The following is a 57,081-nucleotide window of genomic DNA, read 5'->3' on the forward strand; positions in this document are numbered from 1 at the left end:
TCCGCCGCGTTCGACGACGGAATGTCGCTGCTGGCCGAACTCACCGGTCGACTCACCTCCGAGTTCGCCATCCGCACTTTTCTGCGAGCCGATGCGGATCGGGCGCTCGAGATCGCGCTCGAATGGACGCAGTCATCGGACGAGCACGTGCGCCGTCTGGCGTCGGAAGGTACCCGCCCGTACCTGCCGTGGTCGGTGCGCGTCCCTGCGATTCTTGCGCGGCCGGGCGTCACGGTGCCGATCCTGGATGAGCTCTACCGGGACGACAGTGACTACGTTCGGCGTTCTGTCGCCAACCACCTCAACGACTTCAGCCGAGACGTTCCGGATCTGGTCGTCCGATCCGCTGAGCGGTGGCTCGACGCGCCGGACGCGAACACCGACCGGCTTGTGCGACATGCGCTTCGGACGGTGATCAAGAACGGACACCGTGACGCACTTGCGCTACTCGGGTTCTATCCGGCCGACTTGGACGTGGACGGCCCCAACCTCGACGTTGCGGAGCTACGGATCGGCGACAGCGTGCACTTCGAAGCCTCGATCCGCAACGTCGGCACCGAGCCGGCCAAGGTCGCGATCGACTACATCGTTCACCACACCAAAGCCAACGGCGGGATGACAGGCAAAACGTTCAAGCTGACGACGAGAACGATCGCGCCCGGTGAGACCATCGACGTTGCGCGGCAACACTCGTTTCGGACGTTGACCACGCGGAAGTACTACCCCGGCCCGCACTCGATCGAACTCCAGATCAACGGTGTGAGTTACGGTTTCGTGGAGTTCGTGCTCGTCGGCTAGCCGCGGGCTTTGTACCGCCCACATGCAGCACAACGGGTACGTCCGTACGGTCGAAGAGGTGCACAAGAAGTGGCGGTGGCTGGCGGTGATGCTCGGCGTCGCCGTGCTCGTCGCCACGCCCTCGGTGATCGAGCGCCTGCCCGTCGGCGCGTCGGACATCGGTGCGGCCGAACTGCTCTCTCGCGTCCAGTCCTCCACCGCGACCCCGTATTCGGGTTACGCCCAAGCGGTCGGTGGCGTCACACTGCCGGTCACCGACGGACTCGGCGGCCTACCGGATCTGCTGGGCGACACCACGACCCTGCGCGCCTGGTATCGAAGCCCGGACAGCTGGCGCATCGACACCGTGCGCCTCGCCGGAGAGCGCGGTCTGTACCGGAGCCCGGCGCGACTGTGGAGTTGGGACTACGAACAGAACACGGCCGTGGTGACCCCGGTCCCCGAGCCGAGTCTGCGCCTGCCTCGCCAAGCCGACCTGCTGCCCCCGGAGCTCGGGCAGCGGTTGCTCAGCGAGGCGACCGCCGATGAGGTCACCCGGCTGCCGACTCGTCGGATTGCCGGCCTGGACGCCCCCGGTCTCCGGCTGATCCCCGGCGAGCCGCAGAGCACCATCACCGAGGTCGACGTGTGGGCCGACCCGGAGACTGGGCTGCCGCTGCAGGTCGACGTGCTGGGCGACGGGGCCGCTCGCCCAATCGTCAGCACCGCGTTCCTCGACTTCTCCTCCGCCACCCCCGACGCCGCTACCGTCCGTTTCGTCCCGCCGCCGGGTACCGATGTGCAGCAGCAGGACGGTCTCGACGTCGCCTCGTTCGCCGACCGGATCGACTCCGCCCGTCTTCCGTCGACTCTGTCCGGACTCGGTCTGAGGGATCGCGGCGGCCAGGCTGCGGTGGGAATATACGGCCGCGGTGTGACGGAGTTGATCGCCGCTCCGCTGCCGCGCCGCGCCGCGCGCGGGCTCGTCGAGCAATTGCGGGCTGCCCCGGGCGCAGTCGTCGACGGCGGCAGCGTCGCACTGTCGATCGGCCCGCTCAACGTCCTGATCACCGAGCCCACCGGCGACCGGCGACGCTACCTGCTCTCCGGCACCGTCACCGCGGAAACCCTGGCCACCGCCGCCCAGCAGCTCGAAGGAGCAGCCACATGATCCGCACGACCGGTCTGACCAAGAGCTACGGATCGGTGCGCGCCGTCGACGGCGTCGACCTGGACGTGCGCGCCGGCGACATCTACGGCTTCGTCGGTGCCAACGGCTCCGGCAAGACGACGACCGTGCGCATGCTGCTCGGGCTGGTCCTGGCCACCTCCGGGCAGATGCAGGTACTCGACGAGGAGATGCCGCGGCGACGCAGGAGCGTGCTGCCGCGGGTCGGCGCGCTGATCGAGAACCCCGCCGCCTACCCCAACCTCTCGGGACGCCGGAACCTCACCCTGCTCGACGCGGCCGGGCCGGGTGGTTCCCGTCGCAGCCGGACCGCCCGCGTCGGCGAGGCCCTCGAACAGGTGGGGCTCGGCGGGGTGGGACGCAGACCGGTCAAGCAGTACTCGCTCGGCATGCGACAGCGCCTCGGCTTGGCGGCGGCACTGATGCGCACGCCCGAGCTACTGATCCTCGACGAGCCGACCAACGGTCTCGATCCACAGGGAATTCTGGAGATTCGAGAGTTGCTCCTGGGCCTGCATGCAAAGGGCACCACGGTGTTCCTCTCCAGCCACCTGCTGGCCGAGGTGGAGCAACTGTGCGACCGAGTGGGAGTGCTCGATCGGGGTCGCCTCGTTCTGCAGGATCAGCTCTCCGCGTTCCAGCAGCCCACCGGGCGGGTGCTCGTGCGCACCCCCGACCCGGCCGACGCGGTGACGGTGCTCTCCGGAGTCCAGAACGCCACCGTGATGCAGCGTGACGGGCAGCAGCTCGTGATCGAACACCCGGATGCTGCCGTGCTCAATCGATTGCTCGTCGAAGGCGGGGTGCGGGTGAGTGAGCTGATGACGCAGCAGATGAGTCTGGAGCAGTCCGTGCTGGCCGCCACCGGCACCAGCGCCGACCGAGTCGACGGTCCCGTCCGCTCCACCCGGACGGAGGTGACCGCATGATCGGCGTCGAGCTGCGCGCGATGCTGAGCCGTCCCCGCACGTGGGTCGTCATCCTCCTGCTCAATCTGCTGCCCACCATCGTCGCGGGCCTGCTGGCCCTCACCGATGTCGGCCCGCGGCCCGGCGAAGGCCCAGCCTTCCTCTCTGCGGTACTCACCAACGGCCAGCTCTTCCCGCTCGCCGCGCTCGCGATCGTGCTGCCACTGTTTCTGCCCGTAGCGGTGTCGGTCATCGCCGGCGACGCCGTCGCCGGGGAGGCCCAGGCCGGCACCCTGCGCTACCTGCTCGCCCGCCCGGTGGGACGGACGAAGCTTCTTGTGGCGAAGCTGATCTCGGTGGCCGCCTTCGTGCTTCTGGCCGTGGTCATCGTTGCCGCTGTCGCATACTTCGTCGGCACGACGCTGTTCGATACGACGACGTTGGCAGGCGTCTCCAGCGTGTCCGGCACGGTGCTGACCGATCAGCAGGTCGCCGCGCGCACCGTCATCGCCGTGCTCTACGTGACGCTGTCCATGCTCGGAGTCGCCGCCATGGGCCTGTTTCTGTCGACCTTGACCGACTCTCCGCTCGCCGCGACGCTGGGCGCATTGGCGTTCCTCATCGCCAGCTCGCTGCTGCTGACGCTGGACGCCGCCGACGCCATCGCGCCGTATCTGCCGACGCGGTACTGGCTGGCCTTCGTCGATCTCTTCCGCGACCCGGTGCCGACGCGGGACCTGATGCGCGGCGTGGGTCTACAGGGCGTCTACGTCGTGGTCCTCCTGGGAGCGGCGTGGGCGAACTTCACGACCAAGGACATCACGAGCTGAGACGGCTGCAGTCAGCTGCGCCGAGTTCGACGGTGGAATCGCCGTCCAACTGGGCCGAGACCATCGCGCCGACGAGAGGATCGCGGGGCAGATTTCCGTGGTCGACGGTGGAATCCGCACATACGCTCTGAACGGGGATGTCGATCGCGCCGTCGAGGCTGGCCGAGGTCGGCGGGGTCACCACCTGATCCAGTTCGGTCCAGATCGACACCCACTGTGGGCCCTCGGGCGTCTCGTCGCCGGAGTTCAGGGCGGTGAGTACGGAGCTGTCCGGGGCGAGCTGTTGGCAAGCGGCCGCGCACTGGTCGGGCACGAACTGGGCCGCCAGAGCCGCCACCTGGGTGCCGTGGTGCGGGGAGCCGAGGGTCACGATGCGTCGGGCCTGCTCGGCACCGCCCAGATCGGCAGCCCAGATCCGGGCGACGACCCCGCCTGCGGAATACCCGACGACGTCGACCGAGGTCGCTCCCGTCCGAGTCAGAGCCGCGTCGACGGCGTCACGCAGGGTGCCCGCCTGCACGGTCAGGTCGCCGACGCCGCCGTCGGGCAGGGCTACGACGGTCGCGTCGCGGCCATCCTCCCGCAGTTCGGCCGCGAGCACGTCCAACGACTCGGTGGAACCGCCGAACCCGGGGATCAGCAGCACCGGGCCGGGAACGGACTGGTCGACGCTCGCGACGGGGTCGCTCGTGGGGCGCGTGACGACGAAAGCAGCCACGGCCGCGACGATTCCGACCAGGAGGAGAGCGAGTACAGCGAACACGAGACGACGGCGAGCCGGGGCGAGGGAGGCGAACACTCCATCCAGTGTGCCTGGAGATCACGCCTGATCGAGGACCACCGGAGGAACGAGCACGAACTTTCCGACGTGGTCCTTCTCCAGGAAGCGCTGCTGCGCCGCCGCGATCTGCTCGAGCGGAAACGACTCGGCCAGCAACGGACGAATTTCACCCGCTTCGATGTAGGACACGAGGTTCGGAAACACTTCCTCATTCCACGCTGTGCAGCCGAGGAGCGTCAGATCGTTCAGGTACATCGTCCGTAGATCCAACGCGACGAGGGGTCCCGCGATCGCACCCGAGGACACGTACGTTCCCCCACGAACGAGAAGGTCGAGCAGGGGACCGAAACCGTCGCCGGCAACGTTGTCGATCACCACATCGACGCTATGCGTGCCGAGGGTGCCCACCAGATCTGCGTCGCGCGCGTAGACCTCGTCGACGCCGAGTTCGCGGAGTTGGTCGTGCTTGGCGCGGCTCGCGACGCCGATCACGCGCGCGCCGCGTCGGGCGGCGAGTTGTACTGCGGCAGAACCGACTCCACCCGAGGCACCGGTGACGAGCACCGTCGACCCTCGACGAAGTCCCGCGCGGGCGATCATGTTCTCCGCCGTGCCGTAAGCACACGGAATGGTCGCCAGCTCGGCGTCGGTCCAATCACAATCGACCACGAAGACCTCGCTCGCCGGAACGACGACGAACTGGGCGAACGCGCCGTCCATATCCGAACCCAGCCAGCGCGTCTCGCCCGACGAGAATCCGTCGACACGCATGCACGATCGAACCAGGACCCGGCGACCGACGATGGATTCCTCGGTCCCGGCACCCGCGCACACGACCCCGCAGCAGTCCGTGCCCTGAATCAGCGGAAAGGGCGTCGCATCGTTCCACCCGCCGTCGGAGTACCAGCCCACGCGCGTGTTGATTTCGGTGTTGTTCATCCCTGCCGCCAGAACTCGCACGAGCACCTCACCCGGACCCGGCACTGGCGTGGGCACCTCGGACACGACGAGTGTGTCGTAGCCACCGGCGCCGGTGGTGACGATTGCCGTCATCAGGTCACGAGCGCTGTGCACCTCGTCAGTTCGCATGAACTGATTTTGCAGGAACGACGCGGCGAACAGGTCGATTCGGCGCTGGATCGCGCTACCGAAAAGGCCCCCGACACACTGTTGCATGTCGGGGGCCTGCTGGTGGAGCCGCCTAAGAGAATCGAACTCTTGACCTTTTCATTACGAGTGAAATGCTCTACCGACTGAGCTAAGGCGGCGTGCCTTTCGGCGTTGGTGAGTCTAACGGAGGAGCCCGTCGAAACTAAAATCGCCCTCCCCCGAGCCTCGATGCCGGCCTGCTCCTAGCGCAGGACATCCCCGAGCGTCGCCACCATCGCATAGATCGCAAACTTCGGCTTTGCGTTGACCGCCAACGACTCTCGGCATTCGAGGATTGCCTCGATACTCTTCAGCAGCGCCTCGGGCGGCACCGCTTTTGCCATGCGCTCGACCTGCTCGGCCATGTCGGGGTGCGTCGCGGTCGCGGTCGATCCGTACGAGCGCGCAAGGGCATCTCGATACAGTCCGACCAGATCCATCAGCGCGCGATCGAGTGAATCGCGACCGGTTCTGGTGGCACGCGACTTCTGCCGCTTCTCGAGATCCTTGAGCACCCCGGCGGAGCCACGCAGCGCGCCCGCCGCACCCTTCCCGGTACCGCCTGCGCCCAGAGCAGTCCGCAGCTCCTCGGTCTCGGCCTCGTCACGCGAGGCACTCATCTCCTTGGCCTCGTCCTCGGCAGCCTTCACCAGCTCCTCCGCCGCGAGGTACGCCTGATTGGGCCGGGCCGCAGCCGACGCCAGCGCCAGTGCCCGTTTACGCCGCGCCCGCGCATCCTCGTCGGTGGCGAGACGGCGCGCCCTGCCCACGTGGCCACCGCTGATCGACGCGGCCCACTCGGCCGTCTCGGCGTCGAGCTTGTCGCGCGTCTGCAGCACCTGCGCGATCGCCGGCACCGTAGGCGTCACCAGCGAGACGTGACGGCACCGCGAGCGCAGAGTCACCGAGATGTCCTGCGGATCGACCGACGGCGCGCACAACAGGAATACCGTCCGCGCGGGCGGCTCCTCGACGACCTTGAGCAGTACGTTTCCGGCACCTTCGGTGAGCCGGTCGGCGTCCTCGACCACGACCACCTGCCACAACCCGGTGCTGGGTCGACGCGAGGCGATGGAGACGATGTCGCGCATCTCCTTGGTGCTGATGCTCAATCCCTCGGGCACGACGCGTCGCACATCACCGTGGGTACCGGCCATGGTCGTCGAGCAGGCCTGGCAGTGACCGCACCCCGGAACGCCCTCGGTGGTGCACTGCAATGCTGCCGCGAAACACAGGGCGGCGATGGAACGACCGGACCCGGGCGGGCCGGTGAACAGCCACGAATGCGTCATCGCCGACGAGTCGACGCCGGTGCGAGCAGCCACCGCTGCGGCCGTCAGATCGGCCTCGACATCTTCCTGACCGACCAATCGATCGAACACACCCGCCATGCACGCAACCCTAGTGGTTGGGGCCGACAACCCGAACCCGCGAACTCGAAGTTACGGACGCGTTCGGCACGACAAACGTCCACAACTTCGAGCTCGACCGGCTATTCGCTGTCGGTCTTCTTCGCCGGGCTCTTCTTGGCCGGAGCCTTCTTCGCAGCAGTGGTCTTGGTAGCGGTCTTCTTGGCCGCGGCTTTCTTGGCCGGAGCCTTCTTCGCTGCGGCCTTCTTCGCCGGAGCCTTCTTCGCAGCGGCCTTCTTGGCCGGAGCCTTCTTCTTCACCGGTCCACGAGCACGCCTGTCCGCCAACAACTCCGACGCACGATCGTCGGTGATCGACTCGACCTCGTCGTCCTTGCGCAGACTCGCGTTGGTCTCACCGTCGGTGACGTACGGCCCGAAGCGACCGTCCTTGATCACCATCGGCTTCTCACTGACCGGATCGACGCCCAGCTCACGCAGCGGCGGCTTGGCCTCACCCTGACGACCCCGACGCTTGGGCTCGGCGTAGATCTTGAGCGCCTCTTCCAGCGTGACGGTGAACATCTGATCCTCGTCGGCGAGCGAGCGAGAATCGGTGCCCTTCTTCAGGTACGGGCCGTAGCGACCGTTCTGCGCCAGAATCTCTTCCTTGGACTCCGGATCGACTCCGACGACGCGCGGCAACGAGAGCAGCTTGAGCGCATCCTCTAGCGTGATGGTCGCCAGGTCCATGGACTTGAGCAGAGAACCGGTGCGCGGCTTGGGGCCGGTCGCCTTCTTCGCAGCCGCCTTCTTGGCCGGAGTCTTCTTGGCCGCGGCCTTCTTCACCGCAGTCTTGACGCCACCGCCGCCGTCACCGTCGTTACCGGACGGCACCGGGACGATGTCGGGCTCGGGAGGTGTGGGTTCGGGTTCCGGCTCGGGCAGGATCTCGGTGACGTACGGCCCGAAACGACCTTCCTTGGCCACGATGTCATGACCGGTCAACGGGTCGACACCGAGCTTGCGTCCCTCTTGCGGTGTGGCGAAGAGCTTTTCGGCGAAGTCGATCGTCAACTCGTCCGGCGGGAGATCGTCGGGCAGGTTGGCGCGCTGGCTGATCGGATCCCCGTCGGGATCGTCGTCGTTCTTCACCATGCGCTCGAGGTACGGACCGTAACGGCCTACGCGCACATGGATTTCGCGACCCTCGGAGTCGTCGAACAAGCGGATGGAGTTGATGGTGCGCGCATCGATCTCTTCGAGATTCTGGCCGACCATCTTCTTCAGGCCACCGGAGCGGGCCACCGAACCTTCGGCACCGGTCTCGCCGCCGAAGTAGAAGCTCTGCAGCCAATTTCCGCGTCGCTCACGGCCTCCCGCGATGGCGTCGAGGTCGTCCTCCATGCCTGCGGTGAAGTCGAAGTCCACCAGACGCCCGAAGTGCGCCTCCAACAAAGCAACCACCGAGAACGCCACCCACGACGGCACCAGTGCGCTGCCGCGCTTGTAGACGTACCCGCGGTCGAGGATGGTCTTGATGATCGACGAATACGTCGACGGCCGACCGATTCCCAGTTCCTCGAGCGTCTTGATGAGCGACGCCTCGGTGAAACGCGCGGGCGGGTTGGTGGTGTGACCGTCGGGATCGAGCTGGGTTGCGGTGACGGCCTGGCCCTGAACCAGTGCGGGCAAACGAGATTCGGCGTCGTCGGACTGTCCGCCGGCCTGATCGTCGACGCTCTCCACGTACGCCTTGAGGAAGCCGGCGAACGTGATCGTGCGACCCGATGCGGAGAACGTGCACTCCTCGCCGGTTCCTGCCGTTCCGGTGATGCGCAGTGTCAGCGTGGTGCCGCGAACGTCGGCCATCTGCGACGCAACCGTGCGCTGCCAGATCAGCTCGTAGAGCCGGAATTCGTCGGTCTGCAGGGCCGAGTGCAACTGACCGGGCGTCTGGAAGACGTCACCGGACGGGCGGATCGCCTCGTGGGCCTCCTGCGCGTTCTTGACCTTGCGGGTGTACTGACGCGGCGACGGATGGACGTACTCCGGTCCGTAGAGCTCGGTCGCCTGGGTGCGTGCCGCCGAGATCGCCGACGCGGACAGCGTCGTCGAGTCGGTACGCATGTACGTGATGTAGCCGTTCTCGTACAGCCGCTGCGCAACACGCATGGTGCGCTCGGAACTGAAGCGCAACTTGCGGGCGGCTTCCTGCTGCAGCGTCGACGTCATGAACGGCGGGTACGGCTTACGCGTGTAGGGCTTGTCCTCGGCGGACGCGACCGTCAGATCGACGCCTTCGAGAGCCTCGGCGAGGCGTCGGGCACGGGGTTCGTCGAGGACGGTGACCGCGTCGGACTTGAGCTTGCCGTCGGCCCCGAAGTCGCGGCCGGCGGCGACGCGATTGCCGTCGACATTGACCAGACGGGCACCGAAACTGCGCGGCGTGGCGTCGGCTCCGGCGTCGAGCGTGGCGGAGATATCCCAATACTCGGCACTGCGGAACGCCATCCGCTCGCGTTCACGCTGGACGACGATGCGGGTGGCGACCGACTGCACTCGGCCTGCCGAGAGCTTCGGCATGACCTTCTTCCACAGCACCGGGCTGACCTCGTAGCCGTAGAGACGGTCGAGGATACGACGGGTCTCCTGGGCATCGACGAGGTCTTGGTCCAGGTCGCGGGTGTCGGCCGCAGCAGCGAGGATGGCCGGCTTGGTGATCTCGTGGAACACCATGCGTCGAACGGGGATCTTGGGGTTCAGGGTCTCGAGGAGATGCCAAGCGATGGCCTCACCCTCGCGGTCGGGGTCAGTGGCGAGATAGAGCTCGTCGGCGTCCTTGAGCAGGCTCTTGAGCTCTGCGACCTTGCTCTTCTTCTCGGGCGAGACGACGTAGAGGGCCTCGAAATCGTGGTCGACGTCCACGCCGAGACGCGCCCAGGGCTCACCCTTGTACTTGGCGGGGACGTCCGCGGCACCGCGGGGAAGGTCGCGAATATGGCCGACGGAGGCCTCGACGACGTAGTTGCTCCCGAGGTACGGGGCGATCTTCTTTGCCTTGGTCGGAGACTCGACGATGACCAGACGACGTGGCTCGGCGGAGCTGTCCCCCGTGCCGTTGTTACGTGCTGCCACCTTGCTGCCGAACCTTCCCTAGTGCGTTTTCACAGGCAGATTTGCCTGTCCCACTACTAACAGACTGACATACGTCGGCCAAATACTCGCAGATCAGTCATAGATCGTCCTACTCGGCGTGGGGCCAATTGGTACGCGCGTCCACGTTCTGTGGAGCCTCCCCGACGTTCTCGGTGAGGCGCAACAGCCGCCGTCGACCGGTGATTCGCAGGCCCGGATTGGAGCCGCGAGTGCCGATGAGCGTCGGAGCAATGCCCGCGCGCATCAACGACTGAGCGAGGACGGAGTGAGTCTCCGGCGCGTGCGGATCGAGGCCCAACACGTAGCGTTCGCCCTCCGCCTCGGGGCGACCCGACGCGAGCACCCAGGCGCGCAGTTCGCGCGAACCCGGTACCCACCCGGGCGGGACGGCCTTGACCGCGCCCTTGGTCCACAGAGACGCCAATGCGGACAGTTCGGGCACCGACGCCGTACGCACCAGTGGCCTGTCCTCTTCCGATCGACCGAGCTCCGGCGTCAGACCGCATTGCTCGATGAGTTCGGCGATGGCATCCGCGCGCCACTGCGCGTCGACCACGACGGAAATTCGGGCCGCACCCGCGGAGGTGACGACATGGCCGGTGGCAGCCAGCAGCCCACTGAGATCGGTCACCGCGGGCGGCAACGACTCGGCGGAGAAGAACGACAGCTGGTTCACAGCATGGACATTAGGACATCGACGCCCGCGCTCACGGCTTTCGGCACACCCCGGTGGTTCGCGGAAACGAAACATCCCCCTTTCCCATCGGTCCTGCAAGACCGATGGGAAAGGGGGATGACGGTTCTCGACTCCGAAAAGAAGAGAATCAGACTGCGCGAACGCCCGTTGCCTGAGGACCCTTGGTGCCCTGACCGACCTCGAACTCGACGCGCTGGTTCTCCTCGAGGGTGCGGAAGCCGCTGCCCTGAATCTCGGAGTAATGGACGAAGACGTCAGCGGAGCCGTCTTCTGGTGCGATGAATCCAAAGCCCTTTTCGGCGTTGAACCACTTCACAGTTCCCTGAGCCATGCTTTTCCTTCTCTTTCTAACACCGGATTCGATGGAGCGCACTTTCGGTCCATCGGGCCGGTTCCGACCGCTGCACTTTCTACGAATCCCCCTCAGGATTCCCCCTGACGGACGAGCTCTTCCAGTACCGCGCCCGCAACGATAGATCCTGCGAGCGTAGAACGAACACAGAAGCTGCGACCGGGACAAGTGAACCATGAGTTCAGCGTTCGCAACAGTCGAAAGTCGACCCTTTTCGAACAATTTGTCCGTGTTGTCGAAACGGACAACGTCCGACGGGCGAACAGCCGCTGCCACCAGGGCACGAACGAACCCAGCAGGGTGCGCGCTAGCATAAGGTTTGGTCGCGAAGAGCCCGACGGCACTTGTAGATCGAACGAATGCATGGAGACCGGCAGTGAGCGAGACACATCCGCACGGCAGTGCGGATGTCGGGAGTTACGGGCAGCGGTTGCTCGATCGAGTGTTGGCTGGATCGCCCGCGAGCGAAAGCCCGTTGACCCACGTCGCCGAACTGCCGGCACGGGCCTCGCAGTTCGCCTCCTGGCCGTCGTGGGTGGGCCCGGAAGTGGTGCAGGTGATCACCTCTCGTGGGATCTCACAACCGTGGACGCATCAGGCGCAGGCGGCAACACTCGCGGCCGAAGGCAATCATGTGGTGCTCTCGACGAGCACCGCTTCGGGTAAATCGCTGGCGTATCAACTGCCGATTCTGACGACACTGTCCACCGATGCCCGGGCAACCGCACTGTATCTGGCCCCCACCAAGGCCCTCGGTGCCGATCAGCTACGCACCACGATCTCGATCACCGACGAGTTACGTTCGGTGTCAGACGAACTCGCCGAGGTGTTCCCCAGCGCGTACGACGGCGACACCCCGATCGAAATACGTCAGTGGGCCCGCGCCAATGCGCGGTGGATCTTCACCAATCCCGACATGCTGCATCTCGGCATCCTCGGCTCGCACGAGCGGTGGTCGCGCTTCCTCCGCAATCTCCGATACGTCGTGGTGGACGAATGCCATTACTACCGTGGCGTTTTCGGATCCAACGTGGCCTTGGTGCTGCGTCGGTTGCGACGTCTGTGCGAACGGTACGGAGCATCCCCGGTGTTCGTGCTCGCCAGTGCGACGACGTCCGAACCGGGGCGAGCAGCCAGTCGACTCATCGGAGCGCCCTGCGAGGAGATCACCGAGGACGGGTCCCCGCACGGGGCCCGCACCGTCGCACTGTGGGAACCACCGCTGCTCAAGGAGATCACCGGCGAAAACGGCGCTCCGGTAAGGAAGTCCGCCGGTGCGGAAGCGTCGCGCATCATGGCCGACCTACTGGTGGAGGGTGCCCGAACGCTGGCGTTCGTGCGGTCCAGGCGCGGAGCCGAGGTGACCGCGCTGGGTACCCAGAGGATTCTCGCCGACGTCGATCCGCAATTGGTACGACGCGTCGCCGCCTATCGCGCAGGGTATTTGGCCGAGGACCGGCGCAAGCTCGAATCCGATCTGTCCGACGGCACCCTACTCGGCGTCGCGACCACCAATGCGCTCGAATTGGGCGTCGACATCGCCGGTTTGGACGCGGTGATCGTCGCCGGTTTCCCCGGCACCGTCGCGTCGTTCTGGCAGCAGGGTGGCCGGGCCGGGCGACGCGGGGAGGGCTCGCTGCTGGTGCTCGTGGCGCGCGACGATCCGCTCGATACGTATCTGGTGCACCACCCGGCAGCGCTGCTGGACAAGCCCGTCGAGGCGACCGTCACCGATCCCACCAACCCGTACATCCTTGCTCCGCAATTGCTTTGCGCTGCAGTCGAACTGCCGATCACGCTGGCCGAGGCCGAGGGTTTGAGCGCGGAATCGGTACTCGAAGAGCTCGAGCTGAAGGGCTACGTGCGCAAGCGTCCGCACGGCTGGTTCATCACTCCCGAGGGCCAGCAACTCTCACCGCACGGTGCGGTGAACATTCGCGGCGGAACCGGTGTGCAGGTGGCCATCGTCGACGGCGAGTCGGGCCGCATGCTGGGCACCGTCGACGGGGGTCGAGCTCCTGCCACCGCCCACCCGGGTGCCGTCCACATCCACCAGGGTGAGTCGTTCGTCGTCGACGAACTCGATCTCGATGCCGGTCTCGCGCTGGTGCACGCGGAGCAGCCCGAGTGGAACACCTCGGCCCGCGAGGTCACCGACATCTCGATCACCGCGGTGCACGAATCCATCGACTACGGCGAGGTACGCGTCGCGCTGGTGCAGGTGAACGTCACCCATCAGGTCGTCGGATATCTGCGACGCCTCCTCTCCGGCGAGGTACTCGATTCCATCGAACTCGACATGCCTGCACAGACCCTCGACACCCGAGCCGTCATGTACACGATCACACCGGAGTTGTTGGAGCACAGCGGTGTTCCGTACGAACGATTCCCCGGATCGCTGCACGCGGCAGAACACGCTGCCATCGGATTGCTCCCTCTGGTGGCGACCTGCGATCGCTGGGACATCGGCGGAGTCTCGACGGCCCTGCATCCCGATACGGGCCTGCCCACGGTCTTCGTCTACGACGGATACGACGGCGGAGCGGGATTCGCCGATCGCGGTCACGTGGCCATCGCCGATTGGCTCACGGCCACGAAAGACGCCATCGTCTCGTGCGAATGCCAGACCGGCTGCCCGTCCTGTGTGCAATCACCCAAGTGCGGAAACGGCAACGATCCACTGGACAAAGACGGTGCTGTTCGAGTGTTGACTTCGGTACTGGCGGCCATCACTCGCGAGGGGTGAGCCAGGATTCATTGCACCACCGCGCATTCACGTTTGACGATGACCACAGCAGCCGCGGCTGTCGCAATGACGACGAGCAGAATGACGGGCAGGCTCAGATCGTGCAGCACCCCGTCGCCGAAGTCTCCATCGAGGAACACCGAGAAGTCCCACAGTCCGTGGAAGAACATCGCGACGACGATCAGCCCGAACCCGCGCCGGAACAGGTAGAGAACGAAGCCACTGAACGTCGCCAGCACAACCTGGAAGATGCCGGACGGTCCCTGTCCCATGAAGATGTTCGGAATGTGGAACAGACCGAATGCGACCGCTGTCCACAACGCGCACCAGGCCTCCGGCCGCCCGCCGCTTCGCATGCTGCGCAGAAAGATTCCACGGAACAGCACCTCCTCGGCGAATCCGACGAGCACCGCCGTCAGCGCCACGGCCACGATCAGGTCTGCGCCGACCACCGCCCAGTCGACGGCGATCAGCCGCGGGACGATGGCAAGACCGAACAGAATCGGCGGCACCCAGAGAACTACCGACATGGGCAGCCGCACCGAGTCCCGCCAGATCGAGTCCCATCGCGCCCAGAAGAGAAACGCGACGAGAAGCACCGATCCCACCGCCAATGGAATGACCGCGGTTCGGTAGACATTGTCGGTGGTGGCGAACCAGTCGCCGTAGTCGATCCCCGAGGCGAATTGCATGCCCGCAACGACGATGATGTAGGCAATCACGACGGCGATTCCGACGAGCGGAGTCGGCGCGATGCGGTGCGCACGGACCCCCTGCGTCGATTTTCCATGCACAGCGTTCATGGCGTTCTCGCACCTTTCGAGAAAACTGTCGGGTCAGGCAGCCACGACGACGCGGACGCCTCTTGTGTCCACGATGACGCCGGCCGGTCCGCTGCCACTAGTTACTTTGGTCCTCATTTCGGATTCGTCGGTAGACCCTGTGGCCGATCGCACCCCCGGGCGAATGCACGGCTCGGCACGACAACCGTCGTGGCGCAGCTCGAACCGGTGGATACACCGATCCCGAAACAGCCTGTGCGCGTGCAACCCGATGCGTAACCAGGGACGGTGTCACCGCCGATGTGTCACGACGGGTCCGTCCGGCTGCGAATGGACAGTGCCGCAGCGGACGATCGGATGTGTTCTTCGGCCGACTTCATTGCGAGCTCCGCATCACCGGCTTCGACGGCGGCCAGAATCTGCCGATGTTCGGCATTCAGCTTGTCTGCCAACGAGTCCCAATCCTCGATCTCCAACAACGCAGCGAGGATGGGCGCACGCATCGATTCTCGGATTGCCGCGGTGAGCGACGCAACGAAGTCATTACCCGAGGCCTCGGCCAACGCGATGTGAAAGTTCGTGTCGGCGTCGTTGAAGACCTCTCGGGTGACACCCCGCGCTGCCATGATGTCCACCGCGTTCCTGGCCTGCTCGAGCTTGTCCTGATCAGGCGCGACCGCAGCAAGGTGAACACTTGCCCGCTCGAGAGCCACTCGGGTGCTGATCAAGTCGTCGATCCTGAAGTTGGCGAGCGCTACGTGCAGGCGAAGGAGACGAGTGAGCGCCGGCCGCGGCAGAGCCGCAACGAAGGTGCCGGCCCCTGGCCCCGATCCCGGTGACGAGCGCAGAATTCCGCTGCTCTCGAGGACGCGTACCGCTTCCCGGACCCCGGCCCGGCTGACGTCGAGCTGAGCTGCGAATTCCCGCTCGGGCGGCAGCGGATCCCCGACCCGGAGATCACCTGCCATGATCCGCTCCTCGATCGCGTCGATGACCAGCTCGTGCGCGCGGGCGCGCCGCACCGGCTTCCACGAAAGCGGTTCGTTCTGCGCCCGTCCAGCGTCGTCAGCCATATCGGTCATCCAACCAGAAGAAGGTTTGTGGCCTCAGCCTCTTGACCCCATCGAGTGTGATCCATAGCATTCATCATGTGGTCAGACCTCACACACCTTGAAGGTCTTGGAATGGAGCAACTGTGTACACACCCGATCTCGAACCGCTCGCGGGCAGCATCGGATTGTCCGCCGCGGTGGCGTGTCTACCGCTGCTGACGGTCTTCGTCGCGTTGGGCATTCTTCGATGGAAAGCCCACTTCGCCGGCCTGGCCGGGCTCGCCGTCGCGTTGGCCGTCGCGATCTTCGCCTACGACATGCCGGTAAACCTGGCCGGGCTGTCTGCCACCCAAGGCTTCGTCTTCGGGTTGTTCCCGATCGTGTGGATCGTGATCTGCGCGATCTGGTTGTACGAGTTGACCGTGGCGAGCGGGCGATTCGACGATCTACGCCGCATCATCGACGCCATCTCCGACGATCCGCGCATCCAGGCAATCATCATCGCGTTCGGCTTCGGTGGACTACTCGAAGCGCTCGCCGGATTCGGTGCCCCCGTCGCGATCACGGGCGTCATGCTCCTGGCCATCGGTTTTGCTCCGATGCGCGCAGCAGTCGTCGTACTGCTCGCCAACACAGCTCCGGTTGCGTTCGGAGCCATCGGCATTCCGATCCTCACCGCGGGCAACCTGACGGGCATCGATTACCACGAGATCGGCGCGTACGTGGGCCACCAGACCCCGTTCATCGCCCTGTTCGTACCACTGTTCATCGCGTTCCTCACCGATGGTCGACGCGGTGTCGCACAGACGTGGCCGGTCGCCGTGGCCGTCGGTGTCGTGTTCGCCATTGCCCAGTGGGTCAGTGCAACCTGGATCTCGGTCGAGCTGACCGACATCATCGCCTCGCTGGCAGGCATCGCTGCCGCAGTGGTCGTCCTGCGGTTCTGGAAGCCGGCCGGATCCGACGAAGCCCGTGAGCGCATCCTCTTGGACCGAGACGCCAATCTCGATTCGGGCAGTTCGGGCAGTTCGGGCCCCGCTCCGATCACACCTGCACCCGTCGCCACTCGCACCCTCGAGGCCACGCCCCTGACGACGCAGCGCGTGTGGCTTGCACTGTTTCCCTATCTACTGATCATCGCGGTGTTCTGCGTGGCCAAACTCTGGTCGCCGGTCACCAGGTTCCTGGCGTCGACCGACATCGCGGTTCCGTGGCCCGGCCTCGACGGCAACATCCTCACCGCGGCGGGCTCACCTGCCACCACCACCATCTACAAGTTCACATGGCTGTCGACACCGGGAACATTGCTGCTGATCTGTGGCGTCATCGTCGCTGCCGTCTATCGCGTCAGCGCTCCCGACGCCGTCCGCCTGTTCGGAAGCACCCTGATCAAACTTCGATTCTCCGCACTCACGGTCGGCGCGGTCCTTTCACTCGCCTACGTGATGAACCAGTCGGGGCAAACCATCACCATCGGTACCTGGATTGCCGGCACCGGCGCATTCTTCGCCTACCTCTCCCCGATCCTCGGGTGGCTGGGCACTGCAGTCACCGGTTCGGACACCAGCGCGAACGCACTGTTCGCGACGCTGCAGCAGACCGCCGCGATCAACGCCGGCATCGACCCCACCCTGCTGGTCGCCGCCAACACCTCGGGTGGTGTGGTGGGAAAGATGATCAGCCCGCAGAATCTCGCCATCGCCGCGTCCGCGGTGGGTTTGGTCGGTCGAGAGTCCGAGATATTCCGAAAAGTCATCTGGTGGAGCCTCGGCCTGCTGCTTGCCATCTGCCTCCTGGTCGGACTGCAGAGCTCGGTACTGGCCTGGATGCTTCCCTGACCCGTCGTTGTCAACATTGACCGAAACACTGCACAGAATCGAGACCATGACATGCCCATCACCCGGCAGATGCCCAAAGCTACCGACCTGCGCGAGGTCCTCTCGTTCAAGAAGCCCGATCTGAATCTGCGTCGGCGACGCCTCAACGCCGCACTCACCATCGACGATCTCCGCACCATCGCCCGTCGACGCACCCCGCGCGCGGCATTCGACTACACCGACGGTGCCGCCGACGCCGAGATCTCGCTGTCGCGGGCTCGACAGGCTTTCCGCGACGTGGAATTCCACCCCTCGATCCTGCGCGACGTCTCCCACGTTGACACCTCGACGACGGTGTTCGGCGGGCCCTCCGCGCTGCCGTTCGGCATCGCACCGACGGGGTTCACCCGCCTGATGCAGACCGAGGGTGAGTACGCCGGGTCTGCCGCAGCCGGAGCTGCTGGAATTCCGTTCTGCCTCTCGACCCTGGGCACCACGTCGATCGAGGACGTCAAGGCCACCAATCCGAACGGTCGCAACTGGTTCCAGCTCTACGTCATGCGAGACCGCGACATCTCGTTCGGGTTGGTCGAACGCGCCGCGAAAGCAGGCTTCGACACCCTCCTGTTCACGGTCGACACACCGGTTGCAGGCTCGCGTCTGCGCGACAAGCGCAACGGCTTCTCCATCCCTCCGCAGTTGACCGCGTCGACGATCGCCAACGCCATTCCGCGCCCCTGGTGGTGGTGGGACTTCCTCACCACGGCCAAACTCGAATTCGCATCGCTGTCGTCCACCGGAGGCACGGTCGGAGAACTACTCAACTCGGCGATGGACCCGTCCATCTCGTTCGAGGATCTCGACGTGATCCGGGAGATCTGGCCCGGCAAGCTGGTCGTCAAAGGTGTTCAGTCAGTGGCAGATTCGGCACGTCTCGCCGAACTCGGAGTCGACGGCATTATCCTGTCGAACCACGGAGGCCGACAACTCGATCGCGCTCCGGTCCCGTTCCATCTGCTGCCTCAGGTGGTGAGCGAAGTCGGCTCCGATTTCGAGGTAGCCATCGACACCGGCATCATGCACGGTGCCGATATCGTCGCCTCCATCGCGATGGGTGCATCGTTCACGCTCGTCGGCCGGGCGTATCTGTACGGCCTGATGGCCGGAGGGCGCGCCGGCGTCGACCGGATGATCGAGATACTGCGCGAGGAAATCGTGCGCACCATGCAACTGCTGCAGGTCAATTCACTTGCGGAACTGACCCCGGAGCACGTCACACAACTCACCCGATTCGCTCCCCTGCAATCAGGTGCGCGCACGTTCACGTCGAGCTGACCACTGCGGACGGATTGCCGCGACCCGTCGACGCCGTGGCGACATCTCGGCCACGGGCTGAGGTCCTCGGTCCTGGGGGCCGAAGCTTGGGTTCGAGGCTGGGGTTCGAGGCTTGGGTTCGAGGCAAACGCGCGCGCATTCGCTGAACGCACGCGAAATCGTCGGCCAGACGGGACGATTCCACGCGCACCTGGCAAACGCGCGCGCGTTTGCGATTCTGGCGGGCGGGCCGGCGGACGGGCTGTCCCTCACCCCGGCCCCGCCCGCGCCGAGGCGATCGCGTCGGACATCCCGAAGCGTCCGAGGAACACCGGCTGGCCGACCGTCACGATCACATCCCACTCGTCGATCGTGCACTCCCGCAGTTCTGTGCCCATTCGCCCCGCCAACCCCCGCGCCGTCTCACACGCATCGGACGCCCCGCGATCGAGAGCCCCTGCCCCGGCCAGGGCCGCGAGATCGGCCGCCGACTGCGCCTGATGACGAGCACCCAACGCCGAGCCGACGTGAATCACCATCACCACCAACGCAATCAACGCCGACATCGCCAGCGCCGCCAACACCGTCGCGCCGCCCTCGTCGTCCTGCAGCGCCCTCTGGAATGCGAGCCTCACTCCGCTGCAACCGGTTCCGCAGCCGCAACCGCCTCCGCAGACAACGTCAATCCCGGCAGCGGACTCGCCACCTCCACCCGCGCGACGAAGAACTCCCCATCCTCGGTCACCGTGACCCGAGCGCCCTCCGGCGCAACCCTCTCCCCCATCAACACAGCCTGGGCCGTATCACCCCTGGCCGCCAATCGAGCTGCCTCCCTGGCTGCATCGACGCACCCGATGTGCATCGTCACCGACACGATCGCCCCGATACACACCACGATCACCGCGACGATGGACGCGATCGCGAACGCCGCCTCCACCGTCACGGCACCATCGTCTGATCCTCGTCCGCAAGCGAACGAGAGTCCGTCACCGCCCAAGCTCAGACGGCAGTGTTCAGCGCTCGATCGATGATCCCCGTCAGTGCCGTCACGATGCTGTTGCCGGTCACCACCGTGTACAGCACCGCCCCGAATGCCGCAGCCGCGATGGTGCCGATCGCGTACTCCGCGGTCGACATGCCGTCGTCCTCCACGCCGAACAGCATGATCCGAGTCTTCAACTCCTGCAATGCGTTCTCGATCATCTCGATTCCCCTCCCTGTTCTCCGATGCGGCATCTCCGCACCGGACATGTGTGTGCGCGGCGGTCACAGCAGACCGCCGCCCAATACGTTGCCCGCCAGTCCGACCACCACGGGGATGATGCCGAGACAGATGAAGGCGGGCAGAAAGCACAGCCCCAACGGCCCGCTGATCAGCACACCCGCACGCTCGGCCGCGGCTGCCGACGCATCCTCGGCCCGCGTCCGTTGTGTCGCAGCAAGTTCCGTCATCGCCGACGCCATGGACGACCCGGCCCGGGCAGATCGCCGTGCCATCCTGGCCAGAGCCTCGGTCTCCGGATCCTGCGCGACGCTGTCCCAGGCGGTCTGCGCATCGGCACCGAGTTCGAGCAGATCGGCTGCCTTGCGCAGCGCGACACCGAACGACGCAGGTGCGGACTGCGCCGCTGCCGCAGCGGCGGTCGATATCGGTAAGCCTGACCGCAGACATGCGGCGAGCAGATCGAAGGTCGTGGCCACCGCGAGCGGATCGGGTATCGGCGCATCGACGGCGTCGGTATCGAGGCTGCTCTCGGGTGCCAGCCTGCGCAACCCGCCCGCGACCGAGGGCAGCATGATCAACGCCGTTGCCAGACAGAGCATCGTCGCCCACATCACGTCGTGACCTTGCCGGTGATCGCATCCGTCCACAGCAGTCCCGCGCAGCCCAGCGCCGTGCCGATGAGCAGCAGCATCCCTCCGAGCCCACCGCCGAGCAGAATCTGCAGCGGATTCGCACCCATCAACTGCCCGAGTGCAACGCCGAGGATCGGAAGACCAGCCAGCACCAACGCAGTAGCCCGTGCACCGGCGAGCGAGGCATCGGTTCGTTCACGAAATCGTCTGCGTCCCAGCATGTCCTCGCGGACCGCATCGAGCAGCTCGGCAAGTGCAAGTCCGTGCTCATCGGCCACCCGCCACGCAGCCGCCAATCGGTTCAGCTCCGGGTCCAGCAGCGGATCGGAGGACGCGATGCCGTCGGCCGGTCGGCCACCGAGCCTCGATCGCGAGGCCGCACCGCGCAGTGCTGCCGACGCGATACCGCCGCATTCATCCGCCGCAACCGCGCTGGCCGTGGCCGGATGGGACCCGACGCGGAGCTCGCCGATGACCACCTCGACCCCGGTTGCGAGCCAGTTCAATTCGTCGGCGCGCCGGTCGCGTTCGAGTCGCCGACGATAGCGCCGCCAACCGGTACTACCCGCCACCGCTGCCGCGCTCACGGCCCAGATTCCGCCGAACAACCACACCGTCACGGCCGCAACCACAGCGCAGCACACCGGCACAATCCATCGCGGCACGATGGGCGCCGTTCGTACCGCACGAGGCAACTCACGGAAACCGTTCGGCCACAGGCTCACTGCAGCAGCGAGGACCAGCAGCGCGGCCGTCATCGGGAATCTCCGCATCGACGGTCGAGCAGTTCGAGGAGCTGAGCCTCGCCCGGCGTCGCATCGGCATCCGCTGACCAGGCCGCCGCGATGTGGACGCGCCCGGTGGGATCGACGTCTACCACTCCGATCTCACGTAGTCGTCGAGTACCGTCGGCGCTGCGATGGACATGCAACACCACCTGAACCGCCGCGGCGAGTTGACTGTGCAGCGCATCTCGCCCCATTCCACCCAGTGCTGCAAGGGCTTCGAGTCGAGCGGGTACCTCGGCAGGCGAGTTCGCGTGAATGGTGCCGGCTCCGCCGTCGTGACCTGTGTTGAGAGCCGTCATCAAGTCGATGACCTCCGCCCCGCGCACCTCACCGACGACGAGTCGATCGGGTCGCATTCGCAACGCCTGACGCACCAGCTGCCGCACCGATACTTCGCCCACACCTTCGACATTGGGCGCTCGCGCAACCAGACGAACCACGTGAGGATGGGCAGGTGCCAACTCTGCCGCGTCCTCGACGCAGACAATTCGCTCGGCTGGATCCACCTCACCCAGAAGTGCGGCCAAGAGGGTAGTTTTTCCCGCGCCGGTGCCTCCGACAACGAGAAATGCCAGGCGGCCCAACACGATTCGACGCAACAGCTCGTACCCGTCTTCTGTGACGGCGCCCGATGCGCGCAGCGCTGCAAGCCCCTGAGTCGCCGGTCTCAGCACCCGAAGAGACACACACGTGCCCCCGCTCGCCACCGGGGCCAGGACAGCGTGCAGGCGAACGCCGAACGCTCCCTGCCCCACTCCCGGCAGTCGACCGTCGACCCAGGGCTGCGCATCGTCCAGTCGACGGCCGGCCGAGAGCGCGAGCCGTTGCGCCAGGCGACGCACTGCCGCCTCGTCGACGAAGCGAACCTCGGTGCGCTCGAGACCGCGGCCACGGTCGATCCACACCTGATCCGGGGCGGTGACCAGTACATCGGTCACTCCCGGCTCGGACAGCAGTGGCTCCAACGGGCCCGCTCCGGTCAGCTCCGTCTGCAGAACACGCAGGGCCGCAAGCATATCGGTGTCTCCGAGCACCCCACCCGCTTCCGCACGAATGGCCGCGGCGACGGTAGCAGGGACCGGGGCAACGGCCGAAGCCGCCAAGCGATCACGGACGCGGTCCAGCAGCTCCGCAGTGACGACGGCACTCATGCTGCCCACCCCTGGCCACCGGGCTTGTGCGCGAACGTATCGAGCACCTCGTTCGCAGCAGCGGCTAATCGCGAACGCCGACCGAGCATCAGGCCCCCTCGTTCCAGACGCTCGGCCAACCCGGGCTCGGCGCGCATCGACGCCAACAACGGCAGTTCGAGGGCCACCGCGATGTCGTCCGCTCGAAGCCCGCCCGGCGCAGGCCCCCGCACGACGAGGCCGACGTTGGCATTTCGATCCGCCACATACGCGGCCACCGCCTCGGCGGAGGTCACAGCACGGAGCTCTGCCGGAAGCATCAGCGCGACGAGGTCCGCCGCGTCGTACACAGCGTCGGAGACGTCGCTGGGATGGCGCGGGGCGTCGCACACCACCAGGTCGCCTGCTGCGCGTCCAGCGTCGAGCACAGCTGTCACAGCGACGGCAGTCAGCCCGACGCTGCGGTTCTCGGATCTGCCCAGCGCCAACACCGACAGCCCGTCCCGCGAGGGCAATGCACCGTGCAAGGCGTCAGCGGATACTCGACCACCTTCGACGACCAACCCGGACCAACGGAGACCGGGCGTGTTCTCCCAGCCGAGCACCAGATCGAGCCCGCTGCCGTACCGGTCGCCCTCGACGAGCAGCGCGCGGCGGCTCGCGCGACTACCGCAGAGCCCGAGTACAGCTGCGAACGTCGATGCACCCGCACCACCTCGCGCGCCGACCACGGCGATGACTCCGCCGTCTCCTGTCGGTGCCGACGCCGGCTCGCCCAGTATGCGTACCAACACATCCTCGTCCGCGGGCAGCGAGATCACATGTTCGGCACCGAGCGCGGTGGCAGTTCGCCAGTCGTCGAGTGACGGCGTCGAAGCAGTCACGAGAACGACGCCCGCGCGTCGCGAATATCCGGCCGACAAAGCGGTCTCGGCGGACGCAAAATCGATCAGAACAGTCCCGGCGCGATCCCAGATCGACCGCGTCGAGCTGATACCGACCAGTAAGTTCTGCTCTTCCACAACACAATCCGCGGCCGCAGCGATTCGATACACGTCCTCGCGGAGGCCGCGGAGTTCGATCGACATCGTCACGGCCGGGTGTGCGCTTCGTTGCCGGGAGTCCGTTTCCATGGCACCAAGCCTGCGTGAGAATGTGCTCGAGATGCGCGCGACTTGGGAAAATGTGGATAGATTCGGGCCTGTGGATGAATATCGGTACTGCTGTACCAAATTTCGGCCTACCCCGGAAAAGAGGACGACCCTCGCCAGGGGGGGAGGAGGCGAGGGTCGTCTGGTTCAGCCCCGGGGGGTCGGGCTGAACACCGCCCGGAATGAACCGGGCTCGTAGAAAATACTACACCCGTGGACGTCCTTGTTTGCAAGTTCAACCGTCGGTTTTTCTCGGCCGTGTCGAGCCGAGTCCGCCAGTGTCACCGCACGACATCCACCGGTCACCACCGGCCACTATGGTGACAAACGTGACCCAAAGCGCGAGTAACGACGACGCCCCGGCCGGCCGACGCCCAGTGCGCGTCGCGGCTTTCTTCGACCTCGACAAAACGATCATCGCGAAGTCCAGCACGCTGGCATTCAGCAAGCCGTTCTTCGACCAAGGACTCATCAATCGACGCGCGGTCCTCAAGAGCAGCTACGCACAGTTCCTGTTCCTGCTCTCCGGTGCCGATCACGATCAGATGGAACGCATGCGCGCCCACATCGCGAGCATGACCGCCGGGTGGGATGTCGAACAGGTGCGAGCCGTCGTCGCCGAAACGCTGCACAACATCGTCGACCCCCTCGTGTTCGCAGAAGCCGCCGACCTCATCGCCGATCACAAGCTCCGAGGACACGACGTCGTGATCGTCTCGGCGTCCGGCGACGAGATCGTCCACCCCATTGCCGAAATGCTGGGTGCCGACCACAGTATGGCCACGACGATGGTGACCGTGGACGGCAAGTACATCGGCGAGGTCGACTTCTACTGCTACGGCGCGGGAAAAGTCGACGCCATGAACTCCCTGGCCGCACAACATGATTACGATCTGACGTCGAGCTACGCCTACTCCGATTCGATCACCGACGTTCCGATGCTGCGCGCCGTCGGACACCCGACGGCCGTCAACCCCGATCGTGCGCTGCGCAAGGAGGCCGCCTCCAACGGATGGCCGATCCTCACCTTCTCGAACCCGGTCTCGCTGCGATCACGGATTCAGACCCCATCCGGAAAAACCGTAGCGGTCAGTGCCGCAGCAAGTTTCAGTGCACTGGCCGCCGGTCTGGTCACCTACGGACTACTCCGTAGAAAACGATGAGGCTCAACCCCTTGATGTGAGGCGCGTCACGGGGTACAAATGACGTACGGAAGAACGGAAGGCCAAGATCGAATCGGAAGAGAAGATTCGCTCTCCCGACCGCCCTTCCCAGCACGGACACCAGGCACCCACGCGGAGCGGCCACCTAATGGCAGAAGCGCTGTGGGCCTGCGAGATTCGTCGACGATCAGCAAGAACCCTGCACCGGTTGCAGGGATGACCTCATCACCGTCGAACCTTCGCCGAGGCCACGTGGTTTTCCACCACAGCCCACCTGAGCACGCTTGGTAACCAGGCGCTCCGTGCTAACGGGCGGCGACGTCGACGCAAGTCGACATCGCCGCCCTTTTACGTGCGTGGGCTATACCGCAGCTTCGGCAATCGAAGTCGCTTCTGCTGCACCGGCTTCGAATGCTCCGCAGCACAGGATCACCCAACTCCCGACGCCGGTGGCGGTGCCCTCGGCGAATCCCGTCGCGCCGTCTCGGTAGGCATTTGCCCGACGCATCCAGCTCACTTCCGGCACCCCGAGGTTGTGGGGGTCGAATCCCGACGACGCCGCGACCAGTCTCGATGCAGCGCGCGCAACGACGCCGTCGGCGGATCCGAAAGCTTTGAGCGTCAACAATTCACCGTGCACCACGGCTGCAATCACCGGGGCAGGCGCAGAGGTTCCACCGGTCACCAGCTGAGCGAGCAGGTCGAGTCGCTCGCCGACACCGGCGTCACCCCGGGGACGACCGAGCTCGGACGCGTCGTCGACGAGGTCGGCTGCTGCCAACAGGTGGAGTCGTGCGAGGGTCTGCAACGGTGCGCGCTTCCACGTCGAGAGCGTGTTCTGCAGCGCATCACCGTCGAGAGCGGCCGCGACCCGCAACGCACCGGCGAGAATGGGGTCACCTTCCTCGCCCTCGCGGGGAAAGTCCATCGAACCGCCCTCGAGCGTCGACGACGAACGAGCTGCCCGAACAGCGGCCTCGGCCGCGGTCGCCGGCCAGCCGCGGCGGTTGGCCTTGTGCCGATGCACCGCGCCGAGGGCGTCGCGAGCACGTTCGGCGGAGTCGAGAACTCCGGGCAGTTGCAGCAGCGGGGCGAGGGGGTCCGTCACGACAGACGACGGTACCCCCTCCCCTTACCCCCTACTTCGCCCCTGCCGCCAACAGCTCGGCGCGGGCTTGACGACGCTTGGCCTGTTCGGCCGGGTCGGGCACCGGGACGGCCGCGAGCAACCGCTTGGTGTACTCGTTGGTCGGGCGACGCAGAATCTGATCCGTCGTACCGAACTCCGCCAACTTGCCCTTGTTCAACACCGCGATGCGCTTTGCCAGCACCTCCACGACAGCGAGGTCGTGGCTGATGAACAAGCACGCGAATCCGTACTCCCGCTGCAGTTCCTTGAACAGCTCGAGTACCTTGGCCTGGACCGACACGTCGAGTGCTGACGTGGGTTCGTCGGCCACCAGCAGCGTCGGCTCCAGGGCGAGCGCACGGGCGATACCGACGCGCTGACGCTGCCCACCCGACAGCTGGTGGGGGTATCGGTTGCGCATGGTCCGCGACAGGTGAACCCGGTCGAGCAGTTCCTCGACCTTGCGATTTCGGTCTGCCGCACTGTGCTCGGTGTGCAACAGCATCGGCTCGGCAATCGACTGTCCGATCGGCCAGCGCGGGTTCAGCGACGAACCCGGATCCTGGAACACGATGCCGACCTTGCTCCGCACCGAACGCAGTTCACGATTCGACAGGTTTGTGATGTCGACCCCCGCGATCGACAACGAGCCGCCGGTGAGCTTGTTCAGTCCCACCACGGCCTTGCCGATCGTGGACTTACCCGAGCCGGATTCGCCGACGAGACCGACGACCTCACCCATCTCGATATCGAGGCTGACCCCGTCGACGGCCCGGAACACGGTGCGACCCGGGTACTCGATGACACCGTCCACGATGCTCAGTGCCCGGGTGTCCTCGACGGCACTGGGCTCGGCGATCTTCCCGGCTGCCACGGCCTCGATGCTGCTGCCCAGGTGCGGAACCGAGGCGAGCAACTGCTGCGTGTACGGATGCGACGCATTCTTGAATATGGTTTGCGCAGCGTCCGTTTCGACGATGACGCCGTCCTTCATCACCGCGATGCGGTCGGCCATGTCTGCCACCACACCCATGTCGTGGGTGATCAGCACGATCGACGCGTCGATGCGGTTACGCAGATCGCGCATCAGGTCGAGAATCTCGGCCTGCACCGTCACGTCGAGGGCGGTGGTCGGCTCGTCCGCGATCAGCAGAGACGGGTCCGAGGACAGAGCCTGAGCGATCATGGCGCGCTGACGCTGACCACCGGAGAGCTGGTGCGGGTAGAAGTTGACCCGCGTCTCCGGATCCGGCATCTCGACGAGCTTCAGGAGCTCGACGGCCCGCGCCTTCGCTTCCTTCTTCGACAGCGAGGTGTGGGCACGGATGGCTTCGGTGATCTGCCAGCCGATCGAATAGACCGGGTTGAGAGCCGTCATCGGCTCCTGGAAGATGACCGCCACATTCTTGCCGCGAATGGGTGCAAGCTGCTTCTCGGGTAGCCCGACCAGCTCTTTCTCGCCGAGCTTGATGCTGCCCGACACCCGCGAATTATCGGCCAGCAGGCCCGGGACGGCCATCGCCGTCGTCGACTTACCGGATCCGGATTCGCCGACGATGGCCAGCACCTCGCCGGAAGCGACCGAGAACGAGACGGTGTCGACGGCCTTGCGCCAGACCTTCTCGACCTCGAACTCGACCGTCAGATCGGTGACGGTCAGGACCGTGTCCTTCTGGATGCCCATGTCAGTTCCGTTTCGGATCGAGTGCGTCACGGAGTGCGTCACCGAGCATGATGAACGCGAGCACCGTGACGGAGAGGAACGCGGCCGGGAACAGCACCAGGTGCGGTGCCGTCAGGAACCTGGCCTGGCCGAGGTTGATCTGTAGGCCCCAGGAGATCTCGGGCGCCTGCAATCCGATTCCGAGGAACGTCAATGTCGCCTCGGCCGCGATGAACGTACCCACCGAGATGGTGGCGTAGATGATCACCGGAGCCAGCGCGTTGGGAAGGATGTGTCGCACCAGAATGCGGTAGGTCGACGCTCCCAATGCCTGTGCCGCCTGGACGTATTCACTGTTCTTGATCGAGATCACCGACGATCGCACCAGGCGCATCGCCGTCATCCAACCGAAGGCCACCAGGGCCAACGACACGGTGAAGATGGTGCGCTGGGCGGTGACGGTGAGCAGGATCAGGGCACCGAGCAACAGCGGAATCCCGAAGAACACGTCGGTGAAGCGTGCCAGGATGCTGTCGATCGCACCGCCGAAGTAGCCGGCGAGAGCACCGATCAGAACGCCGATGATCAGCACGCCGATCACCGAGAGCACACCGATGGACAGCGAGATCCGCGCACCGTAGATGACGTTGGCGTAGTAGTCGCAGCCCTGGATGTCGGTGCCGAACCAGTGTGCTGCACTGGGTTTCTGACCGGAATTCGACAGCGAACACACTCGCGGGTCGATGCCGCGGGCGAACAGCTGCGGGAACACCGCCATCACCAACAGCACCAGCAGCAGGAACGTGCCGATGATGAAGAACGGGCTCTTACGCAAGAACTTCCACGCGTTGCCCCACAGGCTGGCCTGACCGACCAACTCGACGGCCTCGCCGGTGACGACGTTACCGGGCTGGCCCTCGTCTGCGGCGTGCTGAGCTGCGCTCGAATCTTCTTTATTCATAGCGAATCCTTGGATCGAGTACCGCGTAGAGAACGTCCACCACGAGGTTGAAGAAGATGTAGAAGAACACGAAGAGCGTCACGATGCCGACGACGACGGCACCTTCCTGGCGGGCCAGGCCGTCGTAGATCGCGCGGCCGAGACCGGGCAGGTTGAACACCGTCTCGGTCACGATGGCGCCTCCGAGCAGGCCACCGACATCGGCGCCGATGAAGGTGACAACGGGAATCAGCGAGTTGCGCAACGCATGTCGCACGATGATGCGCCTATTGCTGATTCCCTTCGACTTCGCGGTGCGGATGTAGTCCGCAGCCATCGATTCGGCCACCGAGGTGCGCGTCAGACGAGCCACGTAGGCCATCGACAGCGATGCGAGCACCAATCCGGGAAGCAGGTAACTCGACCAGCCGTCGTTGATGCCGGAGATCGGGAAGAGCCCCAACTTGAGACCGAGGGTGAACTGGGCGATGAAGCCGAGAACGAACACCGGCACCGACACCAGCAGCGTCGTCGAGATGAGCACCAGGTTGTCGAAGAAGGATCCGCGCTTGAGGGCGGCGAGCACGCCTGCGGCGATACCCATGATGGTCTCGATGACGACGGCCACGATGGTCAATCGGACCGTGACCGGAAGTGCCCGCTCGATGGTGTCGAGGACGGGGCGTCCGGAGAAGTCGGTTCCGAAGTCGCCCTGAAAGAAGCCGGCGATGTATTTGAAGTATTGGACGAACAGGTTGTCGTCGAGGTTGAACTCATCTCGCAGCTGGGCGACGACGCCGGGGGCGAGGGGACGATCTCCGGCAAGGGCGCGGATGGGATCACCCGGCAGCGCGTAGACCATCGCGAAGATCAAGAACGAGGAGCCGATCAGGACGGGAATCGTCAGCAGTAATCGGCGAGTGATGTAGCGACCCACTGTGTGTCTTCTCCTTGAACAAGGGACGAACCTGCGCCTCGGGTCTTGCCGGCGCAGGTCGGTGTGGGACGGCTACGCCCCACGGTTGAACGAGACCCGGTGGGTGACAACCGATCACACTCGGCTGCCACCCACCTGGGTGCGTCGTCAGCTGACTACGACGTCCTCGAGGATGATGTTGCCTCGGTTGTCGATCTTGACGTCGGAGACGCGGTCGGACCACACGGCCTGGTTCAGGCCGTAGAACAGCGGGGTCGCGGGCATCTGATCGATCAGGATGTCCTCGGCCTTCTGGTAATCCGTTGTTGCAGCGTCGATGTCCTCTGCGTTGTTGCCCTCGGCCAACGCGGCGTCGAATGCCGGGTCGTTGAAGAAGACGTAGTTGCTACCGGCCGGCGGGGTTGCGGCTGCCGAGTACAACGGGGACAGGAAGTTGTAGATCGACGGGTAGTCCATGATCCAACCCGAGCGGAACGGGCCGGTCATACCCTGGGCGTCCTGCAGCGGCAGGTACTGCGCGAACTGGAGATCGCCGCGCAGTGCGTAGTTCACGCCCAGGTTGTCACGCAACTGGTTGCCCACCGCAGTCATCCACGAATCGTGGCCTGCACCGGCGTTGAACCACAGGTCCACCGGCTGGCTGCGATCGAATCCGGCCTCGTCGAGCAGGCGGTTGGCCTCGTCCGCGTTGAGCTCGCAGTTGGCACCGCAGGCGTCCTCGCGGTAGCCGTCGACGACGGGAGAGGCGAAAGATCCTGCCGGAGTGCGGGTATCGGTGAAGATCGCGGTCGCGATGGCCTGGCGATCGATGGCCATCGAGAACGCCTTGCGCACGTTCGGATCCTGGAAGCGCGGATCGTAGGTGGGGAAGCCGAGCGAGGTGATGTCGGGGCGAGCACGCTCACCGTAACGGTCACCGAACGTATCGCGGGCAGTGGCCCACGCGTCCTCGGGGAGGTCGAGCATGACGTCGAGTCCGCCACCCTGAACGTCGTTGTAGCCGGTGCTCACCTCGGTGTAGACCTTGAAGTTGACGCCTGCGGACTGTGCCGCATTGTCGCCTGCGTAGTCGTCGTACTTGGTGACGGTGAATCCCTGTCCGGGAACGAAGTCCTCGTCGGCCTTGAACGGGCCGTTACCGATCGGGCGAGCGCCGTAGGCGTCGGGGTCGGCATAGAACGCCTCGGGCAGCGGGTCGAATGCCGTGTATCCCAGCGTGAGCGGGAAGATCGCGAACGGTCCGGTGAGCTGGACGGTGAAGGTCGTGTCGTCGACGACGTTCAGGCCGCTCAGTTCGGTCGCGACGGGCTCGGTGGTGTCGCTGCCCTGCAGGTCTGCGTAGCCTTCGATGTTCTCGAAGAAGTAGGAGGCACCGAAAGCGTTGGTGCTCAACGCGTTGTAGCTCCAGGCTTTGGTGTAGGACTCGGCCGTGACGGGGGTGCCGTCGTGGAAGGTCCAACCGTCCTTGAGCTTGACGGTCCAGGTGGTGTTGTCCTCGGACTCGACGGACTCGGCAACGCCGTTGTACTCGACGCTGTTGTCCTCGTCGTTGAACGTGACCAGCGGAGTGAAGAGCGCCTCGAGAACCTGGCTGCCCTCGCTCTCGGTGGTGTTGCCGGGGATCAGCGGGTTCTCGGGCTCGCCGATGTAGATGCTGTAGATACCGTCGGCGCTACCGCCGGAGCCGGAGCCCCCGCCGCCACAGGCGGCGAGCAGGCTCGCACTCATCAGCACAGCCGTGGTGACTACCGCGGCACGTTTGATACGCAAGGAAATCCTCCATCCAGATGTGAACACGGGGTCGTCCGTGCTCAGTTCCTCGGGCGCGACGCCCGGGGTTTCGTGGGCGACCGCATGGCACGGCAGGTGGGCCGTTCCAACGATCTGATGGAATGGACTTTAGACACATCCTGAAACGAACATGTGAACTCCCCCAGTTTTTGCTGACCCGTGAGTAAGCCGGAAACATGATCGAAACGTTTCGGCAAGTCGATTTCTCACACTTCGGACATCCGCGTCGCCGGGGCGGCTCGCCGAGAACCACGATGACCGCCCATCGTGCAGAAACTACCGATCACCGCAGATCAGGGGGTTGCAGGCGATTGCAACGGTGCGATTGCGATCACATGTGACTACCCTCACAAGGGGCTCGAGACCGGCACGGAAGTGCAGTTTCATGAGCGAAATGCACCGGACGAAAGTGAGCTATTCGAGATGACGACCAGTACCTCCGGAACCGACGAGACCGCGGTTGCCTCCTACGCACCCTCGGCCGAGTTCTCGGCTCAGGCGAACGCCGGAGCCGAGCTCTACGCCGCCGCCGAAGAGGATCGACTCGGCTTCTGGGCCGAACAGGCTCGCCGACTCCACTGGCACACCCCGTTCACCGAGGTACTCGATTGGTCCGACGCCCCCGTGGCCAAGTGGTTCGCCGACGGCGAGCTCAACGTCGCCTACAACTGCGTCGACCGCCACGTCGTCGACGGCCACGGCGACCAGGTCGCCATTCACTGGGAGGGCGAGCCAGGCGACAGCCGAGACGTCACCTACGCCGCTCTGCTCGCCGACGTCAGCCAAGCCGCCAACACCCTGACCGAACTCGGCCTCGTCTCCGGCGACCGCGTCGCGATCTACATGCCCATGATCCCCGAGGCCATCGTCTCGATGCTCGCCTGCGCTCGCCTGGGCCTGACCCACTCGGTCGTCTTCGCCGGCTTCTCCGCCACGGCACTGCGCTCACGCATCGACGACGCCGAAGCCAAGCTCGTCATCACCACCGACGGTCAATGGCGACGCGGCAAGCCCGCCCCCATCAAGGACACCGTCGACGAAGCCGTCGACGGAGCAGCCTCGATCGAACACGTCCTCGTCGTCAAGCGCACCGACTCCGACGTCGCCTGGACCGAAGGACGCGACCTGTGGTGGCACGAGACCGTCGCGAAGGCATCGAAAGAGCATGAGGCGCAGCCGTTCCCGGCCGAGCACCCACTGTTCATCCTCTACACCTCCGGCACGACGGGTAAGCCCAAGGGCATCATCCACACCTCCGGCGGCTACCTGACCCAGACCTCGTACACCCACCACAACGTCTTCGACCACAAAGCAGGCACCGACGTCTACTGGTGCACCGCCGACATCGGCTGGGTCACCGGACACTCCTACATCGTCTACGGCCCACTCTCGAACCGCGCCACCCAGGTCGTGTACGAGGGCACACCCAATTCGCCCGACGAGCACCGGCATTGGAACGTCATCGAGAAGTACAAGGTCTCGATCTACTACACCTCCCCCACCCTCGTGCGCACGTTCATGAAGTGGGGCAAGGAGATTCCCGAGGCACACGATCTGTCCTCGATCCGCCTGCTCGGTTCCGTCGGTGAGCCGATCAACCCCGAGGCGTGGCGCTGGTTCCGCGACGTCGTCGGCGGCGGCACCGCCCCGATCGTCGACACCTGGTGGCAGACCGAGACCGGCGCGATCATGATCTCCCCGCTGCCCGGCGTCACCGCCACCAAGCCCGGCTCCGCGATGGCCCCGCTGCCCGGCATCTCCGCCAAGATCGTCGACGACGACGCCAAGCCACTCGGCAACGGCGGCAACGGATACCTCGTCCTCGACGAGCCGTGGCCGTCGATGCTGCGCGGCATCTGGGGCGACATGGAGCGGTACAAAGACACGTACTGGTCGCGCTACGCCGAAGAGGGCTGGTACTTCGCCGGCGACGGCGCCAAGTACGACGACGACGGCGCCCTGTGGGTCCTCGGCCGCGTCGACGACGTCATGAACGTCTCCGGCCACCGCATCTCCACCTCCGAGGTCGAATCGGCACTGGTCACCCACCACAGTGTCGCCGAAGCCGCAGTCGTCGGTGCCGCCGACGACACAACCGGACAGGGCATCGTCGCGTTCGTCATCCTTCGGGCCGGCGAGGAGAACACCGGCGACGCGTTGATCGCCGAACTCAAAGCCCAGGTCTCCAAGGAGATCTCACCGATCGCCCGACCACGCGAGATCTCCATCGTCCCCGAACTGCCCAAGACCCGATCGGGCAAGATCATGCGCCGCCTGCTGCGCGACGTGGCCGAAGGCCGCGAACTCGGTGACGTTTCCACCCTCGTCGACCCGAAGGTATTCGAGGCGATCAAGAAGGGCCGGTAAGCGCTTCGCGCATGTGCACGGAACTTCGTAGTGGGCTACGAAGTTCCGTGCACATGCGGCGCAGCCGCTCTACACGCTGTCGAGCGACTGATCCCGTGTTTCCTTCATGATGATCAACGAGATCAGGGTCAATGCCGCAGCGATGGCGAGGTAGACGCCCACCCAGCCGACGCCGTAGCTGCTCACCAGCCAGGTCGCGATGAACGGTGCCACTGCGGCACCGAGGATCGACGCGGTGTTGTACGAGATTCCCGAGCCGGTGTAGCGCACGTTCGTCGGAAACAGTTCCGGCAGAACGGCACTCATCGGGCCGAAGGTCAGGCCCATCAGTCCGAGGCCGACGCACATGAACACCAGCATCTTGCCGGCCGACGCAGAGGACGGGTCGGCGAACCAGTGGAACGACAGACCGAACAGCACGATCGCCGACGTGATGACGATGAGCGTGGGACGACGGCCGTACTTGTCCGCCAGCAGCCCGGCCACCGGAATCAACGCCGCGAAGAACAGCACCGCGATGAGCTGAAGTTCCAGGAAGTCGGTGTACGGAATGGCCAGCTTCGGCCCGTTGACGTCGGAGACCTTGCCCGTTCCATAGCTGACCACCCACGTGGTCATGATGTAGAACAGCGTGTAGGTGGCGAGCATGACGAAAGTGCCGATGATCAGCTGACGCCAGCTGGTCTTGAACACCTGCGCCAGCGGGGTCTTGACCTTCTGTCCACGCTCGACGGCCAGCTTGAACACCGGCGTCTCCTCCAGCTTGAGCCGGACGTACAGGCCGATGATGACCATGATGGCGCTGAGCAAGAACGGGATTCGCCAGCCCCACGTGAGGAACGCGTGGTCGGTGCCCGAGTTGACGGAGTCGTAGCCCGTCGCGATGACGATGAGCAGGAAGATGCCGTTGGCGAAGAAGAACCCGATGGGTGCTCCCAGCTGCGGGTACATCGCCGCCCACGCTCGCTTGCCCGGCTTGGCGGTTTCGGTGGCCAGCAACGCTGCACCGCTCCACTCGCCGCCGAGACCGACGCCCTGGGTGAAGCGCATGATCGCCAGCAGAGCCGGAGCCCACAGCCCTACCGCGGCGTACGTCGGCAACAGTCCGATCGCGAACGTTGCGACACCCATCGTGAGCAGGGAGCCGACGAGCGTTGCCTTGCGTCCGATGCGATCGCCGAAGTGGCCGAACAGAATCGACCCGACGGGCCGCGCGATGAATGCCAAACCGAAGGTGGCGAACGACGCCAGCAGCGCGGTGGTGTCGTTGCCCGCGGGGAAGAACAGACGCGGGAAGACGAGCACTGCGGCGGTGGCGTAGATGTAGAAGTCGAAGAACTCGATGGACGTGCCGACCATCGAGGCGATCACGATGCGTGACCGCGGCACCTGAGGTGCGGGAATTGCACCGTCGGCGGCGACGGTGTGTGCTGAACTCACGAATGCTCCTGAAGGGGGAAGTTCCCTGAAAATTACCTGATGAACACCTGAGAATTTCACGCGACCGGTCGGTTCGTTGCCGATTCGTGCAACATTCTCGTGTTTGCCCGCGCGGACGCGGAGGTACGCGTCCAAACAAGGGCGAGCGTCGCCCGCACTCCGCGGAACAGTTAACCTGCTACCCAGGCACTACTGTCGATACGATCTTCCGCACAACACCGAGCAGAGCAATTACAAGGGGTCGAGAGTTGAGCGTCAGCAATGACAAGGGATACGGCAACGGCGTCCCGAATACGATTTCGTCGATACCTCTGACCGATGTCGATGCCCGCACCCCTGGTAGCGCCAGCATCGGAAACCTGGTCAAGGACGCAACCACTCAGGTCTCGACGCTCGTGCGCGCCGAAGTCGCCCTCGCCAAGGCCGAGGTCACCGGTGAGGTCAAGAAGGGTCTGCAGGGCAGCGTCTTCTTCATCATCGCGCTGACGGTGTTGCTGTTCAGCTCGTTCTTCTTCTTCTTCTTCGCCGCCGAGCTGCTCGACGTGTGGCTGTACCGCTGGGCCGCGTTCCTCATCGTGTTCGCATTCATGGTGTTGGCTGCGGCTCTGTTCGGATTCCTGGGGTACCGCAGGGTGAAGAAGCTCCGCAAGCCCGAGAAGACCATCGACTCGCTCAAGCAGGCGTCGACGGTACTGCCGAACCAGCACGATTCCATCCCCGGAGTTCCCGGCTACAAGAAGTAGTAGCCCGGCGAATCGAGCAGTATGAATCAGCCCGATCCGTCCACGGTCCGTTATCCGGGACAGTGGATCCATCGCGACATCCACGCCAACGGGATTCGGTTCCACGTCGTCGAGGTCGGCGAACACGCACCGGACGCACCGCTGGTGGTTCTGCTCCACGGCTTCGCCGACTTCTGGTACTCGTGGCGACATCAACTCGAGGCGCTCGCGCGATCAGGTGTTCGCGCCATCGCCGTCGACCTGCGCGGCTACGGTGACTCCGACAAGCCCCCACGCGGATACGACGGATGGACTCTTGCCGGCGACATCGTCGGACTCGTTCGCGCCCTTGGCTATCCGCACGCCACGTTCGTCGGCCACGCCGACGGCGGTCTCGTCTGCTGGGCCGGTGTTGCGCTCCACCCCCGCTCGGTGCGTTCGATGGTGCTGATCAACGCCCCGCATCCCATCTCTCTGCGACGAGCCGTGTTGAAGGATTCGGCGCAGCGCGCCGCACTGCTACCGCACTTCGTTCGCTACCAGGTTCCATTGCGCCCCGAGAGGCTGCTGACCCGGCGAGGCGGCATTGCGGTGCAGGAGCTGATGAGCAGCCGCGCCGGCACCGAGTGGCAGCGGACAGACGATTTCACCGACACCACGTCAAAGATGCGGTCGGCCATCCGGATTCCGGGTGCCGCGCACAGCGCACTCGAATATCAGCGGTGGGCGTTCCGCAGCCAGTTCCGTGCCGAGGGACGCCGGTTCATGGACGCCGTGGACGTACGCACTTCGATCCCCGTCGCGCAGATCAGCGGCGACCTCGACCCGTACGTCCTGCCGACCACCCTCGATCGCGACCGGCACTGGGCACCGGGGCTGACGCGTCGAACAGTGCGGGACGTGGGCCACTACGTGCACCAGGAAGCGCCCGACGTGGTGTCCGAGGAGATCCTGAGGGTCGTCCGCGAAAGCTAGACGATGCAGTCGCCCGTGGCGACGGGCACCGGCGACGCGAAGCTCTGCGCGAGTTCGTCCGCGATCTCCGTCGCGGTCAGCACGAATCCGGTGTCGGGGTCGTCGACGGCGGCACCGAACACCACTCCGAGTACCTCACCGGACGAGTTGACCAGTGGTCCACCTGAGTTGCCCTGCCGCACCGATCCGCGGACGGTGTACACCTCACGTTGGACGGTGCCCGCGCGGTAGATGTCCGGTCCGCTGAGGTTGATGATCTCGCGGATACGCGCCGGGCTCGCCGTGTACGGTCCGCCGCCGGGGTAGCCGAGCACGATGGCGTCGGTTCCGGACTCGGCCGGTATCGGCGCGAACGGCAACACCGGGGCCTGGAGCTGCGAAACCCGAAGCACCGCAATGTCTTCTTCGGGGTCGAACAGGACGACGTCGGCCGTCAGGGGCCCGTTCGGCGAATCGACGGTCACTTCGGAGGTACCTGCGACGACATGCGCGTTGGTCATCACCAGATCGGACCCGACGACGAATCCCGAGCCCTCCAGCGCCTTCTGGCAACTGGGCGCGATGCCGTTGATCTTGATGACGCTCGATTGCAGTTGCACAGGAATCGGCCCAGCGGCGATACCGGAATCGGGTGCGGCGACCTCGGCGACCGGGGTGCGACCGAACGGTCCGATGACGTCCGGGAGCCCGGAGGTGTCGAGCAGCGCCGAGAATTCCTCGGGTACCTGCCGCAGCCAATCGGGCGCCACTTCGTCGACCTGACCGAGCACCGTCGACCCTCGGACCGCGCTCGCGACCTCGGGCTGAGAGGACGACGTCAGCGGTATGGCGAGCAGCCACGCGGCGGCGAGGACCGCGACGGCCTGCAACCCGGCACCGATGGTGCTGTCGACGGATCGCGCTGCACGCGAATGAATTCCGCTGCGCAGTGCCCGTCCGAGGACCATGCCGGCAACTTCACCGACGATCACCAGCACCACGATCAGGGCGATACCGACGAACACTCGTGTTCGCGAACCGTCGACATGTTCGAGCACGTGCGGTGCCACCAGAATTCCGGCAACGGCACCGAGAACGACGCCGAGGAACGCCAGCGCCGACGCCACCGCCCCCTGCCGCCATCCCGACGTTGCCGCCAGCAGTGCGATGGCAAGCACCGCGATATCGACCCACCCTGAACCTGTCACCGATCGAGCCTCGCTCCTACCGCAGTCAAGCTGGCCTCCAGATCGCGTATGTCCCCCGTGTCCCACTCGGGCTCCCAGCCCGACACAGCCAGCAGACCCGCCAGGATACCGCCCGTGAAGCCCCACACCAGCATTCCCTGCACAGCGAACGCGGGACCCTGGTAGCCCGCGGGGTGTCGCACCTGAAATCGGTTGTTCGGATCGAGCAACTCGCGCAACGGAACTCGAACCACTCGCTCGGTCTCACCGGGATCGACGACGCGTACCGGGGTCGGCCGCTCCCAGTACGAGAGCACCGGAACCACGTCGAAGCGCGACGGCGGAACGTAGATTCCGGGCATCGTCGCCAGTGGCACGACGCCCGCCGGATCGAGTCCGGTTTCCTCCTGCGCCTCGCGCAGAGCGGTGCCGATCGGGCCGTCGTCACCCGGGTCGGTGGCCCCGCCGGGGAAGGCGATCTGCCCGCTGTGATCTCGCAGCGTCGACGCACGCTGAGTCAGCAGTACATCGGCATCGGCGGGCAGGCCGCCTGGTGCAGCGGGATCGGCGACGGCCGGGCCGCCGAACAGCACCAACACGGCCGCCGAACGGGTTCGATCGGCCGGCTGCGCCTGTCGTTGCAGCACGGGGTTGATGCCGGTGGTGTCGGTCAGCCCGCCCGCCTTGCCTGCGACGTCGAGCATGCGCCCGAGCCAGTCGGGTGCACTCACGAATCGATCCCGAGGTTCACCCGCACGGCCTCGGCGATGTCGTCGACGCTACGGAAAGGTTGTGGCAGCACCTTGGCGACAGTGCCATCTGCAGATATCAAAACGGAAACGGGCAGCACGTTCGGTGCTCCCACGGCGGCGACGACGCGGCCTGCGCCGTCCTGAACTCCGGGCAGAGTGATGCCGTAGTCGGTGAGCCGCGTCAGACCGTTGGCCTCGTTGGCGTCGTTGTGGACCGTCAAGACCTCGATCTTCTCGCCCACTCGTTCGGCGTATTGCTGCAGGTAGGGCAGCTCTTCGGCACACGGCCCGCACCAGTACGCCCAGATGTTGAGCAGGGCGGGTCGGCCGGCGAGCACCTGGCCGAGGTCGACGTACGAACCGTCGCCGATGCATTCGAGTGTGATGCCCGTCAGCGGGCCGGCTGACGTGCCCGACGGCGTCGGACATCCCGCGAGACCGGCGTCCTGCCTCAGTGGTGCGAGGGCCTCGGGCGTGTCGACTGCGCGACGTTCGTCCGTCCCCGGTGCTCGTTGCCCGAGGCCGGGAGAGTCCATGGGCTGCGCGGTGGGTGCGGCGTCGTTGCGAGGCCACAGCGCGTAGACCATCCCGACCACCAGGATCAGTGCGACCAGTGACCAACGCAGAGCAGACTTGTTCACGGCGCGATTCCGGCGAGGGCGAGGAGGTGATCGGTTTCCGGGCCCTTCACCAGCGCGGCCGCGGCGGCGGGGTCCGTCGGACCGGCCCCGAAGGAGGGGCAGTCCTTGGCGAGGACGCACACCCCACATGCGGGTCTACGAGCATGGCAGACGCGTCGGCCGTGAAAGATGACTCGATGCGAGAGCAGCGTCCACTCCTTGCGTTCGATCAGTGCGCCGACGGCGTGCTCGACCTTGACCGGGTCCTCCTCCTCGGTCCACTGCCAACGCCGGACGAGCCGTCCGAAGTGCGTGTCGACGGTGATTCCCGGAACATCGAAGGCATTACCGAGAACCACGTTGGCCGTCTTGCGGCCGATCCCGGGGAGCGTGACGAGGTCCTTCAACGTCGCGGGCACCTCACCGTCGTAGTTCTCCAGCAGCTTCTGCCCGAGTCCGATCAGCGAGTTCGCTTTGTTGCGGTAGAAGCCCGTGGTGCGGATGTACTCCTCGAGCTCCACTCGATCCGCCTCGGCGTAATCGCGGGCTGTGCGGTATTTCACGAACAGTGCGGGGGTGACCATGTTGACGCGCTTGTCGGTGCACTGCGCGGACAGGATGGTCGCAACGGCGAGTTCGAGGGGCGTGGTGAAGTCCAATTCGCAGTACACGTGCGGGAACGCAGTGTTCAGCGTCCGGTTCATCCGCCTGGCCCGGCGCACGAGCCCGAGGTGAGTCTCCTCGCGTTTGCGCACGTCGGGGCGTTTCGGAGCTGTCGAATCCACTCCCCAACTGTACGGACAAGAATGCGTAACGTTCCTCGCGGCAGCAGTGAGCTGTGTTTGTATCGAGACCTTTTCGGTGTTAACTGGCCGGTATGCAAGGACTCGCCGTGGTGCTCTTTCCGGTACTACTCATGCTCTTCGCACTAGCGATGGAACGCGTCGAGTTCCGGCTCAGCAAGCTCGGCGTCCGGGAGCAGGAAGTGCAGGAGTTCCTCGATCAGGCGAGCAAGTCCGAGGTCGCCACTCTGGCGAACGAGGGCTTCCCGCATGCACTGGCCCGATTCAACACCCGCAAGCGCCGCCAGACCCCGCCGCGGACCGTCGACACGCGCGACGGCATGGTCGACCAACGCGCCAGCTGAACGGACGTTTCGTCCCATTGGTCGTAATTTCGGTGAATTTCGGGTGAACGGGAACAGACGCCCGAGACCTCTGGCAACCTGTGGTGGCGTCGATCACTCGGTTTCCACCGACTCGAAGTAGACTCCCCTGAGGTAATTGTTGTGTTTGATCATCGGATCGACGTCGACGCCTGAACTGCACCGCAGTTCGGTGCATGGCACGAACTGTGAACAAACGCGTTCGGTGGTGCGGGTTGCCGCGTCACCGACATCCCAAAAGGAGCGCAAGTGGACGACGTCCTGGCACGGGCCGGCATCTTCCAAGGAGTCGAACCCTCTGCGGTTGCGGCACTGACGAAGCAGCTGCAGCCTGTCGATTTCCCCCGGGGACACGTGGTGTTCAACGAGGGTGAGCCCGGAGACCGGCTCTACATCATCGTTTCCGGCAAGATCAAGCTCGGGCGACGCTCCCCCGACGGCCGCGAGAACCTGCTGACGATCATGGGACCGTCGGACATGTTCGGCGAGCTCTCCATCTTCGACCCCGGTCCTCGCACATCCTCGGCCACCACGGTCACCGAGGTCCGCGCGGTCAGCATGGATCGCGCTGCACTCAAGGACTGGATCGACCAGCGACCCGAGATCGCCGAGCAGCTGCTGCGCGTCCTGGCTCGCCGGTTGCGTCGTACCAACAACAACTTGGCCGACCTCATCTTCACCGACGTCCCCGGACGCGTGGCGAAGGCGCTGTTGCAGCTCGCCCAGCGCTTCGGCACTCAGGAAGCGGGATCGCTGCGCGTCACCCACGACCTGACGCAGGAAGAGATCGCTCAGCTCGTCGGTGCCTCTCGGGAGACCGTCAACAAGGCACTGGCCGACTTCGCGCACCGCGGATGGCTGCGCCTCGAAGGCAAGTCCGTGCTGATCTCGGACTCCGAGCGTCTGGCACGCCGAGCTCGCTAGCTCTCGCGGAGGTAGGCCAGCTGCGTTTTGACCGACATCCGCGCAGCCGGCCACAACTTCTTGTCCACGTCCGCATAGACGTGCCGTACCACCTGCATCGGTTTCGCGTTCTCGCCGAGCTCGGCGAGCGCCGAACGAACCTGATCCAGCCGCTGCCGACGGTGGGCGCGATACGCTCGCGCCACCTCGGCGGTGTCCGGCAACTCCGGCCCGTGCCCGGGAAGAACGGTCTTCCCCGCTCCGGCTGCTTCGAGCCGGTCCAACGACTCCAGATAATCCGCGAGCGAGCCGTCCTTCGGATCGAGCACGGTTGTGCCGCGGCCGAGGACGGTATCTCCCGTCAGGATTGCGTCGTCGAGCACAAAACTCACCGAATCCGCGGTGTGACCGGGCGTGTGCAGCACCTCGATCCGAAGTCCTGCGGCCTCGATGATCTCGCCGTCGGCCAGGCTCACGCCGTCCCCGTGCAGAAACTTGTCTCCCAGTGCGCGCACCGGAGCCGCGGTCTTTCGGTGGAATCGCTTGAGCCCAGCGGTGTGGTCTGCGTGGCGATGGGTCACGAGCGTCAGAACCACCGCGCCCGACGCGGCGACGGCGTCCAGATGGGCCCGATCCTTCGGACCCGGATCGACAACGATGCACTCATCCGACCCCGGCGCTCGCAGAATCCAGGTGTTCGTTCCGTCGAGCGTCATCTTCCCCGGGTTGTCGGCGAGCAGAACCGACGCGGTGGGGGTCACCTGCCGAAGAAGTCCGTACGCGGGATGCTGGGGGTTCGAGACGGCCATTGAAATACTGTAGGTCGCCGACCCCGAGTGCTGTCCACGCGGACTACCGTCGACACTCATGAAGATCGGACTCGTCGGAGCGGGCCCCTGGGCTCGCAAGACTCAAGCCCCCTCGTTGCTCGCTCATCCTGCCGTCGACTTCGCCGGAGTGTGGGCCCGGCGGCCCGAGGCCGCCGCCGAGATGGGAGCACCGGTCTTCGAGTCGTTCGACGCCCTGCTGGGTGCGGTCGACACGGTCGCGTTCGCAGTGCCGCCCGCTGTACAGGCCGGGTACGCGCTGCGTGCAGTTCAGGCAGGCAAACATGTGTTGCTGGACAAGCCGATTGCGGCCACGGTGGCCGAGGCGGAGGAACTGGCGGCGGCCGTCACGGCAGCAGGCGTGCGGTCGATGGTGACCTTGACTCTCCGATTCGCCCCGGAGACAAGACAATTCCTCGACGCGGCGGCCGGACGCAGCTGGGCAGCAGGATCGGGAACCTGGTTCTCCGGGGCGATCCTCGGCGGGGCGTACGCCAATTCGCAGTGGCGGCACGACGACGGGGCGATCCTCGACATCGGGCCCCACGTGTTCGATCTACTCGACGCTGCACTGGGAACCATTGCGCGCGTTGCCTACTCGCACCGCGAGGTGGCGTCGGACAGTTGGACGGTGGCGCTCGAACACGAAGGTGGGGCCCGCAGCACAGTGCAGTTGTCACTGCGGACGCCGATCATGCCGTCCCTCATGCGCATCGAACTGAGCGGTACCGACGGCGTCGAGACCCTCACCGACCGATCCACCTCGTCGACCGACTGCTTCGCCGTGTTGTTGGACGAATTCCTCGAATCGGTCGACAAGGGTGTCGACCACGCCTGCTCGGTGCACCGAGGCCTGCACCTGCAAAGATTCATTGCCGCCGCAGCAACCTGACTAATCGGGCAGTGGAGTTCATCACAGGGTCACAGCGGCTCCACTCGCGGCGGATACGCTGCCCACGAAGCCGGGGGCTTTGTGCACGCTCTGAGGGGTGGCCACGATGTCGGCAGGCGAACAAGCGATCTCCGGCCGAGTCTTGGTCGGATCGCACCTATCGAGCCTCATCCCGGAAATCGTCGATGCCTATTCCATCGCTCTGGAAGACGCCGATGCACGGCAAGCCTGGACAGACGACGATATGAAAGCGCTACGAAATGCGCGGGGGCTTGCAGAACGACTGTCCGAGGTGCTCGTGCCACGGGCCGTCGAGGGAAGCAAACCCACGCCGACCCTCGATACGCAAGCGATGCAGGGAAATTCGACAGCGGAGGAACTACTGCGATGAAGGCCATCTCACAGACCACATTCGGCGATCCGTCGGTCCTGCAGATCGTCGAGATCGACGCTCCGGTTCCCATTCCCACCGAGGTACTCATCAGAGTGGCCGCGGTGGGACTCAATCCGGTCGAGACAGCGATTCGCAGTGGCGGGTTCGCGTTGCTGGGTGAACCTCCCTTCGTCCTGGGTTGGGATGTCTCCGGCGTCGTCGAATCGGTGGTTCCGGGGGTGACGCGTTTCAGGTGGGGGACGAGGTGTTCGGTATGCCGTTCTTCCCGCGCCCTGCGAGCACCTATGCCGAACTGGTGGTTGCACCGTCTCGGCAAATCGCACGAAAGCCTCGTACCCTGTCGTTCGAGCAGGCCGCCGCACTACCACTGGCAGGGTTGACGGCGTGGCAGAGCGTGGTGGACGGGGCGCACGTCAGCCCCGGTCAGCGCGTTCTCGTTCACGGGGCCGGGGGCGGTGTCGGACACCTTGCCGTGCAGATTGCCAAGGCCTTCGGCGCATACGTGATAGGTACCGCGAGCGGGCCGCGGGAGGAGTTCGTACGCGGTCTCGGAGCCGACGAAGTAATCGATTATCGGACACAGGATTTCACTCGTGCAGTGTCCGGGGTGGATATCGTGCTCGACTGCATCGGGGCCGACAACGCATCGAGATCACTGTCGGTGCTGGTTCCCGGCGGCACCCTGGTCACCATCGTCGACCGGAGCAACCGAACGCTGCAGGCGGAAGTCGAGCAACGGGGCTTCACCTTCGTGGGAATCTCGGTCGAACCCGATCACGTCGGTCTCGAATCTCTGGGTTCCCTTGTGGATGAGGGGAAGTTGGTCGTTCACGTGGACCGCACCTACGCGTTCGAGCACATCGCCGACGCGCACCGGGCTCTCGATACCAGCTTCCCGGGAAAGATCGTCCTGATTCCGTAACCCAACGAACACGCGGACCTCGGCGCGCAACCCGCGCCGAGTACGAAGGTGCACTTCGGCGGCGTTCCGCGTGCCGGCGCGGACAACCTGTGCGCCGGCACGACGGACGCGCTAGCGGAGCTCGACGATGAGCTCCACTTCCACCGAAGAGCCGAGGGGCAGTTCGGCGACACCCACGGCCGAGCGGGCGTGCTTACCTGCGTCACCGAAGATCTCACCGATGACGTTCGACGCCCCGTTGATCACCCCGGGCTGACCGGTGAATCCCGGAGCGGAGGCGACGAAGCCGACCGCCTTGATCACGCGGGCGACGGAGTCGATGCCGACGAGCGCGTGCACGGCGGCGAGCGCGTTCAGGGCGCAGATGCGAGCCGCTGCGGTGGCGTCCTCAGCCGTGACGTCGCCGCCGACCTTGCCCACGGAGGTCAGGTTCCCGTCCACGATCGGCAGCTGGCCGGAGGTGTGGACGAGCGAACCCACCTGCACCGCGGGGACGTAGGCCGCCAGCGGCGGGACGACGTCGGGCAACTCGATACCCAGCTCGGAGAGGCGTTCGCTCCACTTTGCCACGCGCGCTCAGGCCTTCGGGCGCTTGAAGTACGCGACCAACGTGTCGCCGCCGTTGGGTCCCGCCATGATCGTCACGAGCTCCCAGCCCTCGGAGCCGTAGTTGTCGAGAATCTGCTTGGTCGCATGAATCAGAACCGGTGCGGTGAAGTACTCCCAGATGATCTTTTCGCTCATGCACGTGAGCCTATCGTTCGGCGACCGCGAGGGGTGCGTCACTGCGAACACGTGATTGTCGGTTCCGTCGGACGACCGGCCCCGACTCTCTATATGGTCGGGGTGTGGGTACATCGAACGAAGAGGGATGGCCGGCGAAAGCAGATGCCGCGCGGCTGCATTTCGTATCCGGCAAGGGCGGGACCGGTAAGACGACGGTTGCTGCCGCATTGGCGCTCGCACTCGCTGCAGGCGGTCGGCGGGTGCTACTGGTCGAGGTGGAGGGCAGGCAGGGCATTGCACAGCTCTTCGACGTGCCGCAGCTTCCCCCGCAGGAAACGCGCGTCGCCTCGGCGGACGGCGGCGGCGAGGTCTATGCACTGGCCATCGACATCGAGACCGCATTCCTCGAGTACCTCGAGATGTTCTACAACCTGGGCTTCGCCGGACGCGCGATGCGCAAGATCGGTGCCATCGAGTTCGCGACAACCATCGCACCCGGTCTTCGTGACGTACTGCTGACCGGCAAGGTCAAGGAGTGCGTGGTGCGAACCGACAAGAAGGGCAACCGCATCTACGACGAGATCGTCGTCGACTCGCCGCCGACCGGCCGCATCGGAAACTTCCTGGATGTCACCAAGGCCATGGCCGATCTCGCCAAGGGCGGTCCGGTTCGCTCGCAGAGTGAGGGCGTGGTGCGGTTGCTGCATTCGGCCGACACCGTCGTGCACCTGGTGACGCTGCTCGAGGCGCTGCCGGTCCAGGAGACGGCCGACGCGGTGCGCGAGCTCGAAGCGGCGGACCTGCGACTCGGCACGGTCATCGTCAACCGCACCGAACCGACGTACCTCCCGGCCGAGACGCTGGAGTCGATTGCCGAGGGCGAGATCGATGCCGTGGCCATCCAGGACGGCCTCGCCAAGACCGGAATCACCCTGTCCGAGGCCGACTTCGCGGGCCTGCTCACCGAATCGATCGAGCATGCGTCGACGCTCTCGGCTCAGGTGGAGAGCGCGACCACGCTCGACGAGCTCGACGTGGCACAGATGTCGCTGCCGATGTTGGCCGACGGTGTCGATCTCGGCGGCTTGTACGAACTCGCCGCCAAGCTGGCAGAACAGGGTGTCCGATGACTCGACCAGTAGCAACCGAACTCGATGTCGACCGCATCCTGACCGATCCCACGTCGCGGATCGTCGTCGTCTGCGGAGCCGGGGGTGTGGGCAAGACGACCACCGCGGCCGCGATGGCGCTGCGCGCTGCCGAGCAGGGCAGGCGGGTGGTGGTCCTGACGATCGACCCGGCTCGCCGTCTGGCTCAGGCTCTCGGACTCGGCGATCTCGACAACAGCCCGCAGCCGGTGAAGCTGGGTGCCGGTGCCAAGGGTGAACTGCACGCGATGATGCTGAACATGCGGCGCACGTTCGACGAGATGGTCATCGAGCACTCGACGCCGGAGAAGGCCGAGCAGGTGCTGGCCAACCCGTTCTATCAGACTGTGGCGTCGTCCTTCTCGGGCACGCAGGAGTACATGGCGATGGAGAAGCTGGGGCAGTTGTCCCTGGACAAGTCGTGGGATCTGATCGTGGTGGACACTCCGCCGTCGCGCAATGCACTGGACTTCCTCGATGCGCCGCAGCGACTCGGCTCGTTCCTCGACGGCCGTTTCATCCGGCTGCTCACCGCTCCCGGCCGCGGCATCACCCGCGTGGTCACCAGCGCGATGAGCCTGGCCATGCGCGGCGTCTCCACGGTGATCGGTAGCCAAATGCTTTCCGACGCATCGGCTTTCGTTCAATCACTGGATTCGATGTTCGGCGGCTTCCGCGAGCGTGCGACGCGTACTTACCAGTTGCTTCGCGAGGACGGGACCAGTTTCCTCGTCGTGGCCGCAGCGGAACCCGACGCTCTACGAGAGGCCGCGTTCTTCGTGGAGCGACTGTCGGCGGAGAAGATGCCGTTGGCAGGTCTGGTGGTGAACCGGACGCACCCGACGCTGTCGTCGGTTCAGGCGGATCACGCCGCGACGGCAGCCGATCTCCTCGATCGAATCGACGACCCGGGCGCGGAGTTGACCGCCGCCGTCCTCCGCATCCACGCGCAACGCGCCGTGACGGCAGCGCGGGAGGTGCGATTGCTTCGACGCTTCACCGGTGCCCACCCCCGGGTGCCCATCGTCGGCGTGCCCTCGCTGCCGTTCGAGGTCTCCGACCTCGCTGCGCTCCGCGCGGTGGCCGATCAGCTGACCCGCAAGGGCTGAATCGGCCCCGCCCGGCAGGCGGCTAGATGGCTGCTTGCTGCTGGCGCTGGGTCTCGAAGAACTCGGACCAGGAATCGACCTCGGGGTGCTGCTTGAGCAGGGCCCTGCGCTGGCGTTCCGTCATGCCGCCCCAGACGCCGAACTCCACTCGATTGTCGAGGGCATCCGCACCGCACTGCATCAGCACCGGGCAGTGCCGACAGATGGTCGCCGCCTTGCGCTGCGCTGCACCTCGGACGAAGAGCTGATCCGGGTCGGTGCCCTTGCACCGGGCGTGGGAAACCCAGGCGATGCGTGCTTCTGCTTCTTCTACATCGAGTCGCGTCGGCGCGGTTGTCGTGTGCATGCGGATACCCCTTTGCGTTGCGGACGTCCTCACTGGACGTCCCGGAGGCTCCAAGCAGTTTGTACCTCGTCGGACGAAGCACAAATTCTGGGAGCTGCCCCACATTCATTATCAAGTGTTATGCGAATCACACCGTGTTCATAATTTAGGTAACGCGAGCCCCGAATGCAAGACGGCAAGGTCACATTTCTGGTACGCCCGTCCCGAGCAGGGGCGCAGCACACAGCGCGTGTGGGCCTCTGCCGGTCCGAGCGCCGCACACGTACGCTGTGCTCTGTGTCAGTTGGAAAAACCGTGGCGAAGCTCGCCGGATGTTCAGCGCTCGCCGGTGCCTTGCTCGCCGGCGTGATGTTCCCCTTGGCCGGCGGGTTCGGGTACGCCTCCAACCGCGCCGCCGATACCGTCGACAACGTCTCCGCCGAGCTGGTCGAGGGCGCAGTGCCCGCCGTCTCGACGATGACCGACATCAACGGCAACCCCATCGCGTGGTTGTACGAGCAGCGCCGATTCGAGGTGCCGAGCGACCAGATCTCCAACGAGATGAAGCTCGCCATCGTCTCGATCGAGGACCGCCGCTTCGCCGAGCATCAGGGCGTGGATTGGCAGGGCACGCTGCGCGCGTTCCTGACCAACACCACCAGCGGGCAGGTGGAACAGGGCGCGTCCACCATCGATCAGCAGTACGTGAAGAACTATCAGCTGCTCGTGGTGGCCAAGACCGACGCCGAGCGTCGCGCAGCCATCGAGACGACGCCCGCTCGTAAGATCCGCGAGATCCGGATGGCGCTGACGCTGGACAAGGAACTCACCAAGGACGAGATCCTCACCCGGTACCTCAACCTGGTGCCGTTCGGCAACGCGTCCTTCGGCATCCAGGACGCGGCCCAGACGTACTTCGGCATCGACGCCAGCCAGCTCAGCGCCGTCCAGGCCGCGATGCTCGCGGGCATGGTGCAGTCCAGCTCCGCCCTCAACCCGTATACCAACGAACAGGGCGTCATCGACCGCCGGAACACCGTGCTCGACACGATGATCCAGAACCTCCCCGAACGCGCCGCCGAACTGGAAGCCCTCAAGTCCGAGCCGCTCGGCGTACTGCCGGAGCCCCAGACCCTGCCCCGCGGATGCATCGCGGCAGGCGACCGCGGGTTCTTCTGCGACTACGCGTTGGAATACCTCGCCAATGCCGGAATCAGCCAGGAGCAGATCGACAAGGGCGGGTACCTCATCCGCACGACACTCGATCCTGCGGTGCAGAACTCCACCAAGGCCGCTCTGGTCGGCAACACCAGTCCCTCGCTCGACGGTGTCGCCACCGTGATGAACGTCGTCGCACCGGGCCAGGACCAGCACCGAGTGCTCGCGATGGGCAGCAGCCGCACCTACGGCCTCGATGGCGACGCCGACGAAACCGTGCAGCCGCAACCGCACTCTCTGGTCGGTAACGGAGCAGGCTCCATCTTCAAGGTCTTCACCACCGCTGCCGCCATGGAGCGCGGACTCGGCACGAGCGCGACTCTGCAGGTGCCGAAACGCGTGGAGGTCAAGGGTGTCGGCGACGGCGGAGCCAGAAACTGCCCCGCTGCCACCTACTGCGTGGAGAACGCGGGCAATTACCCACCCTCGCTGTCCATCACCGACGCACTGGCTCAGTCACCCAACACCGCGTTCGTGAAGCTGATCGAGTCCGTCGGCGTCACGCCTACGGTCGACATGGCCGTCCGCCTCGGCCTGCGCTCGTACAACGATCCGGGTTCGTCGGGCACCGATCAGTCGATGGCCGACTTCCAGAAGAGTCAGAATCTCGGCTCGTTCACCCTCGGACCCACCTGGGTGAACCCACTGGAGCTGTCCAACGTGGCTGCCACGTTGGCGTCCGGCGGCAAATGGTGCCCGCCCACGCCCATCGACTCGATCTTCGACCGCGACGGAAAGCCCGTTCCGGTGGCTCACCAGGCATGTGAGCAGGTCGTCGAGCCCGGTCTGGCGAACACCCTCGCCAACGCTATGAGCAAGGACGACCAGGCAGGCGGAACGTCTGCATCGGCCGCTGCCTCCGCCGGCTGGAACCTGCCGATGGCCGGTAAGACCGGAACGACCGAGTCGAACCGGTCCTCCGGCTTCCTCGGGTTCACCAACAACTACGCCGCGGCCGTCTACACCTACGGCGACTCACCGACGCCCAGCGAGATCTGCTCGTTCCCGCTGCGCCCCTGCGGCTCGGGCAACCTGTTCGGCGGCAACGAGCCGGCACGGACGTGGTTCGACGCGATGGCCCCGATCGCCACCAACTTCGGGCCCGTCACGCTGCCACCCGTCGACCAGAAGTACGTCCGCGGCTCGGCCAACGGCCAGGTTCCCGATGTCACCGGTCAGAGCCAGTCGTCTGCGACGTCCACGCTGCAGAGTGCGGGCTTCCAGGTGACGGCGGTGACGACGGCCGCTCAGGCTGCACGCGGCACCGTGGTGTCGACGTCGCCGTCGGGCTCGGCGGTCCCCGGATCGAACATCACGATCTATGTCAGTGACGGTTCGGTTCGACCTGCCCCGGCCCCGGCACCGGCCCTGCCGAGCATTCAGATACCGGACCTGCCGCCGGGCATCCAGATCCCGGCGATTCCCGGTATCACCGTTCCTCGCTAGTGCCAGCGGCAGTGGTGTGATTAGGGCCCTCCTGGGGCACGTAATCACACCACTGCGCGCAGCGCACTACAGACGGTCTTTGACGGCCTTCGACAGTCGCGATCCGTCGGCCTTGCCCGCGGCGAGTCCCGACGCGACCTTCATGACCTGACCCATCTGCTTCATCGCCGGTCGCTCCCCCAGGTCCTCGGCGACCTGCGCGATCGCGGTGTCGACGATGGTGGCCAGCTCCTCGTCCGTGAGCGGAGTGGGCAGGTACTCGTTGATGATCTGTGCTTCTGCATGCTCGTTGGCAGCGAGCTCGCCGCGTCCGTTCTGCGTGTAGATCTCGGCCGATTCGCCGCGCTTCTTCGCTTCCTTGGCAAGCACTTTGAGAACGTCGTCGTCCGTCAGATCGTGGGCCTCCTTACCGGAGACCTCCTCGGTCTGGATGGCGGCGAGAATCATGCGCAGCGTTGCCAAGCGGAGTTTGTCCTTCGCCTTCATCGCTGCGGTCAGGTCGGTACGGAGGCGAGCCTTGAGTTCGGACATGGCGGAAACGCTACGCGGCGCAGTCGCCGGCTCGCACGTCCATATCCGGTTGCTGCCGTATCGTGGATGAGGTGTCCGCACAATTCAGTCCCTCGTTTCTCCCTACCTCGACCCAACTGCGCGGTGCCTCCACGCAACTGCGCTCGGTTGCCGAGCACGCGCGAGACGCCGTCAGAGCGTCGCCGCTGAAGAGTTCGGTGATCGGGACTGCAGGAGCCGCGGCGTTGAGCGTCGGATATGCCACGCTCATCGAGCGCAATGCGTTCACGCTGCGTGAGACGTCGATGGCCGTGCTCGAGCCGGGATCGGCGACTCTGCGGGTCTTGCACATCAGCGACCTGCACATGATGCCCGGCCAGCGGATGAAGCAGAACTGGCTACGCGAACTGGACCGGCTCGAGCCCGATCTGGTCGTCAACACCGGCGACAACCTCTCCCACCAGTGCGCCGTCCCCAGTGTCGTGCAGGCACTGGGACCGATGCTCGCCCGGCCGGGCCTGTTCGTCTTCGGCAGCAACGACTACTTCGCGCCCAAGCCGAAGAACCCGTTCAAGTACTTCGACAAGAACCACAAGCGCACGACGGGCGAATCGCTGCCGTGGCGTGATCTGCGCGCGGCGTTCTCCGAGCGCGGCTGGCTCGACGTGACGCACGTACGTCGCGAACTCGAGGTCGCCGGGGTACGCATCGCAGCTGCCGGCGTCGACGATCCCCACCTGAAGCGCGATCGGTACGACACCATCGCCGGGCAGCCCAATCCATTGGCCGACCTGCGCCTGGGCATCACGCACTCACCGGAGCCGCGGGTGTTGGACAAGTTCGCCCAGGACGGATACGACCTCGTCCTCGCCGGACACACCCATGGAGGCCAGCTGTGCCTACCGTTCTACGGCGCGCTGGTGACGAACTGCGAGATCGACCGATCCCGGGTGAAGGGTCCGTCCCAGTGGGGCGCTCACACCCAGCTGCACGTCTCCGCAGGCGTCGGAACCTCGCCCTACGCGCCGGCACGCTTCTGCTGCCGGCCCGAAGCCACCCTGATCACACTGACTCCGGCCCCCAGAATGGGTCCGAAAAACGTCTCCGACGAGGGCGTTTCGCGTTCCGAGGCAGTCGTGAGTTAGACTTCTCCAGCGGTACACGGGGTGTGGCGCAGCTTGGTAGCGCGCTTCGTTCGGGACGAAGAGGTCGTGGGTTCGAATCCCGCCACCCCGACAGTTGGACAGAGATAGAAACAAGCCCTGACCTGCAAGAACAGGTCAGGGCTTTTCTGTATCCGCGGTCAGAGCATCCAATCAATGACCGCCAGTCCGCAGTGAGTCCGCAGTAGCTCGACGGGCCGCCATAGCCGCGAGGTCCAGAGCCTCCGCCACCGCTTCAAGATCGTCCGGGAAAAGGTCCGCGTACGTGTCGAGTGTGAGAGCTGCGGACTTGTGCCCGAGCATCGTCTGGACTGCCTTCACGTTCGCGCCGGCACTGATAGACAGACTGGCGGCCGTGTGCCGCAGATCGTGAGGGGTGATCCTCGGAAACTCGGGGGTGACCGCATGGCCCACCGTCCCCCGCTCCCCCTCCCGCTGTACGGCTACCTCGGCCTGTACGGCTTCGACGGCTTTTGCGAAGACTCGCCGTCGCCAGAGTGACACTCGGAGTACTCCCCCGGCCACCGCTGGGAATACGAGGTCGTCGCGGCCTTTTCCCTGCATTCGTTCTGCGAGTTCTTCGGTGAGGAAGCGTGGGAAGGGTACGGATCGGCGTTCGTGGTTCTTGGCGGTGGACCAGATGAGTTTGCCTTTGACTTCGGCGACGGCTTGGCGGATGACGATGCGTCGCCGGAGCATGTCGAATGATTCGACGCGGAGTGCGGCCATTTCTCCCCAGCGGAGGCCGGTGTAGGCGAGGAAGCGGATGACGGTGGCGTCGGTGCCGGTGTGTTGGGCGAGGGTTTCGACTTGGGTGTGGGTGAGGTAGCCGCGGGTTTTGTGTTCGCGTCGGGGGGCTTTGACTCCGGTGCATGGGTTGCGCGCTAGGCGTTTGTCGTCGACTGCGGTGTCGAGGGTCATGCGGAGGACGCCGAGGGCGTTTTCGATGGTGGCTGGTCCTGCGCCGCTGTTGGACATGGTGGCGACCCATGCTCGGATGGCGCTGGTGTGGACGTCTGCGACGGGGGTGGTGGCCCATCGTGGTTGGACGTGGGTGGTCCAGGTGGTTTGTCGGGTGGCGGCGGTGGTGTCTTTGATGTGGGCTTGGCTGTTGGTCCATTGGGTGTGGATTTCGGCGATGGTGGTGCGGCCGGCTTTGGGTTGGACGTAGTTGCCGGTGGTGAGTGCGGTGGTGAGTTCGTCGATGCAGGTTTGTGCGTCGGTTTTGCGGTCGAAGGATTTGCTGCGTTCGGTGCCGGTGTCGTCGACCCAGCGGGCGCGCCAGCGTTTGCCTTGTCCGTGGTTGGCGCTGTGGGTTTTTGTGGTGGTGCCGTCGGGGTTTCGGGTGGTTTTGGTCCAGCGGTCTTCGATGCCGGCGCGGCGGTTGCGGCGTTGTGTTGTCATGGTTGGTCCTGGGGGTGGTTTCGGCTGCGCAGGGTGTCGAGCTTGTAGTGCTTCTGGAGGTATTCCACGATCTTGACGGGGTCTAGGTGGTAGTCGGTCTCGTCATCTCCGCTGCTCGAGAAGGCTTCCGCGTCCTTCAATGACTTCTCATCAAATCCCATGTCCAACAGAATCTTTGAGAAGTCGATACGGCGGGGTGATCCGTCGCGTAGCCGCTGTGCGAGTGCAAGCAGCGAGTCCCAAACGGCATGCAGAATGACGTTCTTACCGCTGGTGTAGTCCCGGAGCGGCTGAAGTTTGAACAGCTCTTCCTGAGTCTTGCTGACTCGATGGGTGAGCCGGTCGCGGTCTTCTTGGAGGAACTGGTATTCGGTCTCTATCTCCCCGAACAGGCGGTCAATCTCGGTGCCCTTTGCTGTCAGTTGCTCAAGCGGTAGCGCAAGAATCTCCGCGACGGCCTGGGCCTCTCCAAGCTGGACTTGCCGGGTTCCATTTTCAATCTTGTAGACCGTGGCCTGGTGCCAGGCGAAGCCCTTCTCTGCCATCTTGGCCGCGAGAGCTCCCTGTGTAATTCCTTGCGACGCCCGAGCGTTCTTGACGTTCTGCGCGAACCATTGCTCCGCTGTTCGCTCGACGTCGGATCGTTCCTCTTCGCCATCTCTCACCATCACAGAACACACACTAATCCAACACACCGTCAAACAGGGCTCGAAAATGCTCCGAATTGGCTTAAACCACTGATACTCTGATCTGGACGTCAAAAGCCGTCGATTCAAATCCAGATTGGAGCAATCGCAGATGTCTTCCATTGAAGAGACCCGCGAACCGCAGATCGATTACCTGACAACCGCTGAAGTCTCGGACCGCTACCGGACCTCGAAGGAGACGCTCCGTTGGTGGCGGCAGATCAACGCAGGACCACCCTCATTCAACATCGGGCGGCGCGTGTTCTACCGGCAGAGCGAAGTGGACCGCTGGTTTGCACAGCAGGAAGCCAGCACTCGACGTGGTGACGCAGCTTGATCGGGCGAACCCACCGCACCAACGAAAAAACCTCGACAGGTGTCCTACCACCTGCCGAGGCTCTGAACCCATCCCCTTTTCCCAGGAGTGACTTCGCTATGAGCACTGTACCAACCGAAAGCAACGTTCACACGCCCACGCCTACCTTCGAGCCACGCCCAAAGTTGCTCCCGAACCAGGAGATCTGCGATTTCTTCCAGCTCGATTCGGTTGCAATTGATTCGGAGTCGGACCGCCTGGATGTGTTGGTGCATCGCGCGGTCGATGCTGAGGGGTCTAGCCACGCGATACAGGTGAGCGACAAGGACCACGGTTGGACGCTGTCACCGGACGGCGCGCTGAACCTGATTGTCACTCTGGCGCAGGCATATACGGCGGTGCAGCTCGATCGGTCCGAGGATGGTGACGCGCATACCGAGGCGTACGGGACTGCGGGGTCGGTCTGGGATCTGAGCGGGTTCGAGTCGGTGGTGGGGTCGCAGCGGTTCCCGTTCAAGGGTGAGCCGACAGAACACAACGTCGTTCTCCGCGGCTACGACGCGACGTTCTCGACCAATTCGATCCCGGAGTTGGTGCGGCTGCTTCTCGTTGCGACTGCTGATGCGTGCACCGGTTCGTCCGACGAGCGTGCAGCGTGAGGGGCACACCGAAGTTGGCGGGCAACGTCACTGCGGCGTTCGAGGGTGTCATCACTCTCGACGGCCTCGATGGGCGTGATGTCCTGCGGGTCGGTCTGGTGGACTTCGATCGGATCGAGCTGGTGTTCCTGACCGATGAGGGCCGCTCGATGTACCCGATCGCGTGGGACGACGCCGAGCACCTGGCTGCGTTGCTGCTGGACTTCGCCCAGATCGCCAGGGCGAAGCACGGTCTCATCGGAATCGAGGCCGCGTGATGGCAACGACCAATGCTTTCGTGATCTCCGATGAGACGGTTCGTGTCAGGTTGGACGGCCTACAGAAACACGTTCATCTGTCCTGGGGTGATACCTCGATCAAGCTTTCGCTCGAAGAGGCCGTCGACGTTATCGACGGGATTACCTCGGCGTTCGAGCGGATCGAGGAACTTCGGCAGAAGAACGCCGATTACCTCTCGCGGCGCTGCTCTGCCACGGACCTCATCGACGATCCTGACTGCCCTGCGCATTCCGCGGCTGATCATCGCGTGGCCCGCGCCCAGTACCTCTGTGCCCTATCCAAGGGGAGTGATGGCTTGTGACGGTTACGGATCTGGCCTTACACGCGGATACACGCAACGGGATCGATGCGTCGGTCTCACCGCTCCGCATCGTGGTCACTGCTGAGTCCTGCCTTGTCGGTGCGCTGCTCTGGCAGCGCGCCGGCACGGCGCTGGTCTGGCTCGACTTCGTCGTCAGTCGGGATTTCGCCGATCCGAAGGCGTCGGCGGTGGTCCAGTGTGTGCGCGAGTTGGCGGGCGATGGTGTCGACCCGGACCCCGGCGCGGTTGTCGCGCTGATCCGTTCGGGTGGATCGGTTGGTACCGGTGACAGGCTCGCGGCGCTGAGCAAGTTCGTCATGGACTGCTACACCGGTGTTCCGCTCCCGAGCAATGGCCGCGTCTATCTCGCTTCGGTCCTCGAAGAATCGTTGCGCCGCACTACTTCCCGAGTCGGTGACTGCCTCAAGCAGGCCGCCGATGAACTCGACAGGGCCGAGCTGATGCCCGTCGTCACAGATCAATTCCGAGCGATCGCAGCAGTCCGAGATCGACTGGACGCTGCGTCCGAGAAAGCGAGCCATATATGACCTCGAACCACGACCTCCTGGCGGAGGCGAAAGCAGTCTTCAAGCTCGTCTCCGACGGGGACCGGCACATTGCATCGCAACTGTTGGACAGTCTCGACCACGACGACTTGCACCAGGTGGTGTTCATGCTCGTCGGTGCAGTGCAGGGGTCGATCAACGGATGCTTCCTCCTGTTCGAGGCAGTCGGGCCGCTACTGGCGCAGGCAGGCATTCCTCACGCTCTCGACGCGTACATCGAGGGCATCAAGCGCGGTTTCGATGAAGCGTTGGGGACCACGTTCAGCACGCCGACGGGGGCACATCATGGCGCTTGATCTTGGTGAACTGTCCGTCCGCCTGTCAGCTGAGGACCAGCTCAGCAGCGCACTGAACGGTGCCGAGCAGTCAGCTCGCCGCACCGAGCAGGTCACGTCACAAGCTGCCACGGGTATCACCGCTTCCACGCAGCGGATGGCGCAGGGCTACCAGCAGTTGCAGCGTGAAGCGGCGACGTATGCGACGGCGTCGGAGCGCGCGAACTCCCGCGCCGAGACAGCTACCGAGCAGGTCCGCATCGCGCAGGAACGGTTGGATGCAGCACAACGTGACTCGTCGACGTCGGCGGATCAGCTCGAAGCAGCGCAACGCCGTGTCGCCACAGCAACGTCG

59 protein-coding genes, 2 tRNA genes and 2 pseudogenes (2 of these 63 running past the window's edge) are annotated in these 57,081 nt (G+C 65.2%); 29 read left to right on the forward strand and 34 right to left on the reverse strand.

Features of this window, described 5'->3' with window-relative positions; genetic code table 11:
- The 4 genes in view from MTX35_RS21845 to MTX35_RS21860 are tightly spaced (at most 58 nt apart) and all read left to right on the forward strand, a layout consistent with a single transcriptional unit that may run on beyond the window.
- Positions 1-798, forward strand: the 3' portion of a protein-coding gene (locus MTX35_RS21845; protein WP_243596988.1) for a DNA alkylation repair protein. Its footprint begins 300 nt before the window's first position; the window shows 798 of its 1,098 coding nt (coding positions 301-1,098); its start codon lies off the left edge, out of view; it ends in the stop codon at positions 796-798.
- A gap of 58 nt (positions 799-856) precedes the next feature.
- Entirely contained in the window at positions 857-1,948 is a 1,092-nt protein-coding gene (locus MTX35_RS21850) for a hypothetical protein (RefSeq protein WP_243596989.1), read from the forward strand.
- A complete protein-coding gene (locus tag MTX35_RS21855) occupies positions 1,945-2,895 on the forward strand; it encodes an ABC transporter ATP-binding protein (protein WP_243596990.1) in 951 nt (316 codons plus the stop codon). The genes MTX35_RS21850 and MTX35_RS21855 overlap by 4 nt, the downstream gene beginning before the upstream one ends.
- Positions 2,892-3,704: an ABC transporter permease gene (locus tag MTX35_RS21860; protein WP_243596991.1), complete on the forward strand. Its 813-nt coding sequence runs from the start codon at positions 2,892-2,894 to the stop codon at positions 3,702-3,704. The genes MTX35_RS21855 and MTX35_RS21860 overlap by 4 nt, the downstream gene beginning before the upstream one ends.
- Here the strand turns inward: MTX35_RS21860 and MTX35_RS21865 are convergent.
- The 8 genes and pseudogenes from MTX35_RS21865 to MTX35_RS21895 form a co-directional block, all read right to left on the reverse strand.
- Complete coding sequence (locus tag MTX35_RS21865; protein ID WP_243596992.1) at positions 3,694-4,503, reverse strand: triacylglycerol lipase; 810 nt, start codon at positions 4,501-4,503, stop codon at positions 3,694-3,696. The two genes, MTX35_RS21860 and MTX35_RS21865, sit on opposite strands and share 11 nt — an antisense overlap.
- Positions 4,504-4,524: 21 nt before the next feature.
- Positions 4,525-5,574 carry a zinc-binding dehydrogenase gene (locus MTX35_RS21870; protein WP_243596993.1) on the reverse strand — a complete coding sequence of 350 codons (1,050 nt, stop codon included), beginning with the start codon at positions 5,572-5,574 and terminating at the stop codon, positions 4,525-4,527.
- A gap of 103 nt (positions 5,575-5,677) precedes the next feature.
- A tRNA-Thr gene (locus MTX35_RS21875) sits at positions 5,678-5,753 on the reverse strand.
- 84 nt (positions 5,754-5,837) lie between these two features.
- On the reverse strand, positions 5,838-6,974 hold the full coding sequence (locus tag MTX35_RS21880; protein ID WP_374230344.1) for a DNA polymerase III subunit delta': 1,137 nt from the start codon (positions 6,972-6,974) through the stop codon (positions 5,838-5,840).
- A pseudogene (locus tag MTX35_RS26300) lies at positions 6,971-7,009 on the reverse strand (hypothetical protein). The gene MTX35_RS21880 and the pseudogene MTX35_RS26300 overlap by 4 nt, the downstream one beginning before the upstream one ends.
- A 117-nt stretch (positions 7,010-7,126) precedes the next feature.
- Positions 7,127-10,120: a type I DNA topoisomerase gene (gene topA / locus MTX35_RS21885; protein ID WP_243596994.1), complete on the reverse strand. Its 2,994-nt coding sequence runs from the start codon at positions 10,118-10,120 to the stop codon at positions 7,127-7,129.
- Between the two features lie 109 nt (positions 10,121-10,229).
- Positions 10,230-10,817, reverse strand: coding sequence for a hypothetical protein (locus MTX35_RS21890; protein WP_243596995.1), 588 nt, complete (start codon positions 10,815-10,817; stop codon positions 10,230-10,232).
- Positions 10,818-10,965: 148 nt separating this feature from the next.
- Positions 10,966-11,169, reverse strand: a complete 204-nt coding sequence (locus MTX35_RS21895) for a cold-shock protein (protein WP_005248460.1) — start codon at positions 11,167-11,169, stop codon at positions 10,966-10,968.
- A gap of 397 nt (positions 11,170-11,566) precedes the next feature.
- Here MTX35_RS21895 and MTX35_RS21900 point away from each other — a divergent pair, with 397 nt between their 5' ends.
- On the forward strand, positions 11,567-13,936 hold the full coding sequence (locus MTX35_RS21900; protein ID WP_243596996.1) for a DEAD/DEAH box helicase: 2,370 nt from the start codon (positions 11,567-11,569) through the stop codon (positions 13,934-13,936).
- A gap of 8 nt (positions 13,937-13,944) precedes the next feature.
- Here the strand turns inward: MTX35_RS21900 and MTX35_RS21905 are convergent, their stop codons facing one another.
- Together MTX35_RS21905 and MTX35_RS21910 are read right to left on the reverse strand one after the other, a co-directional pair.
- A complete protein-coding gene (locus MTX35_RS21905; protein WP_243596997.1) occupies positions 13,945-14,739 on the reverse strand; it encodes a CPBP family intramembrane glutamic endopeptidase in 795 nt (264 codons plus the stop codon).
- 284 nt (positions 14,740-15,023) lie between these two features.
- Positions 15,024-15,800 (reverse strand): FadR/GntR family transcriptional regulator, encoded by a 777-nt coding sequence (locus tag MTX35_RS21910; RefSeq protein WP_243596998.1) that lies wholly within the window; start codon positions 15,798-15,800, stop codon positions 15,024-15,026.
- Positions 15,801-15,913: 113 nt separating this feature from the next.
- Here MTX35_RS21910 and MTX35_RS21915 point away from each other — a divergent pair, with 113 nt between their 5' ends.
- Together MTX35_RS21915 and MTX35_RS21920 are read left to right on the forward strand one after the other, a co-directional pair.
- Positions 15,914-17,608: an L-lactate permease gene (locus MTX35_RS21915; RefSeq protein WP_243596999.1), complete on the forward strand. Its 1,695-nt coding sequence runs from the start codon at positions 15,914-15,916 to the stop codon at positions 17,606-17,608.
- A 51-nt stretch (positions 17,609-17,659) separates the two neighbouring features.
- Complete coding sequence (locus MTX35_RS21920) at positions 17,660-18,922, forward strand: alpha-hydroxy acid oxidase (RefSeq protein ID WP_243597000.1); 1,263 nt, start codon at positions 17,660-17,662, stop codon at positions 18,920-18,922.
- A 248-nt stretch (positions 18,923-19,170) separates the two neighbouring features.
- On the opposite strand, the gene MTX35_RS21925 is transcribed toward MTX35_RS21920, so the two are convergent.
- From MTX35_RS21925 to ssd, 7 genes are all read right to left on the reverse strand, one after another.
- The gene (locus MTX35_RS21925) at positions 19,171-19,536 is read right to left on the reverse strand and encodes an Rv3654c family TadE-like protein (protein WP_308198160.1); all 366 of its coding nucleotides are present in this window, start codon (positions 19,534-19,536) and stop codon (positions 19,171-19,173) included.
- A complete protein-coding gene (locus MTX35_RS21930; RefSeq protein ID WP_243597001.1) occupies positions 19,533-19,844 on the reverse strand; it encodes a TadE family type IV pilus minor pilin in 312 nt (103 codons plus the stop codon). Before MTX35_RS21930 ends, MTX35_RS21925 begins: the two co-directional genes overlap by 4 nt.
- Before the next feature lie 56 nt (positions 19,845-19,900).
- Positions 19,901-20,104 (reverse strand): DUF4244 domain-containing protein, encoded by a 204-nt coding sequence (locus MTX35_RS21935; protein WP_032395244.1) that lies wholly within the window; start codon positions 20,102-20,104, stop codon positions 19,901-19,903.
- A gap of 63 nt (positions 20,105-20,167) precedes the next feature.
- A complete protein-coding gene (locus MTX35_RS21940) occupies positions 20,168-20,740 on the reverse strand; it encodes a type II secretion system F family protein (RefSeq protein ID WP_243597002.1) in 573 nt (190 codons plus the stop codon).
- Complete coding sequence (locus tag MTX35_RS21945; RefSeq protein WP_243597003.1) at positions 20,737-21,516, reverse strand: type II secretion system F family protein; 780 nt, start codon at positions 21,514-21,516, stop codon at positions 20,737-20,739. Before MTX35_RS21945 ends, MTX35_RS21940 begins: the two co-directional genes overlap by 4 nt.
- Positions 21,513-22,697, reverse strand: coding sequence for a TadA family conjugal transfer-associated ATPase (locus MTX35_RS21950; protein WP_243597004.1), 1,185 nt, complete (start codon positions 22,695-22,697; stop codon positions 21,513-21,515). The genes MTX35_RS21945 and MTX35_RS21950 overlap by 4 nt, the downstream gene beginning before the upstream one ends.
- Positions 22,694-23,809 (reverse strand): septum site-determining protein Ssd, encoded by a 1,116-nt coding sequence (ssd, locus tag MTX35_RS21955; protein ID WP_243597005.1) that lies wholly within the window; start codon positions 23,807-23,809, stop codon positions 22,694-22,696. Before ssd ends, MTX35_RS21950 begins: the two co-directional genes overlap by 4 nt.
- A 335-nt stretch (positions 23,810-24,144) precedes the next feature.
- Between ssd and MTX35_RS21960 the strand changes: the two genes are divergently transcribed.
- Positions 24,145-24,990: an HAD family phosphatase gene (locus MTX35_RS21960; protein WP_243597006.1), complete on the forward strand. Its 846-nt coding sequence runs from the start codon at positions 24,145-24,147 to the stop codon at positions 24,988-24,990.
- Between the two features lie 361 nt (positions 24,991-25,351).
- Here the strand turns inward: MTX35_RS21960 and MTX35_RS21965 are convergent, their stop codons facing one another.
- The 5 genes from MTX35_RS21965 to MTX35_RS21985 form a co-directional block, all read right to left on the reverse strand.
- Complete coding sequence (locus MTX35_RS21965; protein ID WP_243597007.1) at positions 25,352-26,098, reverse strand: oxidoreductase; 747 nt, start codon at positions 26,096-26,098, stop codon at positions 25,352-25,354.
- 31 nt (positions 26,099-26,129) lie between these two features.
- Entirely contained in the window at positions 26,130-27,803 is a 1,674-nt protein-coding gene (locus tag MTX35_RS21970; RefSeq protein WP_243597008.1) for an ABC transporter ATP-binding protein, read from the reverse strand.
- A 1-nt stretch (position 27,804) separates the two neighbouring features.
- Positions 27,805-28,743 carry an ABC transporter permease gene (locus tag MTX35_RS21975; RefSeq protein WP_243597009.1) on the reverse strand — a complete coding sequence of 313 codons (939 nt, stop codon included), beginning with the start codon at positions 28,741-28,743 and terminating at the stop codon, positions 27,805-27,807.
- Positions 28,736-29,659 carry an ABC transporter permease gene (locus MTX35_RS21980; protein WP_094638620.1) on the reverse strand — a complete coding sequence of 308 codons (924 nt, stop codon included), beginning with the start codon at positions 29,657-29,659 and terminating at the stop codon, positions 28,736-28,738. Before MTX35_RS21980 ends, MTX35_RS21975 begins: the two co-directional genes overlap by 8 nt.
- A 147-nt stretch (positions 29,660-29,806) precedes the next feature.
- A complete protein-coding gene (locus MTX35_RS21985) occupies positions 29,807-31,429 on the reverse strand; it encodes an ABC transporter substrate-binding protein (protein WP_243597010.1) in 1,623 nt (540 codons plus the stop codon).
- A 444-nt stretch (positions 31,430-31,873) separates the two neighbouring features.
- On the opposite strand from MTX35_RS21985, the gene acs reads away from it, so the two are divergent.
- A complete protein-coding gene (acs, locus tag MTX35_RS21990; protein WP_243597011.1) occupies positions 31,874-33,817 on the forward strand; it encodes an acetate--CoA ligase in 1,944 nt (647 codons plus the stop codon).
- 69 nt (positions 33,818-33,886) lie between these two features.
- Here the strand turns inward: acs and MTX35_RS21995 are convergent, their stop codons facing one another.
- Positions 33,887-35,257, reverse strand: coding sequence for an MFS transporter (locus MTX35_RS21995; RefSeq protein ID WP_243597012.1), 1,371 nt, complete (start codon positions 35,255-35,257; stop codon positions 33,887-33,889).
- 248 nt (positions 35,258-35,505) lie between these two features.
- Here MTX35_RS21995 and MTX35_RS22000 point away from each other — a divergent pair, with 248 nt between their 5' ends.
- Both MTX35_RS22000 and MTX35_RS22005 read left to right on the forward strand, forming a co-directional pair.
- On the forward strand, positions 35,506-36,000 hold the full coding sequence (locus MTX35_RS22000; RefSeq protein WP_243597013.1) for a phage holin family protein: 495 nt from the start codon (positions 35,506-35,508) through the stop codon (positions 35,998-36,000).
- A gap of 21 nt (positions 36,001-36,021) precedes the next feature.
- On the forward strand, positions 36,022-36,954 hold the full coding sequence (locus MTX35_RS22005; protein ID WP_243597014.1) for an alpha/beta fold hydrolase: 933 nt from the start codon (positions 36,022-36,024) through the stop codon (positions 36,952-36,954).
- Here the strand turns inward: MTX35_RS22005 and marP are convergent.
- Genes marP through nth form a run of 4 tightly spaced genes read right to left on the reverse strand, consistent with a single transcriptional unit; the run spans position 36,951 to position 40,196 of the window.
- Entirely contained in the window at positions 36,951-38,141 is a 1,191-nt protein-coding gene (gene marP / locus MTX35_RS22010) for an acid resistance serine protease MarP (protein WP_243597015.1), read from the reverse strand. The genes MTX35_RS22005 and marP overlap by 4 nt on opposite strands.
- Positions 38,138-38,824, reverse strand: coding sequence for a CoA pyrophosphatase (locus MTX35_RS22015; RefSeq protein WP_243597046.1), 687 nt, complete (start codon positions 38,822-38,824; stop codon positions 38,138-38,140). The genes marP and MTX35_RS22015 overlap by 4 nt, the downstream gene beginning before the upstream one ends.
- 23 nt (positions 38,825-38,847) lie before the next feature.
- A complete protein-coding gene (locus MTX35_RS22020; RefSeq protein ID WP_243597047.1) occupies positions 38,848-39,459 on the reverse strand; it encodes a TlpA disulfide reductase family protein in 612 nt (203 codons plus the stop codon).
- 50 nt (positions 39,460-39,509) lie between these two features.
- Positions 39,510-40,196 (reverse strand): endonuclease III, encoded by a 687-nt coding sequence (gene nth / locus MTX35_RS22025; RefSeq protein ID WP_243597048.1) that lies wholly within the window; start codon positions 40,194-40,196, stop codon positions 39,510-39,512.
- A gap of 173 nt (positions 40,197-40,369) precedes the next feature.
- Between nth and MTX35_RS22030 the strand changes: the two genes are divergently transcribed.
- Together MTX35_RS22030 and MTX35_RS22035 are read left to right on the forward strand one after the other, a co-directional pair.
- Positions 40,370-40,639, forward strand: a complete 270-nt coding sequence (locus tag MTX35_RS22030; protein WP_121872047.1) for a hypothetical protein — start codon at positions 40,370-40,372, stop codon at positions 40,637-40,639.
- 267 nt (positions 40,640-40,906) lie between these two features.
- The gene (locus MTX35_RS22035; protein ID WP_027494494.1) at positions 40,907-41,581 is read left to right on the forward strand and encodes a Crp/Fnr family transcriptional regulator; all 675 of its coding nucleotides are present in this window, start codon (positions 40,907-40,909) and stop codon (positions 41,579-41,581) included.
- On the opposite strand, the gene MTX35_RS22040 is transcribed toward MTX35_RS22035, so the two are convergent.
- On the reverse strand, positions 41,578-42,369 hold the full coding sequence (locus MTX35_RS22040; protein ID WP_243597016.1) for an MBL fold metallo-hydrolase: 792 nt from the start codon (positions 42,367-42,369) through the stop codon (positions 41,578-41,580). The genes MTX35_RS22035 and MTX35_RS22040 overlap by 4 nt on opposite strands.
- 58 nt (positions 42,370-42,427) lie before the next feature.
- On the opposite strand from MTX35_RS22040, the gene MTX35_RS22045 reads away from it, so the two are divergent.
- From MTX35_RS22045 to MTX35_RS22060, 4 genes and pseudogenes are all read left to right on the forward strand, one after another.
- Positions 42,428-43,279 (forward strand): Gfo/Idh/MocA family protein, encoded by an 852-nt coding sequence (locus MTX35_RS22045; protein ID WP_243597017.1) that lies wholly within the window; start codon positions 42,428-42,430, stop codon positions 43,277-43,279.
- 97 nt (positions 43,280-43,376) lie between these two features.
- A complete protein-coding gene (locus tag MTX35_RS22050; RefSeq protein ID WP_243597018.1) occupies positions 43,377-43,670 on the forward strand; it encodes a hypothetical protein in 294 nt (97 codons plus the stop codon).
- Positions 43,667-43,867: pseudogene (locus MTX35_RS22055) on the forward strand (alcohol dehydrogenase catalytic domain-containing protein); the annotation flags it as partial. The gene MTX35_RS22050 and the pseudogene MTX35_RS22055, both read left to right, overlap by 4 nt.
- Positions 43,868-43,926: 59 nt before the next feature.
- Positions 43,927-44,595 (forward strand): NADP-dependent oxidoreductase, encoded by a 669-nt coding sequence (locus tag MTX35_RS22060; RefSeq protein ID WP_243597019.1) that lies wholly within the window; start codon positions 43,927-43,929, stop codon positions 44,593-44,595.
- A 111-nt stretch (positions 44,596-44,706) separates the two neighbouring features.
- Here MTX35_RS22060 and MTX35_RS22065 read toward each other — a convergent pair whose 3' ends face one another.
- On the reverse strand, positions 44,707-45,165 hold the full coding sequence (locus MTX35_RS22065; protein WP_243597020.1) for a RidA family protein: 459 nt from the start codon (positions 45,163-45,165) through the stop codon (positions 44,707-44,709).
- 6 nt (positions 45,166-45,171) lie between these two features.
- Positions 45,172-45,339, reverse strand: a complete 168-nt coding sequence (locus tag MTX35_RS22070; RefSeq protein WP_094609297.1) for a DUF4177 domain-containing protein — start codon at positions 45,337-45,339, stop codon at positions 45,172-45,174.
- 104 nt (positions 45,340-45,443) lie between these two features.
- On the opposite strand from MTX35_RS22070, the gene MTX35_RS22075 reads away from it, so the two are divergent.
- Positions 45,444-46,451 (forward strand): ArsA-related P-loop ATPase, encoded by a 1,008-nt coding sequence (locus MTX35_RS22075; protein ID WP_243597021.1) that lies wholly within the window; start codon positions 45,444-45,446, stop codon positions 46,449-46,451.
- Positions 46,448-47,578 carry an ArsA-related P-loop ATPase gene (locus MTX35_RS22080; protein ID WP_243597022.1) on the forward strand — a complete coding sequence of 377 codons (1,131 nt, stop codon included), beginning with the start codon at positions 46,448-46,450 and terminating at the stop codon, positions 47,576-47,578. Before MTX35_RS22075 ends, MTX35_RS22080 begins: the two co-directional genes overlap by 4 nt.
- A gap of 22 nt (positions 47,579-47,600) precedes the next feature.
- Here the strand turns inward: MTX35_RS22080 and MTX35_RS22085 are convergent, their stop codons facing one another.
- Complete coding sequence (locus tag MTX35_RS22085; RefSeq protein WP_008712729.1) at positions 47,601-47,924, reverse strand: WhiB family transcriptional regulator; 324 nt, start codon at positions 47,922-47,924, stop codon at positions 47,601-47,603.
- A gap of 294 nt (positions 47,925-48,218) precedes the next feature.
- Here MTX35_RS22085 and MTX35_RS22090 point away from each other — a divergent pair, with 294 nt between their 5' ends.
- A complete protein-coding gene (locus MTX35_RS22090) occupies positions 48,219-50,567 on the forward strand; it encodes a penicillin-binding protein (RefSeq protein WP_308198161.1) in 2,349 nt (782 codons plus the stop codon).
- 66 nt (positions 50,568-50,633) lie between these two features.
- Here the strand turns inward: MTX35_RS22090 and MTX35_RS22095 are convergent, their stop codons facing one another.
- Positions 50,634-51,098, reverse strand: a complete 465-nt coding sequence (locus tag MTX35_RS22095; protein WP_243597023.1) for a GatB/YqeY domain-containing protein — start codon at positions 51,096-51,098, stop codon at positions 50,634-50,636.
- 185 nt (positions 51,099-51,283) lie between these two features.
- On the opposite strand from MTX35_RS22095, the gene MTX35_RS22100 reads away from it, so the two are divergent.
- Together MTX35_RS22100 and MTX35_RS22105 are read left to right on the forward strand one after the other, a co-directional pair.
- Positions 51,284-52,222 (forward strand): metallophosphoesterase, encoded by a 939-nt coding sequence (locus MTX35_RS22100; RefSeq protein ID WP_243597050.1) that lies wholly within the window; start codon positions 51,284-51,286, stop codon positions 52,220-52,222.
- Between the two features lie 17 nt (positions 52,223-52,239).
- Positions 52,240-52,313, forward strand: a tRNA-Pro gene (locus MTX35_RS22105).
- A gap of 80 nt (positions 52,314-52,393) precedes the next feature.
- Here the strand turns inward: MTX35_RS22105 and MTX35_RS22110 are convergent.
- Positions 52,394-53,644 (reverse strand): site-specific integrase, encoded by a 1,251-nt coding sequence (locus MTX35_RS22110; protein ID WP_243597024.1) that lies wholly within the window; start codon positions 53,642-53,644, stop codon positions 52,394-52,396.
- A complete protein-coding gene (locus MTX35_RS22115) occupies positions 53,641-54,312 on the reverse strand; it encodes a helix-turn-helix transcriptional regulator (RefSeq protein WP_243597051.1) in 672 nt (223 codons plus the stop codon). Before MTX35_RS22115 ends, MTX35_RS22110 begins: the two co-directional genes overlap by 4 nt.
- A 130-nt stretch (positions 54,313-54,442) precedes the next feature.
- On the opposite strand from MTX35_RS22115, the gene MTX35_RS22120 reads away from it, so the two are divergent.
- The 7 genes from MTX35_RS22120 to MTX35_RS22150 all read left to right on the forward strand — a co-directional run.
- Positions 54,443-54,667 (forward strand): AlpA family transcriptional regulator, encoded by a 225-nt coding sequence (locus tag MTX35_RS22120; RefSeq protein ID WP_243597025.1) that lies wholly within the window; start codon positions 54,443-54,445, stop codon positions 54,665-54,667.
- Positions 54,668-54,960: 293 nt separating this feature from the next.
- Entirely contained in the window at positions 54,961-55,305 is a 345-nt protein-coding gene (locus MTX35_RS22125) for a hypothetical protein (protein WP_243597026.1), read from the forward strand.
- On the forward strand, positions 55,302-55,562 hold the full coding sequence (locus MTX35_RS22130; protein WP_243597027.1) for a hypothetical protein: 261 nt from the start codon (positions 55,302-55,304) through the stop codon (positions 55,560-55,562). Before MTX35_RS22125 ends, MTX35_RS22130 begins: the two co-directional genes overlap by 4 nt.
- Positions 55,562-55,885: a hypothetical protein gene (locus MTX35_RS22135; protein ID WP_243597028.1), complete on the forward strand. Its 324-nt coding sequence runs from the start codon at positions 55,562-55,564 to the stop codon at positions 55,883-55,885. Before MTX35_RS22130 ends, MTX35_RS22135 begins: the two co-directional genes overlap by 1 nt.
- On the forward strand, positions 55,882-56,433 hold the full coding sequence (locus MTX35_RS22140) for a hypothetical protein (protein ID WP_243597029.1): 552 nt from the start codon (positions 55,882-55,884) through the stop codon (positions 56,431-56,433). The genes MTX35_RS22135 and MTX35_RS22140 overlap by 4 nt, the downstream gene beginning before the upstream one ends.
- Entirely contained in the window at positions 56,430-56,747 is a 318-nt protein-coding gene (locus MTX35_RS22145; protein ID WP_243597030.1) for a hypothetical protein, read from the forward strand. Before MTX35_RS22140 ends, MTX35_RS22145 begins: the two co-directional genes overlap by 4 nt.
- Positions 56,737-57,081: the 5' portion of a phage tail tape measure protein gene (locus MTX35_RS22150; protein WP_243597031.1), read on the forward strand. Its footprint extends 3,450 nt past the window's final position; the window shows 345 of its 3,795 coding nt (coding positions 1-345); it begins with the start codon at positions 56,737-56,739; the stop codon falls past the right edge of the window. The genes MTX35_RS22145 and MTX35_RS22150 overlap by 11 nt, the downstream gene beginning before the upstream one ends.

Source organism: Rhodococcus sp. ARC_M12, assembly GCF_022810385.1.
Lineage (GTDB): Bacteria > Actinomycetota > Actinomycetes > Mycobacteriales > Mycobacteriaceae > Rhodococcoides > Rhodococcoides navarretei.

Coding starts and splice junctions, on each gene's coding strand:
- MTX35_RS21855 (WP_243596990.1), top strand. CDS start 1,945: ATGATCCGCACGACCGGTCTGACCAAGAGCTACGGATCGGTGCGCGCC.
- MTX35_RS21860 (WP_243596991.1), top strand. CDS start 2,892: ATGATCGGCGTCGAGCTGCGCGCGATGCTGAGCCGTCCCCGCACGTGG.
- MTX35_RS21870 (WP_243596993.1), bottom strand. CDS start 5,574: ATGCGAACTGACGAGGTGCACAGCGCTCGTGACCTGATGACGGCAATC.
- MTX35_RS21895 (WP_005248460.1), bottom strand. CDS start 11,169: ATGGCTCAGGGAACTGTGAAGTGGTTCAACGCCGAAAAGGGCTTTGGA.
- MTX35_RS21905 (WP_243596997.1), bottom strand. CDS start 14,739: ATGAACGCTGTGCATGGAAAATCGACGCAGGGGGTCCGTGCGCACCGC.
- MTX35_RS21910 (WP_243596998.1), bottom strand. CDS start 15,800: ATGACCGATATGGCTGACGACGCTGGACGGGCGCAGAACGAACCGCTT.
- MTX35_RS21920 (WP_243597000.1), top strand. CDS start 17,660: ATGCCCATCACCCGGCAGATGCCCAAAGCTACCGACCTGCGCGAGGTC.
- MTX35_RS21935 (WP_032395244.1), bottom strand. CDS start 20,104: ATGATCGAGAACGCATTGCAGGAGTTGAAGACTCGGATCATGCTGTTC.
- MTX35_RS21945 (WP_243597003.1), bottom strand. CDS start 21,516: ATGACGGCCGCGCTGCTGGTCCTCGCTGCTGCAGTGAGCCTGTGGCCG.
- MTX35_RS21950 (WP_243597004.1), bottom strand. CDS start 22,697: ATGAGTGCCGTCGTCACTGCGGAGCTGCTGGACCGCGTCCGTGATCGC.
- ssd (WP_243597005.1), bottom strand. CDS start 23,809: ATGGAAACGGACTCCCGGCAACGAAGCGCACACCCGGCCGTGACGATG.
- MTX35_RS21960 (WP_243597006.1), top strand. CDS start 24,145: ATGGTGACAAACGTGACCCAAAGCGCGAGTAACGACGACGCCCCGGCC.
- MTX35_RS21970 (WP_243597008.1), bottom strand. CDS start 27,803: ATGGGCATCCAGAAGGACACGGTCCTGACCGTCACCGATCTGACGGTC.
- MTX35_RS21975 (WP_243597009.1), bottom strand. CDS start 28,743: ATGAATAAAGAAGATTCGAGCGCAGCTCAGCACGCCGCAGACGAGGGC.
- acs (WP_243597011.1), top strand. CDS start 31,874: ATGACGACCAGTACCTCCGGAACCGACGAGACCGCGGTTGCCTCCTAC.
- MTX35_RS22005 (WP_243597014.1), top strand. CDS start 36,022: ATGAATCAGCCCGATCCGTCCACGGTCCGTTATCCGGGACAGTGGATC.
- MTX35_RS22015 (WP_243597046.1), bottom strand. CDS start 38,824: ATGCTCGACGTCGCAGGCAAGGCGGGCGGGCTGACCGACACCACCGGC.
- MTX35_RS22020 (WP_243597047.1), bottom strand. CDS start 39,459: ATGGTCTACGCGCTGTGGCCTCGCAACGACGCCGCACCCACCGCGCAG.
- nth (WP_243597048.1), bottom strand. CDS start 40,196: ATGAACCGGACGCTGAACACTGCGTTCCCGCACGTGTACTGCGAATTG.
- MTX35_RS22030 (WP_121872047.1), top strand. CDS start 40,370: ATGCAAGGACTCGCCGTGGTGCTCTTTCCGGTACTACTCATGCTCTTC.
- MTX35_RS22040 (WP_243597016.1), bottom strand. CDS start 42,369: ATGGCCGTCTCGAACCCCCAGCATCCCGCGTACGGACTTCTTCGGCAG.
- MTX35_RS22045 (WP_243597017.1), top strand. CDS start 42,428: ATGAAGATCGGACTCGTCGGAGCGGGCCCCTGGGCTCGCAAGACTCAA.
- MTX35_RS22060 (WP_243597019.1), top strand. CDS start 43,927: ATGCCGTTCTTCCCGCGCCCTGCGAGCACCTATGCCGAACTGGTGGTT.
- MTX35_RS22070 (WP_094609297.1), bottom strand. CDS start 45,339: ATGAGCGAAAAGATCATCTGGGAGTACTTCACCGCACCGGTTCTGATT.
- MTX35_RS22080 (WP_243597022.1), top strand. CDS start 46,448: ATGACTCGACCAGTAGCAACCGAACTCGATGTCGACCGCATCCTGACC.
- MTX35_RS22085 (WP_008712729.1), bottom strand. CDS start 47,924: ATGCACACGACAACCGCGCCGACGCGACTCGATGTAGAAGAAGCAGAA.
- MTX35_RS22095 (WP_243597023.1), bottom strand. CDS start 51,098: ATGTCCGAACTCAAGGCTCGCCTCCGTACCGACCTGACCGCAGCGATG.
- MTX35_RS22110 (WP_243597024.1), bottom strand. CDS start 53,644: ATGACAACACAACGCCGCAACCGCCGCGCCGGCATCGAAGACCGCTGG.
- MTX35_RS22115 (WP_243597051.1), bottom strand. CDS start 54,312: ATGGTGAGAGATGGCGAAGAGGAACGATCCGACGTCGAGCGAACAGCG.
- MTX35_RS22120 (WP_243597025.1), top strand. CDS start 54,443: ATGTCTTCCATTGAAGAGACCCGCGAACCGCAGATCGATTACCTGACA.
- MTX35_RS22135 (WP_243597028.1), top strand. CDS start 55,562: ATGGCAACGACCAATGCTTTCGTGATCTCCGATGAGACGGTTCGTGTC.
- MTX35_RS22145 (WP_243597030.1), top strand. CDS start 56,430: ATGACCTCGAACCACGACCTCCTGGCGGAGGCGAAAGCAGTCTTCAAG.